51 protein-coding genes and 1 pseudogene (1 of these 52 only partly in view) are annotated in these 56,939 nt (G+C 71.5%); 23 read left to right on the forward strand and 29 right to left on the reverse strand.

Features of this window, described 5'->3' with window-relative positions:
* The first annotated feature begins 450 nt into the window (after positions 1–450).
* The 3 genes from JS756_RS14575 to JS756_RS14585 all read left to right on the forward strand — a co-directional run bounded on the left by JS756_RS14575 (position 451) and on the right by JS756_RS14585 (position 2,775).
* Positions 451–933 carry a contact-dependent growth inhibition system immunity protein gene (locus tag JS756_RS14575; RefSeq protein WP_205383514.1) on the forward strand — a complete coding sequence of 161 codons (483 nt, stop codon included), beginning with the start codon at positions 451–453 and terminating at the stop codon, positions 931–933.
* Positions 934–1,713: 780 nt separating this feature from the next.
* On the forward strand, positions 1,714–2,565 hold the full coding sequence (locus JS756_RS14580; RefSeq protein WP_205383515.1) for a helix-turn-helix domain-containing protein: 852 nt from the start codon (positions 1,714–1,716) through the stop codon (positions 2,563–2,565).
* A gap of 12 nt (positions 2,566–2,577) precedes the next feature.
* Positions 2,578–2,775 (forward strand): hypothetical protein, encoded by a 198-nt coding sequence (locus JS756_RS14585; RefSeq protein ID WP_205383516.1) that lies wholly within the window; start codon positions 2,578–2,580, stop codon positions 2,773–2,775.
* 18 nt (positions 2,776–2,793) lie between these two features.
* On the opposite strand, the gene JS756_RS14590 is transcribed toward JS756_RS14585, so the two are convergent.
* Positions 2,794–3,255 carry a hypothetical protein gene (locus JS756_RS14590; RefSeq protein WP_205383517.1) on the reverse strand — a complete coding sequence of 154 codons (462 nt, stop codon included), beginning with the start codon at positions 3,253–3,255 and terminating at the stop codon, positions 2,794–2,796.
* Between the two features lie 149 nt (positions 3,256–3,404).
* Here JS756_RS14590 and JS756_RS14595 point away from each other — a divergent pair, with 149 nt between their 5' ends.
* Positions 3,405–3,911, forward strand: a complete 507-nt coding sequence (locus JS756_RS14595) for a SigE family RNA polymerase sigma factor (RefSeq protein ID WP_205383518.1) — start codon at positions 3,405–3,407, stop codon at positions 3,909–3,911.
* 166 nt (positions 3,912–4,077) lie between these two features.
* Positions 4,078–5,385: a hypothetical protein gene (locus tag JS756_RS14600; RefSeq protein WP_205383519.1), complete on the forward strand. Its 1,308-nt coding sequence runs from the start codon at positions 4,078–4,080 to the stop codon at positions 5,383–5,385.
* Between the two features lie 19 nt (positions 5,386–5,404).
* Here JS756_RS14600 and JS756_RS14605 read toward each other — a convergent pair whose 3' ends face one another.
* From JS756_RS14605 to JS756_RS14625, 5 genes are all read right to left on the reverse strand, one after another.
* Positions 5,405–6,874, reverse strand: coding sequence for an Nramp family divalent metal transporter (locus JS756_RS14605; protein ID WP_205383520.1), 1,470 nt, complete (start codon positions 6,872–6,874; stop codon positions 5,405–5,407).
* 284 nt (positions 6,875–7,158) lie between these two features.
* Positions 7,159–7,893, reverse strand: coding sequence for a hypothetical protein (locus JS756_RS14610; RefSeq protein WP_205383521.1), 735 nt, complete (start codon positions 7,891–7,893; stop codon positions 7,159–7,161).
* Between the two features lie 38 nt (positions 7,894–7,931).
* Complete coding sequence (locus JS756_RS14615) at positions 7,932–8,417, reverse strand: RidA family protein (RefSeq protein WP_205383522.1); 486 nt, start codon at positions 8,415–8,417, stop codon at positions 7,932–7,934.
* Positions 8,414–9,178 carry an IclR family transcriptional regulator gene (locus JS756_RS14620; protein WP_205383523.1) on the reverse strand — a complete coding sequence of 255 codons (765 nt, stop codon included), beginning with the start codon at positions 9,176–9,178 and terminating at the stop codon, positions 8,414–8,416. Before JS756_RS14620 ends, JS756_RS14615 begins: the two co-directional genes overlap by 4 nt.
* The gene (locus tag JS756_RS14625; protein ID WP_307790659.1) at positions 9,175–10,245 is read right to left on the reverse strand and encodes a sugar kinase; all 1,071 of its coding nucleotides are present in this window, start codon (positions 10,243–10,245) and stop codon (positions 9,175–9,177) included. The genes JS756_RS14620 and JS756_RS14625 overlap by 4 nt, the downstream gene beginning before the upstream one ends.
* Positions 10,246–10,564: 319 nt before the next feature.
* Between JS756_RS14625 and JS756_RS14630 the strand changes: the two genes are divergently transcribed.
* Positions 10,565–11,854 (forward strand): amino acid deaminase, encoded by a 1,290-nt coding sequence (locus tag JS756_RS14630; protein WP_205383525.1) that lies wholly within the window; start codon positions 10,565–10,567, stop codon positions 11,852–11,854.
* A 9-nt stretch (positions 11,855–11,863) separates the two neighbouring features.
* Positions 11,864–13,492, forward strand: a complete 1,629-nt coding sequence (locus JS756_RS14635; RefSeq protein ID WP_205383526.1) for an N-acyl-D-amino-acid deacylase family protein — start codon at positions 11,864–11,866, stop codon at positions 13,490–13,492.
* 7 nt (positions 13,493–13,499) lie between these two features.
* Here JS756_RS14635 and JS756_RS14640 read toward each other — a convergent pair whose 3' ends face one another.
* Together JS756_RS14640 and JS756_RS14645 are read right to left on the reverse strand one after the other, a co-directional pair.
* Entirely contained in the window at positions 13,500–14,396 is an 897-nt protein-coding gene (locus JS756_RS14640) for a S1 family peptidase (protein WP_205383527.1), read from the reverse strand.
* 692 nt (positions 14,397–15,088) lie between these two features.
* A complete protein-coding gene (locus tag JS756_RS14645) occupies positions 15,089–16,183 on the reverse strand; it encodes a chromosomal replication initiator protein DnaA (protein WP_205383528.1) in 1,095 nt (364 codons plus the stop codon).
* Positions 16,184–16,308: 125 nt separating this feature from the next.
* On the opposite strand from JS756_RS14645, the gene JS756_RS14650 reads away from it, so the two are divergent.
* Positions 16,309–17,520, forward strand: a complete 1,212-nt coding sequence (locus tag JS756_RS14650; protein ID WP_205383529.1) for a pyridoxal phosphate-dependent aminotransferase — start codon at positions 16,309–16,311, stop codon at positions 17,518–17,520.
* Positions 17,521–17,607: 87 nt separating this feature from the next.
* Complete coding sequence (locus JS756_RS14655) at positions 17,608–18,027, forward strand: SCO4983 family protein (protein ID WP_205383530.1); 420 nt, start codon at positions 17,608–17,610, stop codon at positions 18,025–18,027.
* A gap of 290 nt (positions 18,028–18,317) precedes the next feature.
* Here JS756_RS14655 and JS756_RS14660 read toward each other — a convergent pair whose 3' ends face one another.
* Positions 18,318–20,036, reverse strand: coding sequence for a YncE family protein (locus JS756_RS14660; RefSeq protein WP_205383531.1), 1,719 nt, complete (start codon positions 20,034–20,036; stop codon positions 18,318–18,320).
* 276 nt (positions 20,037–20,312) lie between these two features.
* A complete protein-coding gene (locus tag JS756_RS14665) occupies positions 20,313–22,133 on the reverse strand; it encodes a phosphoenolpyruvate carboxykinase (GTP) (protein ID WP_205383532.1) in 1,821 nt (606 codons plus the stop codon).
* A gap of 256 nt (positions 22,134–22,389) precedes the next feature.
* Here JS756_RS14665 and trhA point away from each other — a divergent pair, with 256 nt between their 5' ends.
* From trhA to JS756_RS14685, 4 genes are all read left to right on the forward strand, one after another.
* Entirely contained in the window at positions 22,390–23,127 is a 738-nt protein-coding gene (gene trhA / locus JS756_RS14670) for a PAQR family membrane homeostasis protein TrhA (protein ID WP_205383533.1), read from the forward strand.
* A 131-nt stretch (positions 23,128–23,258) separates the two neighbouring features.
* Positions 23,259–24,821, forward strand: a complete 1,563-nt coding sequence (locus tag JS756_RS14675; protein ID WP_205383534.1) for a DHA2 family efflux MFS transporter permease subunit — start codon at positions 23,259–23,261, stop codon at positions 24,819–24,821.
* 5 nt (positions 24,822–24,826) lie between these two features.
* Complete coding sequence (locus JS756_RS14680) at positions 24,827–25,459, forward strand: TetR/AcrR family transcriptional regulator (RefSeq protein WP_438817317.1); 633 nt, start codon at positions 24,827–24,829, stop codon at positions 25,457–25,459.
* A gap of 33 nt (positions 25,460–25,492) precedes the next feature.
* Positions 25,493–26,209: a Mut7-C RNAse domain-containing protein gene (locus JS756_RS14685; RefSeq protein ID WP_205383536.1), complete on the forward strand. Its 717-nt coding sequence runs from the start codon at positions 25,493–25,495 to the stop codon at positions 26,207–26,209.
* Positions 26,210–26,459: 250 nt separating this feature from the next.
* On the opposite strand, the gene JS756_RS14690 is transcribed toward JS756_RS14685, so the two are convergent.
* The 9 genes from JS756_RS14690 to JS756_RS14730 form a co-directional block, all read right to left on the reverse strand.
* Positions 26,460–28,937, reverse strand: a complete 2,478-nt coding sequence (locus JS756_RS14690; protein WP_205383537.1) for a galactose oxidase early set domain-containing protein — start codon at positions 28,935–28,937, stop codon at positions 26,460–26,462.
* Positions 28,921–30,156, reverse strand: a complete 1,236-nt coding sequence (locus JS756_RS14695) for a glycosyltransferase (RefSeq protein ID WP_205383538.1) — start codon at positions 30,154–30,156, stop codon at positions 28,921–28,923. The genes JS756_RS14690 and JS756_RS14695 overlap by 17 nt, the downstream gene beginning before the upstream one ends.
* Positions 30,153–31,805, reverse strand: coding sequence for an ArnT family glycosyltransferase (locus tag JS756_RS14700; RefSeq protein ID WP_205383539.1), 1,653 nt, complete (start codon positions 31,803–31,805; stop codon positions 30,153–30,155). Before JS756_RS14700 ends, JS756_RS14695 begins: the two co-directional genes overlap by 4 nt.
* The gene (locus JS756_RS14705; RefSeq protein WP_205383540.1) at positions 31,802–33,070 is read right to left on the reverse strand and encodes a glycosyltransferase; all 1,269 of its coding nucleotides are present in this window, start codon (positions 33,068–33,070) and stop codon (positions 31,802–31,804) included. Before JS756_RS14705 ends, JS756_RS14700 begins: the two co-directional genes overlap by 4 nt.
* A gap of 206 nt (positions 33,071–33,276) precedes the next feature.
* Positions 33,277–35,313, reverse strand: a complete 2,037-nt coding sequence (locus JS756_RS14710; protein WP_205383541.1) for a thioredoxin domain-containing protein — start codon at positions 35,311–35,313, stop codon at positions 33,277–33,279.
* A 263-nt stretch (positions 35,314–35,576) separates the two neighbouring features.
* Positions 35,577–35,789: a DUF397 domain-containing protein gene (locus tag JS756_RS14715; RefSeq protein ID WP_205383542.1), complete on the reverse strand. Its 213-nt coding sequence runs from the start codon at positions 35,787–35,789 to the stop codon at positions 35,577–35,579.
* A gap of 760 nt (positions 35,790–36,549) precedes the next feature.
* A complete protein-coding gene (locus JS756_RS14720; protein ID WP_205383543.1) occupies positions 36,550–37,398 on the reverse strand; it encodes a helix-turn-helix domain-containing protein in 849 nt (282 codons plus the stop codon).
* 9 nt (positions 37,399–37,407) lie between these two features.
* The gene (locus JS756_RS14725; protein WP_368861096.1) at positions 37,408–37,926 is read right to left on the reverse strand and encodes a DUF6879 family protein; all 519 of its coding nucleotides are present in this window, start codon (positions 37,924–37,926) and stop codon (positions 37,408–37,410) included.
* Positions 37,907–38,173 (reverse strand): hypothetical protein, encoded by a 267-nt coding sequence (locus JS756_RS14730; RefSeq protein WP_205383545.1) that lies wholly within the window; start codon positions 38,171–38,173, stop codon positions 37,907–37,909. The genes JS756_RS14725 and JS756_RS14730 overlap by 20 nt, the downstream gene beginning before the upstream one ends.
* A gap of 216 nt (positions 38,174–38,389) precedes the next feature.
* On the opposite strand from JS756_RS14730, the gene JS756_RS14735 reads away from it, so the two are divergent.
* Complete coding sequence (locus tag JS756_RS14735; RefSeq protein ID WP_205383546.1) at positions 38,390–38,767, forward strand: VOC family protein; 378 nt, start codon at positions 38,390–38,392, stop codon at positions 38,765–38,767.
* 123 nt (positions 38,768–38,890) lie between these two features.
* Positions 38,891–40,129, forward strand: coding sequence for an IS701 family transposase (locus tag JS756_RS14740; protein ID WP_205383584.1), 1,239 nt, complete (start codon positions 38,891–38,893; stop codon positions 40,127–40,129).
* A gap of 644 nt (positions 40,130–40,773) precedes the next feature.
* Here the strand turns inward: JS756_RS14740 and JS756_RS14745 are convergent.
* From JS756_RS14745 to mca, 4 genes and pseudogenes are all read right to left on the reverse strand, one after another.
* Entirely contained in the window at positions 40,774–42,432 is a 1,659-nt protein-coding gene (locus tag JS756_RS14745) for a recombinase family protein (protein WP_205383547.1), read from the reverse strand.
* Positions 42,433–42,482: 50 nt separating this feature from the next.
* Positions 42,483–43,289: pseudogene (locus JS756_RS14750) on the reverse strand (thioredoxin domain-containing protein); the annotation flags it as partial.
* 331 nt (positions 43,290–43,620) lie between these two features.
* Positions 43,621–43,881, reverse strand: a complete 261-nt coding sequence (locus tag JS756_RS14755) for a hypothetical protein (protein ID WP_205383548.1) — start codon at positions 43,879–43,881, stop codon at positions 43,621–43,623.
* Positions 43,874–44,755, reverse strand: coding sequence for a mycothiol conjugate amidase Mca (gene mca / locus JS756_RS14760; RefSeq protein ID WP_205383549.1), 882 nt, complete (start codon positions 44,753–44,755; stop codon positions 43,874–43,876). The genes JS756_RS14755 and mca overlap by 8 nt, the downstream gene beginning before the upstream one ends.
* A 178-nt stretch (positions 44,756–44,933) precedes the next feature.
* Here mca and JS756_RS14765 point away from each other — a divergent pair, with 178 nt between their 5' ends.
* Positions 44,934–45,332, forward strand: a complete 399-nt coding sequence (locus tag JS756_RS14765) for a DUF4307 domain-containing protein (protein ID WP_205383550.1) — start codon at positions 44,934–44,936, stop codon at positions 45,330–45,332.
* Between the two features lie 241 nt (positions 45,333–45,573).
* Positions 45,574–46,074, forward strand: coding sequence for a transcription elongation factor GreA (gene greA / locus JS756_RS14770; RefSeq protein WP_205383551.1), 501 nt, complete (start codon positions 45,574–45,576; stop codon positions 46,072–46,074).
* An 89-nt stretch (positions 46,075–46,163) separates the two neighbouring features.
* On the opposite strand, the gene JS756_RS14775 is transcribed toward greA, so the two are convergent.
* From JS756_RS14775 to ilvA, 3 genes are all read right to left on the reverse strand, one after another.
* Complete coding sequence (locus JS756_RS14775) at positions 46,164–47,021, reverse strand: ABC transporter permease (protein WP_205383552.1); 858 nt, start codon at positions 47,019–47,021, stop codon at positions 46,164–46,166.
* Positions 47,018–48,031 (reverse strand): ATP-binding cassette domain-containing protein, encoded by a 1,014-nt coding sequence (locus JS756_RS14780; RefSeq protein ID WP_205383553.1) that lies wholly within the window; start codon positions 48,029–48,031, stop codon positions 47,018–47,020. Before JS756_RS14780 ends, JS756_RS14775 begins: the two co-directional genes overlap by 4 nt.
* A gap of 297 nt (positions 48,032–48,328) precedes the next feature.
* Positions 48,329–49,558, reverse strand: coding sequence for a threonine ammonia-lyase (ilvA, locus tag JS756_RS14785; RefSeq protein WP_205383554.1), 1,230 nt, complete (start codon positions 49,556–49,558; stop codon positions 48,329–48,331).
* A gap of 161 nt (positions 49,559–49,719) precedes the next feature.
* Here ilvA and JS756_RS14790 point away from each other — a divergent pair, with 161 nt between their 5' ends.
* The 3 genes from JS756_RS14790 (at position 49,720) to JS756_RS14800 (ending at position 51,238) form a co-directional block, all read left to right on the forward strand.
* Positions 49,720–50,229, forward strand: a complete 510-nt coding sequence (locus JS756_RS14790; RefSeq protein ID WP_205383585.1) for a MarR family winged helix-turn-helix transcriptional regulator — start codon at positions 49,720–49,722, stop codon at positions 50,227–50,229.
* A 204-nt stretch (positions 50,230–50,433) separates the two neighbouring features.
* Positions 50,434–50,940 (forward strand): sigma factor-like helix-turn-helix DNA-binding protein, encoded by a 507-nt coding sequence (locus tag JS756_RS14795; RefSeq protein WP_205383555.1) that lies wholly within the window; start codon positions 50,434–50,436, stop codon positions 50,938–50,940.
* 49 nt (positions 50,941–50,989) lie between these two features.
* The gene (locus JS756_RS14800; protein WP_205383556.1) at positions 50,990–51,238 is read left to right on the forward strand and encodes a hypothetical protein; all 249 of its coding nucleotides are present in this window, start codon (positions 50,990–50,992) and stop codon (positions 51,236–51,238) included.
* Between the two features lie 72 nt (positions 51,239–51,310).
* On the opposite strand, the gene JS756_RS14805 is transcribed toward JS756_RS14800, so the two are convergent.
* Positions 51,311–52,465, reverse strand: coding sequence for a cystathionine gamma-synthase (locus tag JS756_RS14805; RefSeq protein ID WP_205383557.1), 1,155 nt, complete (start codon positions 52,463–52,465; stop codon positions 51,311–51,313).
* Positions 52,466–52,597: 132 nt separating this feature from the next.
* Between JS756_RS14805 and JS756_RS14810 the strand changes: the two genes are divergently transcribed.
* The gene (locus JS756_RS14810; protein WP_205383558.1) at positions 52,598–53,716 is read left to right on the forward strand and encodes a hypothetical protein; all 1,119 of its coding nucleotides are present in this window, start codon (positions 52,598–52,600) and stop codon (positions 53,714–53,716) included.
* Positions 53,717–54,085: 369 nt separating this feature from the next.
* Entirely contained in the window at positions 54,086–54,808 is a 723-nt protein-coding gene (locus JS756_RS14815; protein WP_240203746.1) for a type 1 glutamine amidotransferase family protein, read from the forward strand.
* Between the two features lie 7 nt (positions 54,809–54,815).
* Here the strand turns inward: JS756_RS14815 and JS756_RS14820 are convergent, their stop codons facing one another.
* Together JS756_RS14820 and JS756_RS14825 are read right to left on the reverse strand one after the other, a co-directional pair.
* Positions 54,816–55,199 carry a VOC family protein gene (locus JS756_RS14820; protein ID WP_205383586.1) on the reverse strand — a complete coding sequence of 128 codons (384 nt, stop codon included), beginning with the start codon at positions 55,197–55,199 and terminating at the stop codon, positions 54,816–54,818.
* 508 nt (positions 55,200–55,707) lie between these two features.
* Entirely contained in the window at positions 55,708–56,748 is a 1,041-nt protein-coding gene (locus JS756_RS14825; protein ID WP_205383559.1) for an NAD(P)-dependent alcohol dehydrogenase, read from the reverse strand.
* A gap of 172 nt (positions 56,749–56,920) precedes the next feature.
* On the opposite strand from JS756_RS14825, the gene JS756_RS14830 reads away from it, so the two are divergent.
* Positions 56,921–56,939, forward strand: the 5' end (the start) of a protein-coding gene (locus JS756_RS14830; protein WP_205383560.1) for a helix-turn-helix domain-containing protein. The gene runs 887 nt beyond the window's last position; 19 of the gene's 906 nt are visible here — the first part of the coding sequence; its start codon is at positions 56,921–56,923; its stop codon lies beyond the right edge, outside the window.

Consider the following 56,939-nt stretch of genomic DNA (forward strand, 5'->3'; position numbering starts at 1 on the left):
CACTGGCAAATAGAACACGGATCGCGGACAACCACCGCCATGAACGGGCCCTCCAAGCGGAGGGGGACGCCCCATTGAGGAATGCGCATATGTCATCGTTTCGCAAACTTTCAGCCGCCTCCTGAACTCTGGCCTAGAAGTAGGCGGCTGATTCAGAGGGAGCGGCCCCAGAGTCGTGGAGGCATTCCGCCGTATCGTGCACATCGAGGCCTCACCGGTCGAGCGCATTCGTGCGGGTTCGCCTGAGACCGCACGGCACGTCAACAAAGCACGGAACCGCCACACATGAGAGGGGGGCGTGCTGCGGGATGACGGTTCGTTCCTGCTCTCAGTGGGCCTGGACGACGACTGGATGCATGTGAGGCTGACCGACACGACAGACATCTGCGCTCTGGAGCACCCCAAAGGTGAACTCCTCTTCGTTGCGCTCCCCCTCAGAGGGAACCACATATGCGCCGCAAGCACTGTTTCGAGGCAGAATTCCATGGGATCTGGCCGAATCGGCCAAGGCAGACACTGTCCGACTTCGTCGACAGAGAGAAGTCAATCGAGGAGTTGGAGGGGGATCGATGGCCCGCCCCCGCACGCGACAGCACGACGCTGGTCCGAGGCATCCATGAACTGCGGCGGAGGCCCATCAAGGATCTCGCTGTGGAGGATCTACGGCGGTTGATCGGACAGGGCGTGGGTCTGCGCTGGTTGTTGCCCGTGGCTCTGGACTACCTGCGGGAAACAGCTCCAGAAGAATCCGTCACCGGCTGGTACGACGATGATCTGCTGTCGGCGGTACTGACGCGGAAGGGCCCCACGTGGAGATCGGAACCGGCACTCGCCCGCCACCTGGATGAGACCGTGCGGCTTCTGACCGACCTGTCTCCGTACATCCAGCGGGACGTGGCCGACTTCAGGGCTCGGGTGTCCGACCTGCTGTGAGGGTCAAGGGAGTGCATCGGCATGAGCGCACGCACCAACGTCCGTACATGGCAACGAGCGTCGGCCGTCGATCCGTGGGAACGCCCTCCGCTTCATGGATGCCGGCCGCTGACCTCCGCCCGGAGCCGCGGGCGCTACGGGGCGCCCCGGGTGCGGAGTCAGCGCAGCGCGTTCGCGAGGGTGGCTATGAGGTGGGCCGTCGCGGTGAGGCCCCACCACAGGCCGAGCAGGATGAGCATGCACGCCGGCAGGTAGCGGTCGGCCAGCCGGTCCGGCAGATCGCGGAGTCGGGGTGGAGCGGGTCGTAGGTGACGTCGACGCCGTCGCTCTTGTGGGTGCCGATCCGCCGGATGGCCGAGGCCGCGGTGATGGTGGTGCTTCGACGGTGGTGTAGCCGTACGTGGGGCGGACCTCCCGCGTCCAGTGCTGGTAGCCGAGCACGTCCGCCCGCACGGTGGTCCCCCGCCGGCCGAGCACGACCATCGGGCGGAGGAACCGCCAGGCACCGGCCAGGAACACGGCTGCCACGTGGAGCATGACCAGGAGCATCCGTGTCGATGCGTCGGCGGCGGCCGCCACCGCGACGACCGCGGGGCGCTCGCTTCGGGTGCGCGAGCCCGCCTCCCGGGGACGGAAGGGAGGGGCGGGCTCGCGCGATGCACGACCAACCGCCTTGTGTAGCGTGCCGGTTACCGAATGTAGGACGTCGGGGGTTGTGTTGCCCACGTTCGGGGCGACATGGGCATCAGTAGGGCGAGCCCGGCTGAGGAAGGGGACCGCATGGCCGCGAGAACGTCTCCGACAGAGCGACAGAAGAGACTCGGCGCGGAGCTGCGAAAGATGCGCACGGCCGCCGGGATGACCGGGGAGCACGCCGCCGGACTGCTCGGCGTGGACCGGGGGAAGATCTCCAATATCGAGTCGGGTGCGCGCGCCATCAGCGCGGAACGTCTGCGCATCCTGGCCCGCAACTGCGACTGCGACGACGAGGCGTATGTCGACGCCCTGGTGGGCATGGCCCGACCGGCCCGGGACGGCTGGTGGGAGCGGTATCGCGGCAGCCTGCCGGCCGGGCTGCTCGACGTCGCCGAACTGGAGCATCACGCCGTACGGATCCGCAGCGTGCACTTCGTCCACATGCCGGGGCTGCTGCAGACCAGCGACCACGCCCAGGCGGTCTTCAAGGCCGCACTGCCCCCGTTGCCCGACCACGAGGTGGCGCTGCGGCTGGCCCACCGGCTGGAGCGCCAGCGCGTTCTGGAGGGCGACGAGCCGACCGCGTACGTCGGCATGGTGCACGAGGCCGCGCTGCGCATGAGCTTCGGGGGCCGCAAGGTGGCGCGCGGCCAGTTGGAGCAGTTGCTCGGTATGACGCGGCGGCCCCATGTGACCGTGCGCGTCATTCCCTTCGACGCCGGCTCGTTCCCGGGTGCCGGACAGACCGTGGTCCACGCGGAAGGTCCGATGCCCCGACTCGACACCGTCCAGATCGACAGCGCCCACGGCCCCGAATTCCTCCATCAGGAAGCGCAGTTGTCCACGTACCGAGCCCAGCTGGACTGGATGGAGCAGCGTGCGCTGTCGCCGGAGGAGTCGCGCGACGTCATCCACAACATCGCCGGTCGACTGTGAGGAGAAGGACCCGTGCCCGAGCCCGAGATCACCTGGGAGGAACCGTTCTGCGCGGAGGGGTCCGCCTGCTTCCGCGTGGGCACCGACCTCCAGGGAAACGCCTACATCGCCATAGCCGGTCAGGAGGAGCGGTACCTGACCGACTCACGTGAGGCGCTGCGCGCCCTGATCCTGGACATCAAGGACGGCAGGGCCGACCACCTGCTGTGAGCGGGGCCGCCCGGCGGGTCAGCCCGCCGGGCGGTAGTGGCCCAGCACCCACGGCAGGTGCGCGCACCACTCCGCCAGACGGGCGCGGGGCCTGGCCGTGACCACGGCCTCGTAGAAGTGGCCGTCCAGGTGGATCACCCCGAACATCAGCGCCTTGCCGTTCGGGCTCACCCGGTAGTGGACGCTGCGGATCTCCGGCCAGGGGAACTCGGCGGAGACTCCGTTCAGCTCAAGGGTGACGCCCTCCGCGTCGACGGCGACCGCGCTGCTCCTGTCCACCGCCATGAACTCCGGCCCCGCGGACGGTGGCGGCGCCGGTACCGGACCGGGTGCGGACCCGTACGACGGCGGCGCCGGGGCCGCGTACCGGGGCTGCGGCGCGGGCGCGTAGGGCGGGGGCGGCGGGAACGCCTGCTGCGGCGGGGGCGGGCCGAAGCCGGGCGGTGGCGTGGGGCCGGGGGGCGGTGGGGGCTCGGTCATCCGTGGGTCCTCGTGCTCTCGGTCGCGGTCGCGGCACCCGGGCCGGGGGCTCTTCGCTGCGGGATTCGTGTGAAACATTTTCCCCTCCCCACCGCATCAGTGAAGTGAGGACCTCTTCGACAGCCGGCACACAGCATCAGGGAGCGCACATGAGACAGGTCCGCGCACAGGAGTACGCGGAGTTCGCGGCGGCACGCACCGGGCAGTTGTACCGGTCGGCGTGCCTGCTCACCGCCGGGGACACCCACCTCGCGGAGGACCTGGTGCAGGAGACCCTCGGGCGCGTCTACCTGCGCTGGGGACGGGTCTCCCGCGTCGGCAACCCCGCCGCGTACGCGCAGACCGTCCTGACGCGCACCTTCCTCGCCCACAAGCGGCTGCGCAGGAACACCGAGCGCGCCACGGACGCCGTACCGGACACCGCGGACGAGCTGCCCGACGCCTCGCTGCGGCTCACGCTCCTGCAGGCGCTCGGGGAGCTGCCCGCGAAGGACCGGGCCGTCGTCGTACTGCGCTACTGGGAGGACCGGTCCGTCCAGGAGACCGCCGACGTGCTGCACGCCAGCTCGGCGGCGGTACGCACCCGGAGCGTGCGGGCGCTCGCCCGGCTCCGGGGACTGCTCGGCGAGGACATCGGCGTGTACGCCCGCCCCTGAGCCGCCGGGCGCCGCGGCGTCCCTGCCGCTGCCGCAGCCGGAGAACCGCTCTGCCTCCCGGCCCCCGCCACGGTGTCCCCGGCACCCCCTCTCCTGCCGCCCGCCCCGCCGCACCTCCCCGCTGCGTTCCTCAAGCCTCTTCGACCTCGTGAAACGGTGGCCCACCATGCCCGTCGACCAGCACAGCGACCCCTTCGACGCCTCGCAGACCGATCCGTTCGAGGACCGGCTGTCCGCCGCCCTCCACCAGGCGGGCGGCACCTTCGACACCAACCGCGCCGCCCTCGCCGCCGCCGGTGCGGCGCGCGGGCGGCGGCTGCGCCTGCAGCGCCGGGCCGCCGTCCTGGGCGGCGCCGCGAGCGTGGCGCTCGCGGCGGTGGGCGGGGCCCTGCTGGTGCCGTGGGGCGGTTCGGCTCCCCCGTCCCGAGCCACCGCCGTGGGAGCCGCCCCGAAGCCGTCCGCCTCGCCGTCGGCCCCGGCGGATCCGGTGTCCGCGCAGCAGATGATCGAGACCCTGAAGAAGCTGATGCCGAAGGGCACGTTCAGTCAGGAGGCCGGCCGCGGAACCGAGCAGGACAGCAGCCGGCAGATCGCCGCGCCCTACGCGTCGGTCGTCTTCGACGACGGCAAGGGCCCCGGGGCCGTGTCCCTCTCGGTGAGCAGGGTGCAGCCGGGCACGCAGGAGGCCCAGGAGGCGTCCCGGTGCCCGGACAAGGTGTTCGTCCCGTACGACGCCTGCACGACGAAGCGGCTCGACGACGGCTCCGTGATCACGGTCCTCCAGGGGTACGAGTACCCGGACCGGCGGGTGGACACCAAGCTCTGGCGGGCCGAACTGCTCACCCCGAAGGGCGAGCAGGTGTCGGTGATGGAGTGGAACGCCGCCGGCGAGAAGGACTCGCCGATCAGCCGGCCCGAACCACCGCTCGACCCCGAGCAGCTGACGCGGCTCGCCTCGGCCCAGGAGTGGCGCACCGTCGCCGCCGCCGTTCCCGAACCTCCGCGGGAGACGCCGAATCCCGGTTCACAGACCCCGAAGCTCGACGTCCACGCCCGGGCGACGCTGCTCCAGTTGCTGCCCGAGGGCCTGGACGTGGTGGGCAAGAGCAGTGGTGACGACAGCGGATTCGCGTACGCGGTCGTCGACGACGGCAAGGGCAAGAGCCTGGTCCAGGTCAATGTGCAGCCCAACATGCTGGACGTCGCGGGTGAACTCTTCGGCTCCGGCTCCGAGACGCTCTCCGACGGCACCCGGGTCGCCGTCCACCAGGGCCCCGGGGAGAAGAGCGCCGCGGGAAGCGTCATGTGGACCGTCGACACCATGCGGCCGGACGGACGGCGCGTGGTGATCAGCGCCTTCAACTCCGGTACGCAGCGTGACGCCGCCACCCGCCCGACACCGGCGCTCACCATCGCGCAGCTGCGCGAGATGGCCCTGAGCACCCACTGGTTCCGGGCGCAGGGCACGAACTAGAGCCGTGCGGTGCGCCGGCTCAGAAGAAGTCCGACCACGGCTGGTCCAGGATCTGCTTGACGCACAGCACCAGGAACAGCAGCCCGGCGAGGGCGAGCATCGCGTTGCTGAGCGGTCCGTTGCGCCATCGGCGCGGTGTCCGGGCGGAGTTGAGCAGCCACATCAGGGTCCCGGCCAGAAAGGGCAGGAAGGCCGCGCCGAGCACGCCGTAGAGGATGACCAGGCGGAAGGGCCGGCCCTGGAAGAGGAGCACGACGGGTGGGAAGGTCAGCCACAGCAGGTAGGCCCTGAACGGCCAGGAGCGTTCGCGCCCGCCCGCGGCTGCCGTCCCGCCCTCCGATGCGCCGGGCCCGCCCCGTCCGGTGCGCCCCGGCCGCCCCGCACGCTCGGCATGCCCCGGTCGCCCCGGACGCTCGCCGTGTCCCGCGCGCTCCGTGTGTCCCGGCTTCCCGTCCCGCCCGTGCGGCTCGCCGTCCCCGCCGGGGGCGCCGCGGCGCGGGTAGCGGGTGACGAAGTCGGCGAACATCAGGCTGACCCCGTGCCAGACGCCGATGAGGGAGGTGAAGGACGTGGCGAAGAAGCCGATGAGGAAGAGCCTGGCCGTCGTTGTGCCGTACGCGTCCTCCAGGACGTCTCCCAGCTGGATCAGGCCCTTTCCTCCTCCGGCGAGGGCGATGTGCGCGGAGTGCAGCAGTTCGGCACCCACGAGGAGCATCGCCACCACGAACACGCCGGTCGTGGCGTAGGCGACGCGGTTGTCCAGCCGCATGACCTTCATCCAGCCGGCGCCCGTCCAGCCCTTCGCGTTGACCCAGTAGCCGTAGGCGGCGAGGGTGACGGTCCCGCCGACGCCGCCGATCAGGCCGAGGGTGTTGAGGACGGAGTCCTTCTCGTCGGGCAGGACGGGCAGCAGCCCGGTGAGCGCCTCGCCGAGATGGGGGGAGACCCGGACGGCCAGGTGGACCGTCACCACGAACATGACGCCGACCAGCAGCGTCATGACCTTCTCGAAGACGGCGTACTTGTTGAACCAGACGAACACCAGGCCGGTGAGCCCGCAGGCGATCCCCCACCACTTCAGGTCCATCACGCCGGGGAACAGCGCCTGCAGCGGCAGGGCACTGGACGACATCGCCGCCGCACCGTAGACGAAGCCCCAGACGACGACGTAGACGGCGAAGAACCACGTGGTCCAGCGGCCCAGGCTCGCCCAGCCGTCGAAGAGGGTGCGGCCGGTGGACAGGTGCCAGCGGCCGGCCGCCTCGGCGAGGGAGATCTTCACCAGGCAGCCGACGACCGCGGCCCACAGGAGGGTGTAGCCGAAGGTGCTGCCGGCGATGAGCGTGGCGACGAGGTCGCCGGCGCCCACGCCGGTCGCGGCGACGACGACACCGGGACCGATGTGCCGCCAACGCGCCCTGCGTAACGCGGAGTCGGATGCGGGTGCCGTGGCGCCTGCCGCTGTGGTGCTTCCCGTGGTGTCGGCCATGCAGGTCAAGAAAGCGGACCGCCCGGGGCACCACAAGGGGGCATGCGGCGAACGCCACGAATGCCGCGAGGAGCAACTCGTGCGGACCATCCGGGCGGACGGGTTTCCGTTCGCCGAACCGGCGTCCACCACGCCGGTCGCCGGGCCCGTCCCGGTCCACAGGGCCCCACCGGTACACGGGGCCCCACCGGTCCGCGGGGCCCCACCGGTCCGCGGGGCCCCACCGGTCCGCGGGGGCCGCGCCGCCGTGAGGGGCGCGGCCGTGCGGCCGACCGGAGGTGCGCTCAGTCGGTGCCCTCGGAACCCGTCGCCTTCCCGGCGCCGGCCGCTCGGTCGGCATCGGTGCCGGACGCGCTCTCGGTGCCGGTGCCGCCGTCGGCCGCGTTCCCGGTGTCCGCGTCGGCCGACTCGGTGCCGTCGGCCTCGGTGGCGGCCTCGTCCCCGGCACCGGTCGTGCCGTCGGCGGCGGCCTCGTCCTCGAAGTAGGCGTCGAGGACGGCGTCCAGCCGGCTCTCCCACTCGGGGAACTCCGACCGCGACTTGGCCTCGACCTCGATCGGGAACCAGCGGCGGTCGGGGGTGTGCACGGTGACGGTGAACCGCTTGCCGAAGCGGGCGGTCGCCGTCTCGATCGCGCCGATCTCGTCCCAGCGGAACTCGCACGCCTGGTCGTCGAGGGCGAGCGCCACGCCGTTCCGGTCGGCGACGATCCGCGCGCGGCGGTCGGCGGCCTCGAAGACCGGCCCGTCGGAGGCCTCGTCCCCGGAATCGGCGGTCGACCCGGCCGCGTCGTCGGCGGGCTCCCCGCCGCCGTCGTCGGACGGGCCCGACGGCTCCGCGGTCGCGGATTCCTCCGGTGCGGCGTCCTCGACGTCCTCGACGTCGGCGGCGTTCCCGGAGTCGTCCGGGGCCGCGGACGCGGGCGTGGTGAGCCCGGGGATGAAGGCCGGGTCGAATCCGGCGCCCGTGACGGGCTCGGCCTCAAGGGGCTGGCTGCTCGAACCTATGCGCTGCTCCACAGCGGGCAGTATGGTCGACGATCCTGTGCCGCACACAGTCAGCCCCCTACTTCGTTATAAGACTCCTCCAGCGAACGGTGCCCGGGGCGGGCTCGGTCCAGGACCGCGAGCGCGTCGATCGCGACGAGGAGTCCGGCCGGGAGGCCGACGTGGACGGTCGTGCGGGCAGCGGGCAGCGGGCAGCGGGCAGCGGGCGGCCGGGTGAGGTACTGGGCGTCGAAGCAGACGTCGTAGATGTCGTTCATCTCGGCGAAGTGGTCCGTGTCGGTGAGGTGGACGCGGATCATCATCACGTCGTCCCAGCCGGCGCCGCCCTCTTCGAGGATCGCCTCGGCGTCGGCGAGGGTCTGCCGGGTCTGCTCGCGCAGGGTGGGACCGGCCGGCGTCGGGGGCCGGCACTGCTCGGCGGGAAGGAAGCCGACCTGTCCGGCGACCTGGAGGATGTCTCCCTTCCGCACGCTGCGCGAGAACCGGGCGGACGGAGTGGTGTGGGTCGCGGGGGTGAGCGCGGTCTTCTGCGTCATGCCGTGGCTTTCTCGACCGGTGTTCTGCCGGAGTACTCGCCGCTGATCGCGTTTGCGGTGGAGCGCACCAGTGGGAGCAGGGTGAGGAGTTCCTCCGCGGTGACGACGACGTTGGGGGCGGACACCGACATCGCGGCGGCCACCCGGCCGTCGGCGCCGCGGACGGGGGCGGCGACGCAGTTGACGGACTCCTCGTGGCCGCCGAGGTCGGCGGCCCAGCCCTGCTCCCGCACCGCCGCCAGCTCGTCGAGGAACGCGGAGGCATGAGGGGTCGAACGGGGCGTGTAGGGGGGATAGTCGAGCTTCTCCGCGACGGCGCGGCGCTCGGGCTCGGGCAGGTCGGCGAGGAGCACCTTGGCCACGGCGGCGACCGTGACGGCCACCGGCCGGCCGATCCGCGAGTACATGCGGACCGGGTAGCGGCTGTCCACCTTGTCGATGTAGAGGACCTCGTCCTCCTCGTGGACGGCGAGGTGGACGGTGTGGCCGCACTGCTGGTTGAGGCGTACGAGGTGCGGGTGGGCGATCTCGCGGATGTCGAGGCTCTCCATCGCCTCCTGGGCGAGGGCGAACAGCCGGGCGCCGAGGCGGTAGCGCTGGTCGGACTGGCGGTAGACGAGGCCGTGTTCGAGGAGGGTGCGCAGCAGGCGCAGCGCCGTGGACTTGTGGACGCCGAGGCGGTCGGCGACCTGCCCGAGGTCGGCGGGGCCCTCGGCGAGCAGCGGCAGGATGCTCAGGGCGCGGTCGACGGTCTGGCTCATGGGGTGCGTGCCTCCTCCTGGGGTCCCGGGTCGTGCGTCCAGCCGGGGCCGAGTCGCAGTGTCCCCCACGCGGTGTCGTCGAGCGCTGCGAGGCGATCGGCACGGTCACGGGCGGGCGGTGCGGCGAGGTCGCCGGGGGCGGTGAGGGCGGCGGCGGCCCAGAGATGGCCGTGGCGGAGCCGCTGCCGCGGGGGCAGGCCGCGCAGGGCCGCCGAGAGGAAACCGGCGGCGAAGGCGTCCCCGGCGCCGGCGGCCGCGACGACCCGGACGTGCGGTGGCCGTTCCGGAGTGGTCTCCGCAGTGGCCTCCGCAGTGGCGGTGCCGTCGGCGTCCGCCGCCGTGCCGGGGTGCCGGTCGAACGCGATCGCGCCGCCTCTGCCCAGTTTGACGACCACGGTCCGCGGTTGCGGGAGGGCCTCGGCCACGGCGCGGCTTCCGTGCAGGCCCCAGGCGGCGCCGGCCTCGTCGGCGCCCACGAAGACGATGTCCGCCGCACGCGCCAGTTCCAGCAGTACGCGCGCCCCGTCGCCCTCGCGCCACAGCTCGGGCCGGTGGTTGACGTCGAAGGACACCAGGGGGCGTCCCGGCCGGGGCCGCGTCAGGTCGCGCAGCAGTTCCAGGCACGGTGCCGACAGGGCCGCCGTGATGCCCGTCAGGTGCAGGATCCGGGTGGACCGGACCGCCGTGGCGTCGACGGTGCGGGAGCTCATCGCGGAGGCGGCCGAACCGGCGCGGTAGTAGGCGACCTCGTGGGCGGCGGTGCCCCGTTCCCCCGCTGTCCGGAAGTAGACGCCGGTGGGGCGCCGGGCGTCCCGTGGGACGGCGGTGACGTCGACGCCGTGGGCGGCGATCGTGTCGAGGAGGTGGTCGCCGAAGCCGTCCGCGCCCACGCGGCTGACCCATCGCACCGTGTGCCCGGCGGCGGCCAGCATGCACGCCACGTTGGACTCGGCGCCGCCGACGGCCCGTTCGAAGGACGGCACGTCGGCGAGGCGGCCGGGGCGGGTGGGCAGGAACGTGACCATGGACTCGCCGAGCGCGACGACGTCGGCGACTTCGGCCACCACTCCGGCCGCGGCCGGAGCTGCGGCTGAAGTCGGGGAGCCGCCCGGCTCGGGGGGACCTCCCGGGTCGCCCGACCCGCCGGAGGCGCCCGCGCCGCCGCGGACGTCGCCGCCGCCGTCTTCGCGGCGGACGTGTTCGGCGCCGTCCGTGTCGGGGGTCCGGTGGGCCCCGGTGCCGGTCACGATCGTCGTGGCTCCTCGGTGGGGATGCGGGCGGTGGGGGCCGCGTTGACCCCGCGTCGGCCGAGATGTTAGACAGCGCTGAGCGTGATACGCAACGCCTGTTGCACAGAGTGCAACGGGCCTGATCTGGGAGGCTCTTATGGCAGCCGACGGTCCCTCGGACGCCCTGGCACGGCTCGCGGACGAGCGGGTCGACCACCGGTTCAAGGGCCTGCCCCCGGACGCCGACGGCCTCACCGTGGGCGAGCTGGCCGCCCAGCGCCGCAACCTGTTCACCGGCGGCTTCACCACGCCGGTGCTCGCCCTGTCGGCGGAACGCCTGGAGCACAACCTGCGGCTGATGGAGACGTACACCGAACGGCACGGCCTCGCCTTCGCGCCGCACGGCAAGACATCGATGGCCCCGCAGCTCTTCCGGCGTCAGATCGACCGGGGGGCGTGGGGCATCACGCTCGCGGTGCCGCACCAGGTGCGTGTCGCGCGGGCCTTCGGCATCAGGAGGATCTTCCTCGCCAACGAGGTCGTCGACGGGCCGGCGCTGCGCTGGATGTCCGCCGAGCTCGACGCCGACCCCGAGGTCCGGATCGTCTGCTACGTCGACTCCGTGCGCGGTGTGGAGCAGATGGACGCCGCGCTCGCCGGTGCCGCCCGGCCCCTCGACGTCGTCGTGGAGCTCGCCGCCGGCGACGAGGCACGCACCGGGGTGCGGACCGAGAAGGAGGCGATGGAGGTGGCCGACGCCGTCGCCCGCACCCGCACCCTGCGGCTCGTCGGGGTGGCGGGGTACGAGGGGGAGGTCCCGCAGGCCACCCCGGAGCGGGTACGGGCCTGGCTGCGGCGGCTCGTCGCGCTCGCCGCCGCCCTCGACGGGTCCGGCCGGTTCGCCGGGGCAGAGGTCGGGGAGATCATTGTCAGTGCGGGCGGCAGCGCCTGGTTCGACACGGTCGCCGAGGTGTTCGCCGAGCTGCCGGAGCTGTCCCGGCCGGTGCTGAAGCTGCTGCGCTCCGGTGCCTACGTCTCGCACGACGACGGCCACTACCGTCGGCTCACCCCGTTCAACCGGATCCCCGAGGAGGGCGCGCTGGAGCCCGCGTTCCGGCTGTGGGCGCAGGTCGTCTCGCGGCCGTCGGCCACCCAGGCGTTCGTCAACGCGGGCAAGCGGGACGCCGCCCACGACCTGGACCTGCCCACCGCGCAGGTGGTGCGGCCCCTGGACGGCACCGGCGAGCGCCCCGCCACCGGTGTCGCGGTGACCGCCCTGTCCGACCAGCACGCCTGGCTGCGCACCGAGCCCGGCGCCGGTCCGGAGGTCGGCGACTGGGTGGGGCTCGGGCTGTCCCACCCGTGCACGTCCTTCGACAAGTGGCCGCTCATCCCGGTCGCCGAGGCCGACGGCACCGTCGTCGACTACGTCCGCACGTTCTTCTAGGGGGCCGTGATGGACGACCTCGTCATCCGGGACGCCGACGTCGTCGACGGCAGCGGGGAACCGTCGTACCGGGCGGACGTCGTCGTCGACGGCGGGCGGATCGTGTCGGTCGTCAAGGAGGCCGCCGCCTCGGGCTGCCTGCGGCCGAGGGCCGCGCGGGAGCTGGACGCCGAGGGACTGGTCCTCTCCCCCGGTTTCATCGACATGCACGCGCACAGCGACCTGGCCCTGCTCGCCGACCCCGACCACAGCGCCAAGGCCGCGCAGGGCGTGACGCTGGAGGTCCTCGGCCAGGACGGGCTGTCGTACGCCCCGGTCGACGACCGCACCCGGGAGGAGGTGCGCCGGGCGATCACCGGCTGGAACGGACCCGGCGACGACGTCGACCCGGACTGGCGGTCGGTCGGCGAGTACCTCGACCGGCTGGACCACGGCTTCGGCGGGCGGGGCATCGCCGTCAACGCCGCCTGTCTCGTGCCCCAGGGCACGGTGCGGGCCCTCGTCGTCGGCTGGGAGGACCGGAGGGCCACCGCCGGCGAGCTGGACCGGATGCGGGAGCTGGTCGCCGAGGGGCTGGAGCAGGGTGCGATGGGCCTGTCCTCCGGACTCACCTACACCCCGGGGATGTACGCCGACGACGCCGAACTCACCGAGTTGTGCCGGGTGGTGGCACGGTACGACGGCTACTACTGCCCCCACCACCGCTCCTACGGCGCCGGCGCGCTCCAGGCGTACGCGGACGTGGTCGAGCTGACCCGGACGGCCGGCTGCGCCCTCCATCTGGCGCACGCCACCTTGAACTTCGGCGTGAACAGGGGCCGGGCACCCGAGCTGCTGGCCCTCCTGGACGACGCCCTCGACGCGGGCGCCGACATCACTCTCGACACCTACCCCTACACGCCCGGCTGCACGACGCTCGCGGCCCTGCTGCCGAGTTGGGCGGGCGAGGGCGGGCCGGAGGCGGTCCTCGCCCGGCTCGCCGACGAGGGGACGGCCGAACGGATCCGGTACGACCTGGAGGTCACGGGGGCGGACGGCTGCCACGGCGTGCCCGTGGAGTGGGACACCATCGAGGTCTCCGGCGTGGCCGACCCCGCCCTGGCCGCGTACACGGGCCGTACGGTGGCGGAGTCGGCCCGCCGCGCCGGCGAGAAACCGTGGGGTGTCGCCCGCCGGCTGCTTCTTCGGGACCGGCTCGGCACGACGGTGCTGCAGCACGTCGGCCACGAGGAGAACGTCCGGGCGATCATGCGGCACCGGGTCCACACCGGCGGTTCGGACGGCATCCTCCGGGGCAGCAGGCCGCATCCGCGGGCCTACGGCACCTTCCCTCACTATCTCGGCCACTACGTGCGGGAGTCGGGCGTGCTGTCGCTGGAGGAGTGCGTCGCCCACCTCACCGCCCGGCCGGCGGCCCGGCTGCGGCTGCCGGACCGGGGGCGGATCCGCGAGGGCCACCGCGCCGACCTGGTGCTGTTCGATCCGGTGACGGTGGCGGCGGGGTCGACCTACGACAACCCCCGCACGCTGCCGACCGGCATCCCCCACGTGCTGGTGGACGGGCGGTTCGTGATCGAGGACGGGCGGCGCACGGACGTGCTGGCGGGGCGGGCGGTCCGCAGGACCCCCGCCCCGTGACGGCGCGCTACGGCTTGGGCAGGACGCAGCCGCTCGCGCTCAGGTCGAGGCGGTTCCCGCTCGTGAAGCAGGCCGGGATCTGATAGGTCTCCTCGGCGTAGTTGATGCCCTCGCGGACGGTCACGTTGCCGTTCTCGTCGACCTCGCACGGGTTGTTCACGGTGCAGGTCTGGCCGTCCTCGTTGCCGGTGTTGTTGACGGCGACGACCTTGCCGGTGGCCTGGTCGATCACGGGCGAGCCCGAGGTGCCGCCGATGGTGTTGCAGGACGAGGTGTAGCGGACCGAGTCCTTCCAGGTCCAGTCGCCCTCCTTGAGGCGGTAGACGAAGCCGTCGATGTTGCAGTTGTACAGGCGCCGCCAGTAGCCGGAGGCCACGGTGATGGCGGTGCCCGCGACCGGATGCGTGTCGGCGACGGTGAGCGCCTCGATCCCGTACCACGATCGGATCTGTGCGTAGGTGCGGGTGGTCTCGTAGATCGTGACGTCGGTGTCGGTCATCGTCGAGTAGACGACCTTGTCGGCGCGCAGGGTCCCGATCCGGTAGCCGGAGGAGTTGAGCAGGCTGAAGGAACGGCGGGAGGACTGGTCGACGACGACCTCGCCGGGCTCGGGGAAGCCGGTCTCCAGGCAGTGGCCGTTGGTGAGCACCAGTGCCCGGGCGTTGTCGGCGGAGTCGGGGAAGCGGATGACGGAGCCGGAGCAGTTGCTGAGCGCGACGGTCCCGGCGAAGTCGACGGCGCGGAGGGTCGGCGCGCCGGCGGCCGATGCGGTGGACGTCTGCGCCGCCGTCGACGCGGTCGGCGCCGACGGGGCGGCGGCCCGCTCGGGGGCGGCCATCGCGGGTGCCGCACCGGCCCCGGTGATCACCAGAGCGGCGAGCGCGGCAAGGAGAGGCTTGTTCATGTGGGGGTCCCCTCGTACGACGGGGCGGCCGGAGGTCGTCCGGCCGCCCGCTTTTTTGTCATGAGCATTGTTGTCGCAGTGAGGGGTGGGGACAAGGATGCCTTTTCGGCCGCCGCTCGACGGTTCATCAGGCGCTCCACCACGGGGCGCGCCCGCCACCGGACACCGCGCCCCACGCCGGAGTCAGCGAGCCGCCGAGCAGGGCCGCGGCCCTCGACCGGACGACGACGCCGCGCGGTGGCGACCCTCACACACCGCACGGAGCACCGCGGCGACGGCGCCCACGGGTGGCTCGAACCGCCCTCGCCCGGACCCGGTGGCTGCGGCTGGACACCTCGGGCCCGCGCCGGACGACGAGCCCGGTCCCGACGCAGGAGTACGCCGGGCCGCGGCGGCGGAGGACGGCCCGGTCCCGCAACCTTGACGCCCGTGAATCGCCGCCGACGGCCACGTGAGCCCCGGCACCACCGGCCGGCACGGGTCGTACCGGGCGGGGCCGCGACGGCGCGCCCCGGGGACGTGGCGCGCCGACGGGGCCCGGCGGTCCGCCGCCGCGCCCCGGACGGCAGCCCGCCACGCGCGGGCGGACCGGCCGGGCGGACGGGAAGGCACGCCGGAGCACTGCGGGGTGCGGGAGGCGAGGTGCGGGCCGCCGGTCCGGAGGGAACGGCGGCCCGCCTTTCCCTCCTCGCCTACTTGGGCCCCTTGCTCGCCCCCTGGCCGCGGCCGGGCTTGTCACCGGCGTTCCCCCGCGCCGGATCCGTCGTGGTGGCGGGAGCTGTCGTCGAGGGCGCCGCGGAGGGCTGCGCGGCGGTCGCCCCACCGGCCGCGGGTGCACTCTGCGTGGCGCTCGGGCTCACGGACGGGCCGGTGGAGGCCCCGGCGGACGAGGAGGCACCGGCGGACGGCAGCGCATCACCGGTGGAAGCGGAGGCGCCGTCGGACGGCGAGACCGGGGCGCCGGACTGCGCGCCCGGCACGCCGCCGCCCTGCTCCTCCTGCACCCAGGGCAGCCGGCCGCCGGAGGAGCCGGAGTCGAACGCGCCGGCGACGACGGCGCCGATGAACAGGACGCCCGCCGCGCCGACACCGATCGCCACGCGGCGCAGCAGGCGCTCACGCCCCCCGGAGTTGTCGGTGAAGACGGAATCGTCGTCGTACCAGCGGCCCGCGGGGTAGTTGCGCAGCGCGTCCTCCGGGTCGCCCTCCGGCCCGCCACCGCCGTGGCTGTCGGGGTCGGGGTGACCGCCGGGGCCGGGGGCGCCTTCATGGCCGAGGTGACCGGCGTGACCGTCGTGGTCGGCGACGCCGTCATGGCCTGGGTGACCCGGCGGCGCCGGATGTCCGTCATGTGCGGGGTGACCCTCATACCCCGGGTGGACCTCGTGGCCCGGGTGACCCGGGTGGCCGTGCTGCTCCTGATGGGCGCGGCCGTGACCGTCGGGCAGGGCGTCCGGGGGACTCGCCGAGTCCGCCGGGTCGCCCGCCCGATGCCTCCCACGCGGCGCATCCTGGGGCGGGTGGGGCAGCTGGGGCGCCTGAGGCGCCTGGGTTATCTGGGGCAGCTGCTGGGTCTCGTCGTAGGCGTTCTGCCAGCCGTGAGCGGCGGCCGGGTCCACGAACTGGTCGTAGGCGGGCGACTGCGGCGCCTGCGGGCGGTACACGTTCGGGTGAGCCTGAGGGGCACCCTGTTCCGGATACGAACCGTAGACGTCATGGGCGCCGGTCGCATTGTTCGCGACATGTGCACCGTACGCCCCGTTTTCGTACTGCGGTGGACTGGACATGGCCGCGCATTGTAGGGATGGGAGGGGCTCCAGAGACAGTCGCCGGAGATAACAGTCCAAACCGCCCGTCTCACGTGGCGGAAAACACGACCCGCGAGGCGTTACCGAGCCGTAAGCTCCTGGACATGCAGGTGATCCAGTCGACCAAGCTCGCCAACGTCTGTTACGAGATCCGGGGCCCGGTGCTCGAGGAGGCCATGCGGCTCGAGGCGGCAGGCCACCGCATCCTCAAGCTGAACACCGGAAACCCGGCCGCCTTCGGCTTCGAGTGCCCGCCGGAGATCCTTGAGGACGTCCTCCGCAACGTCTCCACCGCGCACGGCTACGGCGACGCCAAGGGCCTCCTCGCAGCCCGCCGCGCGGTCGTCATGCACAACCAGACCCTCGGCATCGAGACCGACGTCGAGCACGTCTTCATCGGCAACGGCGTCTCCGAGCTGATCGTGATGGCGATGCAGGGCCTGCTCGACGACGGCGACGAGGTCCTCGTACCGGCGCCCGACTACCCGCTGTGGACGGCCGCGGTGTCCCTGTCCGGCGGAACGGCCGTCCACTACCGCTGCGACGAGCAGTCCGACTGGATGCCGGACCTCGCGGACGTGGAGCGCAAGGTCACCGACCGCACCAAGGCCATCGTCGTCATCAACCCGAACAACCCGACGGGTGCGGTGTACGACGAGACGGTGCTCAAGGGCCTGACGGACATCGCCCGCCGGCACAACCTGCTGGTCTGCTCGGACGAGATCTACGACAAGATCCTCTACGACGGCGCCACGCATACCCCGACCGCAGCCGTCGCCCCCGACCTGCTGACCCTCACGTTCAACGGGATGTCCAAGGCCTACCGGGTCGCCGGGTACCGGGTGGGCTGGATGTCGATCTCCGGGCCGCGCGCGCACGCCGACTCCTACATCGAGGGCCTGACGATCCTGGCGAACATGCGCCTGTGCGCGAACATGCCGGGCCAGCACGGCGTCGTCGCCGCGCTCAGCGGACGGCAGACGATCAACGACCTGGTCCTGCCCGGCGGGCGGCTCAAGGAGCAGATGGACACCGCCTACGAGCTGCTCACCCAGATCCCGGGGGTGAGCTGTGTCCGGCCGAGGGGTGCGCTGTACCTCTTCCCGCGGCTGGATCCGAAGGTGTTCAAGATCAAGGACGACCGCCGGCTGGTCCTGGATCTGCTGCGACGGGAGAAGATCATGGTCGTCCAGGGCACCGGTTTCAACTGGCCCGAGCCCGACCACTTCCGGGTGGTCACCCTGCCGACGGTGACGGACCTGCGGGACGCGATGGGGCGGATCGCACGCTTCCTGGACGGGTACGGCCAGCCGTAGGGACCTCGGTTTTACAGACAACTCAACTTTAGACCGAATCCAAGCTAGGATGGCTTCCTGACAGCACCAGGATGCCGGAGGTCGTCGATGTATGAGCCGATCCGCACCAAGTCGGTCCACAGCATGACGGCCGGCACCACCACCGACTTCCCCCACCGGTCGCGGGAGGAAGAACTGGACATCCAGCTCGCGGGCCATCTCGCGGCCCTGCTCGCCGTCACCGACGAGCTGCGCGCACTGAGCCCCTCCGCCGACCTGGACACGGCGGCCGAACGGCTCGCCGAGCAGGTGACACGGCTGCGGGACGGACGGACACCGGTCCGCGCCACGGGCGCCGCGCCCGGCGGGCCCGACGCCGCGTCCCGGCACCGGCGTGCCCACGCCCTCGCGGGCCGCGCGCTCGTCGTGGCGGCGTCCCGCGCCGACACCGCGGCGGCGATCCTCGCCGCCCAGCAGATGGACACCCACGCCGCGGCTCTGGAGCCACGCGAGCTGGCGCCGCGCTGACCTCGGCGGCGCCCCCCCGGACGGCCCCGGACCGCGCGCACCACAGCGACGCGCGGTCCGGGCGCCACCCACCTGCGCCCCGTCAGCCGCCACTGAGCGCCGACGGGCACCGACGGCCCCGTCGGCCCCCCTCGGGCGCCGCGAGCCCGCACGCAGGGCGTCACCGCCCGTCCCGTCGTCCCGCCCGTCCACCGGGTCCCCCCGCGCCCGCGCACGGGACCCGGTGGCGTTGTGGGAGCCGGTCGCCCCTCAGGGGCCCGTCGCCGCGGGGACGGGCGGGAGCGGCCGGGTCAGTGGTTCTTGATGGAGATCGTCGCCGAGGCTGTGGACCCCTCGTGCAGGTCGTCGCCGGGCCAGCTGACCGTGTAGGTCACGTCGCGGCGGGTGCGCGGGATGTCGTGGACGGTGAAGGTGCCGTCGGCGGCCACGGTCACCGACGTCAGCTCCCCGGTGCCCAGGCGGTCCGTGCGCTCGACCGTCAGCGTGGCGCGGTCCGGCAGGGCCTTGCCCTGCGCGGTGAACGTCCCGGTGATCGTCACCCCGTCGAACGTCGCCTCCGCCGGCGCGCTCAGCGCGATCGACGTGGGTGCCTTCGCCACGGAGACGGTGGCGGTGAGGCCGTCGGCGGGGCGGTGGGTGAGGTCGCCGAGGTAGGAGACGGTGTAGGTGGCGTCGCCGACCAGGTCGGGCTGGTCGAGGACGGTGAAGGCGCCGTCGTCCTGGACGGTGAAGGTGCCCAGGTCGTGGGCGCCGTTCGCGTCGGTGCGGGTGGCCGTCACCTTCAGTGGCTCGGTGGGCGCCGGGCCGTCCCACTGCAGCGTGCCGCGCACGGCGAGCGGTTCCCCGGCGACCGCCTGGGCGGGGCTGTGCGTGAGGCCGCCGGTGAAGTGCACGTCGTACTGCGCGGCCGGGGGCTGGATGACGTGCAGCCAGAACTGGTTGCCGGCCGCGTTGGTGGTGACCGCGAACAGCCGGGAGCCGTCCGCCGTCCACTCCAGGCCCCGCGGGGCGACGCGGTCGCCGTCGAGGCTGCCCTCGAAGGCGAACTCCAGCGGAGGCGTGGCGTCGGCCGGGTCGGCGGGCTGGATCAGCAGGTCGGGGGTGGTGCCCGAGGCGGCGGCGCCGCGCGCGACGTACGCGCCGTCCCCGCCGAAGGCGACCGCGCTGGCGCTGGCGCCGTCCGGCAGGGCCGGGTAGCCGGTCGCCGCGTCCGACAGGTCGCCGGTGTTCAGCAGCCGGGTGCCGTGGTCGGCGTCGGCGACGGCGACCTTGCTGCCGTCGGCGGAGAACGCCATGTCCTTGAGGTTCAGGGCGCCGTTGCCGTCGGCGTCGGCGAACCGGCGGGCCGCGTTGCGGACCGGGGTGCCGCTGCTGGTGTCGAACACCGTCAGGAACGGGTCCGGCGCCTGGGCGTTGAGCGGCTGCCCCATCAGCATCCGGTCGCCGGGGCCGGACTCCAGCTGGAGTTTGCCGTAGTCCTGCCAGTTGGTGCGGCCGGCGGCGGAGTCCAGGAAGGTCAGCGCCGTGTCGCACTGCGAGGTGTAGTACGAGTACGGCGTGGTGTAGTAGATCAAGCCGCCGGAGAAGGCCAGGCTGCGTCCGCAGGTGTCGGTGGAGACGGCGGTGCTGCCGGTCAGCTCGAAGGTGGTCGTGTCGTATCGGCGGATCGCCTCCCGCTCCCCGGCGTAGAGCGTGGAGCCGTCGGCGCTGAGCGCGAGGCCGGAGACGTGTTTCTGGGTGGAGATCGTGGTGACGCGCTCGCCGCCGAAGGTGTAGACGGCGATCGTGCCGCTGTAGAGGTAGCTGCCCGTGTGTGAGTCGGCGACGTACACGCGCTGGTGGGCGTCGTCGACGGCCATCGCCGAGTACGACGTGATGGGCAGCTTGGCGACGACGTCGGACGCGGCGGCGTGGGCCGCGGGTGCGGCGGCGAGGGTGAGGCCGGCCCCGGCGAGTGCGGCGGCGAGGAAGGTGGCCGCGAGGCGTCCGGAACGGTGAGCGGTGTTCAACTGTGCCCCCCACAGGCTTGGTTGAGCCCCACCGGGAGCGATGGGGCGCATGTGGCGCCTATGAAACAGGGGTCAAGATCGTTTGTTCAAGGGGAAACGACAAGGGAGTTGCCGGTGGGGACGTCCGCGGCGGCTGCGTCGGGGCGCGGCAGCACGGCCCCGCACGCCGTTGTGCGGGGCCACGGTTCGTGACGGAGTGCCGCCGCCCGCGGCCGGCCGTGACGATCACTGGTCAGGGCTCCCATCGGGGCCGGCCGCGGGGGTATGTGGGGGGCGTCAGCCCAGGCGCTCCACCAGAGCGCGGTACTGGTCCCACAGTTCCTTCGGCGTGTGGTCGCCGAAGGTGTTGAGGTGCTCGGGAACCAGGGCGGCCTCCTCGCGCCAGATGTCCTTGTCGACGGTGAGGAGGAAGTCGAGGTCGGCGTCGGCCAGGTCGAGGCCGTCCGTGTCGAGCGCGTCGCGCGTCGGCAGGACGCCGATCGGCGTCTCGACGCCTTCGGCCCTGCCCTCCAGGCGCTCCACGACCCACTTCAGGACGCGGGAGTTCTCACCGAAGCCGGGCCAGACGAACGCGCCCACGTCGTTCTTGCGGAACCAGTTGACGTAGTAGATCTTCGGCAGCTCGGACTGGTCCTTGTCCTTGGCCACGTCGACCCAGTGGGCCATGTAGTCGCCCATGTTGTAGCCGCAGAACGGCAGCATCGCGAACGGGTCGCGGCGCAGCTCGCCGACCTTGCCCTCGGCCGCGGCGGTCTTCTCGCTGGCCACGTTGGCGCCGAGGAAGACGCCGTGGTTCCAGTCGAAGGACTCCGTCACCAGCGGCACGGCGGAGGCGCGGCGCCCGCCGAAGAGGATCGCGGAGATCGGCACGCCCCTGGGGTCCTCCCACTCGGGCGCGATGATCGGGCACTGCGAGGCGGGGACGGTGAAGCGGGCGTTGGGGTGGGCGGCCGGGGTGTCGGACGCCGGCGTCCAGTCGTTGCCCTTCCAGTCCGTCAGGTGGGCCGGGGGCTCCTCGGTCATGCCCTCCCACCACACGTCGCCGTCGTCGGTGAGGGCGACGTTGGTGAAGACCGCGTTGCCCCACAGCGTCTTCATCGCGTTGGCGTTGGTGTGCTCGCCGGTGCCGGGCGCGACGCCGAAGAAGCCGGCCTCGGGGTTGATGGCGTACAGGCGGCCGTCCTCGCCGAACCGCATCCAGGCGATGTCGTCGCCGATGGTCTCGACCGTCCAGCCGGAGATCGTGGGCTCCAGCATGGCGAGGTTGGTCTTGCCACAGGCGCTGGGGAAGGCCGCGGCCACGTACTTGGGCGCACCGGTGGGCGGGGTGAGCTTGAGGATGAGCATGTGCTCGGCCAGCCAGCCCTCGTCGCGGGCCATCACGGAGGCGATGCGCAGGGCGTAGCACTTCTTGCCGAGCAGGGCGTTGCCGCCGTAGCCGGAGCCGTAGGACCAGATCTCGCGGGTCTCCGGGAAGTGGGAGATGTACTTGGTCTGGTTGCAGGGCCAGGGGACGTCCTGCTGGCCGGGCTCCAGGGGGGCGCCGAGGGTGTGCACGGCCTTGACGAAGAAGCCCTCGTCACCGAGCTCGTCGAGGACGGCCCGGCCCATGCGCGTCATGGTGCGCATCGAGACGGCGACGTAGGCGGAGTCGGTGATCTCGACGCCGATCGCGGACAGCGGGGAGCCGAGCGGGCCCATGCAGAAGGGCACGACGTACAGGGTGCGGCCCCGCATGGAGCCGCGGAAGAGGCCCTTCTCCCCCTGGAAGATGTCCCGCATCTCGGACGGGGCCTTCCAGTGGTTGGTCGGGCCGGCGTCCTCCTCCTTCTCGGAGCAGATGAAGGTGCGGTCCTCCACGCGCGCGACGTCGGAGGGGTCGGAGGCGGCGTGGTAGGAGTTCGGGCGCTTGATGGGGTCGAGCTTCGTGAAGGTGCCCTTCGCGACGAGCTCCTCGCACAGGCGCTCGTACTCGGCCTCGGATCCGTCACACCAGACCACGTTGTCCGGCTGGGTCAGTTCGGTGATCTCGTTGACCCACGAGATCAGTTCCTGGTGGGAGGTGGGGACGGGGGGAGCCGCGATGTCGCGCGCCACGATTGCTCCTAGATGAGGGATTTTTTGTTGGAGGCCCCGTGGGGGCTGCGACCCGAATGCTTGCCGGAGGGTGCCCTGGCGCTCATTCGGTGCCGACCGCACTCATTTGATCATCCGACCTGAATGCGCAGATGTCCAGAGGGCGTCACAGGTGAGCATCGCCACGTCGGCCGTGACGTGAGAGGATGGCCACTCTTCGCCGGGTAACACGGCCGACCGGCCCGTAACTTACGGTTCCGTAGGTACGATGCGGCGCATGACTGCGTCCGCATCCGACGCGCCCACGGACACGCCGGCCGCCGGCCGCGGTCCCGCGGCGCCCTCGATTCCGCACCAGATCGCCCACGCCCTCACCCAGCCGCTGAAGCCGAAGCTGCGCGGCTGGCTGCACCTGGGGATGTTTCCGGCCGTCCTGGTCGCCGGACTGGTCCTCACCGCCCTCGCCGACTCCACCCGGGGACGCATCGCCTGCGGCATCTACGTCCTGACCGCCTGCCTGCTGTTCGGCGTGAGCGCGCTGTACCACCGGGGCAACTGGAGCCCGCGCATGGACGGCATCCTGCGCAGGCTGGATCACGCCAACATCTTCATGATCATCGCGGGCACGTACACCCCGCTGACCCTGCTGCTCCTGCCGGGCGCCAAGGGGCAGTGGCTGCTGTGGGGCATCTGGGCCGCCGCGGCGGCCGGGATCGTCTTCCGGGTCTTCTGGGTCGGCGCCCCGCGCTGGCTCTACACGCCCTGCTACATCGCGATGGGCTGGGCGGCGGTCTTCTTCCTCCCCGACTTCATGCGCAGCGGCGGCATCGCCGTCCTGGTGCTGGTCATCGTCGGCGGACTGCTGTACAGCGCCGGCGGCGTGATCTACGGCATGAAGCGCCCCAACCCGTCACCCCGCTGGTTCGGCTTCCACGAGGTCTTCCACTCCTTCACGCTGGCGGCGTTCGTCGTCCACTACGTGGGGATCTCCCTGGTGGCGTACCAGCACGCATGACCGCCCCCCTTCAGGGTGCACGGCCACGGCTCTCCAGCCGTGGCCGTTCTTCGTATGCCGACAGCAGACCCGATCCACCAGGAGCAGATCTCTATTGACAGCAACTAGATTTTGAGAGTTACTCTCATTTCATGGCTACTGTCACCCAGGCGGACGAGACGCGGCGCGACGCACGCCGCTGGTGGGCCCTCGGGGCCCTGGTCGCGAGCATGCTCACGCTCGGCTTCGACATGACGATCCTCAACGTGGCGCTGCCGACCATGGCGAGCGAACTCGGCGCCACCACAGGCCAGCAGCAGTGGCTGGCCGACGCCTACGTCGTCGTCTTCGCGGCCCTGATGCTCCCGGCCGGGCTGCTCGGCGACCGGTTCGGGCGGCGGCGCATGCTCATCGCCGGGCTCGGGGTCTTCCTCGTCGGCTCACTGGTCGGCGCACTGGCCACGGACGTCAGCTGGGTCGTCGCGGCCCGCGCTTTCATGGGCATCGGCGGCGCGCTCATCACTCCGCTCGCGCTCTCCGTACTGCCCTCGCTGTTCGGCCCGGACGAGCGCACCAAGGCCGTCGGCATCATCTCCGCCGCGTCCGCGCTCGGCATGCCGCTCGGCCCGATCATCGGCGGCTGGCTGCTCGACCACTTCTGGTGGGGCTCGGTCTTCCTGGTCAACGTCCCGATGGCCGCGCTCGGCATCGCCGCCTGCGTCCTGCTGCTCCCCGAGACCGCCGACCCCTCCTCCCCCGAGGTCGACGCCCTGTCCACCGCGCTCACCGCGACCGGGCTCGGCGCCCTCATCTACGCGATCATCGAGGCGCCGAGCCGCGGCTGGACCGACCCACTGGTCCTCGCCGTGTTCGGCGCGGCGACCGTCCTGATCACCGCGCTGGTGGTGCGCGAGCGGAAGGTCGAGCGGCCGATGCTCGACATGACCCTGCTGGCCCACCGCGGCTTTCTGTTCAACACACTCGCCGCGACCCTGGTGATGTTCGTCCTGTCGGGTCTGCTGTTCGTGCTGCCCCCGTACCTCCAGGCGGTCCTCGGCAACGACGCCCTCGGCACCGGTGTGCGCCTGCTGCCGATGATGGGCGGGCTGATGGTCGCCGCGCGGGGCGCACAGCCGGTGGTCGCCCGGTTCGGCCCGCGCGCGGTGGTGAGTGCCGGCCTGGTGGTGCTGGCCTTCGCCGCGCTGCTCGGCAGCCGCACGACGGTCGACTCCGGCTACGGCTTCACCGCGCTGTGGCTTGCGATCACCGGGTTCGGCTTCGGATTCTCCGTCGTCCCGGCGATGGACGGCGCCCTCGGCACCCTGCCCGGCGACCGGGCCGGCAGCGGCTCGGGCCTGCTCATGACGCTGCGCCAGGTCGGCGCCGCGATCGGCATCGCCCTGCTCGGCAGCCTGCTCGCCGGCACCTTCCGCGACCGGCTCGACGTCACCGGCCTGCCCGCGAAGGCCGCCGATGCCGCCGGGGACTCCGTGGTTGCGGCGCACATCGTCGCAGGGAAGGCCCACTCCGCCCACCTGGCCGCCTCCGCGAACGGCGCGTACGTCCACGGCATGGGCGTCGTCCTGCTGGTGTGCGGCATCGCCGCCCTCGTGGCGGCGCTGCTGGCGGGTGCCCTGCTGCCGGGCACCCGGGCCGCCGAGGCCGCGAAGGGCACCCCGGACATGGCCGCGCCCGCCGCGGATGCCCGACAATGAGCACCATGACGGCCGCACGCTCCCCCCTCTCTCCCACCGACCTTCCCCGCATGGGGCTGCGTGAGCGCAAGAAGCTGAAGACCCGGGAGGCGATCCGTGCGGCGACGTACGGACTGATCAAGGAGCAGGGCTACGACGCCACGACGATCGAGCAGATCGCCGACCGGGCCGAGGTGTCGCCGTCGACCGTCTTCCGGTACTTCCCCACCAAGGAGGACATCGTCCTCACGGACGAGTACGACCCCCTGATGCTGGAGGAACTGCGCGCGCGGCCCGCCGGGGAGGCCTGGACGGACTCGGTGCGGTACGTGATGCGCAGGGCCATCGACATCATGATGGCGGAGGACCCCGAGGTGGTCCGGATGCGGGCGCACCTCGCGGTCCAGGTCCCCGCCGTCCGTTCCCGGATGGTGGAGAGCATGTCGGAGACCGGACGCCTGCTGCGCGCGGCTCTCGCCGAGCGCACCGGCCTGGACCCGGACGGCCTCGAGGTGCGCGTCTCGGCGATGTCCCTCGTCGGCGGTCTGATGGAGGTCAACATGTGCTGGGCGGAGAACGGCTTCCAGGACGATCTCCGCGATCTGGTCGACCGTGCCCTGGACGTCCTGGAGCACGGCCTCCCCACCGAAAAGCCCTGAGCCCGGCGGCCCCTGCCGTGACATCCTGACCGGGTGAACGGTCCCGAGATCCACGTCGAGTTCGCCCCCGACCTCGCCCTGTTCGTGCAGCGCGGTCCGCACCGGACGCTCGTCACCGACGGAGTGTCGACCCTGGGCCACGTCGTCGAGTCAGCCGGCGTGCCGCTGACCGAGGTCGGCACGCTGCGGGTCAACGGCCGTGAGGTCCCCACCTCGTACGTCCCCGCCGTCGGCGACCGTGTGGAGGTACGCACCGTCCGGCGCCCCCAGCACGTCCCCGGCGCGCCCCTCCGCTTCCTCCTCGACGTCCACCTCGGCACCCTCGCCCGCCGCCTGCGCCTGCTCGGAGTGGACACGGCGTACGAGTCGACGGACATCGGCGACCCGGCCCTGGCCGCCCGCTCGGCCGCCGAGCAGCGGGTGATGCTCAGCCGGGACCGGGGCCTGCTGCGCCGCCGCGAACTGTGGGCCGGCGCCTACGTCTACAGCACCCGCCCCGAGGACCAGCTGCGCGACGTCCTCGACCGGTTCCGCCCCGAACTGCGGCCCTGGACGCGGTGCACCGCCTGCAACGGGCTGCTGAAGGAGGCCACCAAGGAGGAGGTGGCGGACCAGCTGAGGGGCGGGACGCAGCGGTCGTACGACGTCTTCGCGCAGTGCCGGGGGTGCGGGCGCGCCTACTGGAAGGGCGCGCACCACGAGCAATTGGTGGCCATCGTGGAGCGCGCCCTGGCGGAGTTCGCCGACTGAGCGCTCCGCTGGGAGTGCCGCGGGACGACGCCTGTCGGCCGCGGCGCCGTCGTGGGCAGGTCGCGCGGTTCCCCGCGCCCCTTCGGGCGCCCCACGACCACCGTGGTCCTCGCTCGCCCTGCGCATTCGATCCGGGGGAGGTGCCGCGATACGGCGGGTGTCGCCCGCAGGACCGTCGTGGCTGGTCGCGCGGTTCCCCGCGGCGCCGCTCCTGGGCGCGGGGAACCCCAGCGGACCTCGCGGAAGCGGCTCAGCGCTTCGTCTTCACATCACCCTTTCCGCAGGCGATCCCGTCCTTGTCTCGGTCCAGGCCGAGCGGGTCGTCCTTGCCGTTGACCCTCAGCCGGCCGTAGTCGTGCTGCTCCAGCCAGGCGCAGCGGGCGGCCGTGGTCCGCTTCACCTCCGGCGGGAAGGCGGTCGGCACGCACACCCCGGCGTTGCCGTAGTGGCGGTCGCAACCGGACAGGGTCGGGCTCAGTTTCTGCGAGGTGCGCTTCTTGCCGGGCTGGTGGACCGTGCCCGTCAGCCCGTCGGCGAAGGTGTGGACGTGCGGGGCGGCGGTGTCGCGGGACGTGGTCGTGGAAGCCCCCATGTCCCTGGGCGCCGTGTTCATCATGTTCATCGACATGGTGTCCCCGGACAGTGCGTCGGGGCCGGTGAGGTGGATCCACTTGGCCACCGACGGCACGCCGTTGGCGTCGACCGCGAAGAGCATGTAGTAGCCGGGGGGCGCCAGGTCGGGGTTGCTCGTCACGTTCAGGTCCACGTTGTCGCCGTCGACGGACAGCGGAAGGTCCACGAACCGCTGGTTGGGGTCGGACGAGTGCGTGACCGCCGCCGGACGGATCAGCTCCGCCTTGACGACGGGATGGTCGACCGTGATCCGCTGGGTGTCGCCGTACTTCCACTCGGTGTCGATGACCGAGGTGATCGTGGGGCGCTCGCCCTTGAGCAGGTACGGCGGCGTGTAGATCGACACGTTGTGGTTCCAGCTGCCGTTGCCCGGATTGTCACCGGTGGCCATCACCCGGCCGTCGGGCAGCAGGAACGCGGAGGAGTGGTAGCCGCGCGCCTCGGGGTCGGCGGCCACCGGGTCGAACGTCGACGTCTGCGGGTCGAACATCGACGCCTCGTAGACCGGGTTGGCGCGGTTGTGCAGCCCGCCGCCGGTCTCCAGCACCTTGCCGTCGGGCAGCAGGACGGCGGAGACGTACATCTTGCCCTGCTCCCCCGTCTCGGGCACCGGGCCGTTGCCCAGGTCCACGGTGCCCTGCGGGAGCTTCGGGCCCGCCACGTACGACGGGTCGGCGGCCTTGAGGTCGATGATGTCGGTGAGCCGGTTGCCGTCGGGGTTGCTGTCGATGTTGCCGCCGCCGACGGTGAGGACCCGCTGGTCCTGGGCCGGGGGCAGCAGCACGCTCGCGGACTGGTCGCGCTGGTCCTTGTTCTGCAGGCCCGGCACCTCGGTGATGGTGTTGGCGTCGATGTCGTAGACAGCCGCGCCGGTGCCCGGCGTGCCGTTGCCGAAGACATGGCTGCCGGTGTAGAAGAGGCGGCCGTCCTGCATCAGGACCATCGACGGGTACAGCCCCCAGAACGACCAGGACTGGTTGACCTGCGAGAGCGGCAGCCACTGGTTCTGGGCGTACGAGAAGCGCTCGTTGGTCACCGAACCGGTGGAGTCCTCGCGCAGCCCGCCGAAGGTCATCACGTCACCGTTGCCGAGTTCGGTGGCGGACGGGTACCAGTGGCCGTCGTTGAGGTCGTTGGTCCTGACGTACGACTCGGTGTCGGGGTCGAAGAGGTACGAGTCCTTGAAGCCCTCGTAGCCGTGCGAGCCGTCCGCCGCCGGATACGCCTTGTTCCCGCTGAGCACGAGCACCCGGCCGTCCGGCAGTTGGACGTGGCCGCCGCAGAACATGTCCACCGGTGTCGGGATCACCTTGTAGGTGCCCTTCTCCGGGTCGTACACGGCGGAGGTGAACGTGCCGGCCTTGAAGAGGTCCTCGTCGTTGCCGGAGCCGGCGATCAGCAGGACCTTGCCGTTCTTCAGGACGACGGAGTGCATGGAGCGCACCGGGTTCTGGGTCGGCAGGACCTCCCAGCGGCCGTCGGCGCACTCGGCGGCGGTGCCGGTGCAGGTCGCGGGCGGGACCGGGACGGCGACCTGCTCCATCGTGTAGTCGTCGGTGGTCGCCGAGCCGGTGCCGTACACCGACACCCCCCAGGTGATCCGGTCGGTGCCGGGTGGCACCTCGGGGGTGCGGACCGTGGCCTGCGCCCAGTCGGCGCTCATGTCCAGGGTCTTCAGATCGGTCCAGTACTGCCAGCCGGCCGTGGTGTCGTGCCGGAAGAGGGTGACGTTCGCGTCGGGTGTCGTCGTCCTGTACCAGAGCCCGAGGTCGTACTGCCGGCCCTCCGACACCGCGGGCGCGCAGTCGGCGGACTCGGTGATCAGCGCCTTGCGGTCGCCGTCGACGCGGCGGGTCAGCTCGACCTTCATGGCCTTGCCGCCGGAGTGGGCGTCGGTCGTCGTGGTGAAGGTGAAGTCGTTGTCGCCCCAGCCGGACTTCTCCCAGCAGTAGGGCATGTCGCCGTTGCCGGCTGTCTCGAAGCCGGGGTTCTCGATGAGGTTGGCGGCCGAGGCGGGCTGCGGGGAACCGAGCAGCAGCCCCCCGGCCAAGCCGGTCACGGCCAGCAGCGCGATTCTTCTACGACGTCTGTTCACACGGCTCTCCTTGCGGTAGGCGCGCTCTGTTGCGTCGGCGGGGCAGGTACACCAGCGCCTCGGTCCCGGCGAAGCGCAGGACGAACGTCATCACCAGCGCGAGTGCGGTGGCGGGCACGGCACCCATGCCGAAGCGGTGCACCAGCAGGGCGATCAGCGGAATGCGCAGCACCAGGTCGGCGTTGGCGAGCAGAGCGAACCGGCCCAGCCGGTCCCACCAGCGGCGGTGGGCGCGCCGGTCGCGGAACAGCAGTTGCTCGATGAGCAGGAAGTTCCAGGCGACGCCGAGCTGGTTGGCGAGGATCTCCGCCGGCACGTAGTGCAGACCGAGCAGGGTCAGTGCCCACAGCCCGGCGAGGTTGGGCACGAAGCCGCTCGCGCCGATCAGGCCGAAGCCGACCAGGCGGGCGAGCGGGGAGGAGGTGCGCAGGCCGGCGAGATGGCGCAGGAAACGCAGCCCTTCGCGCGCGGTCGACTTGGACTCCCCCGCGTACCGCTCCTGGAAGACGAACGGCACCTCGGCGACCGCGCGGGGCCGGCTGCGGACGGCGAGTTCGAGCAGGATCTTGTAGCCGAGCGGCTTGAGGGCCTCGGCCGTCAGGTCGCCGCGGCGCACCGCGAAGAAGCCGCTCATCGGGTCGCTGATGCCCCGCAGCCGGCGCGGGAAGAGCGCCTTCGTCAGCCAGGTGGCACCGCGCGAGACCGCGATCCGGTAGCTGTCGGCGAGCCCGGCGCGGCTGCCGCCGTCGATGTAGCGGGAGGCGACCACGAGCCCGGCGTTCGCGCGCTGCCCGGTGGCCACCAACTCCGGTACCAGGGACGGTGGGTGCTGGCAGTCGCCGTCCATGACGACGATCCACTCCGACCCGGCGGTCTTCATGCCCTCGACCACCGCGCCGCCGAGGCCGCCGACCGGCTCCTCCCGGTGCAGCACGGTGACGGGGAACGGGCAGTCCTGCGCCGCCTCGGCGATCACCTGCGGGGTGTCGTCGGTGGAGTCGTCGACGAAGACCACCTCGCAGGGCAGCCGGGCCGGCACCGACTCGGTGATCAGCTTCAGCAGCCGCCGCACGTTGGCGGACTCGTTGAACGTCGGGACGACGATGGTGACGGCGCCGGGCTCGGCGATCCCGGTGACGTCCAGCTCCGGGACGTCTGCCGCGAACCCGGAGCGCTCGTCGTACTCATGGCGGTACTCGTGGGTGTGCTCGTGGGTCATCGCACGCCTCCGGCGGTCGCCGGCCGCACCCGGCGGATCTCGATGCGGTCCTCGCCGGCGCCGAAGGTGGCGACCGGCGCCGAATGCTCCATCGCCGCGCGGACGGTGGGCAGGTCCCGGGCGTCGCGCCGCACGGTCGGCGAGGCGACCACGTAGTCCAGGTCCTTCCACCCGTGCGGCAGCGTCCTGGTCACCGCGGGGTCGAGGTCGGCCTTGTAGAACCAGATGACGCCGAGCCCGGGCCGGTACCCGGCGTGCACCAGGTCCAGCCACAGGGCGTCGTCGACCAGCACGCGGGTGTCCTCGGGGTCCTCGACCTCGGTCGCCAGCCAGGTGGAGGCGGCGCGGTAGGGGGCGCCGGCGTCGGCGGTGACGGCGGTGCGGTCGCCGTCGTACCAGCGCGGGACGACGTAGGCGCCGGCGGCCAGCGTCAGGACCGCGGCGAGGGCGTACCGTCCGCCGGTGCGCTGCCGCTTCTCGTCCGGACCGCGTCGTCTGCGCAGCACGGCGTGCGCCACGCTCGCCGTGCCGCCGGCCAGGACCAGGGCGAGGAACGGCAGCGCCTGGATGACGTACATGGCGGGCAGGTAGCCGTTGGGGCGCAGGGCGAGCGCGGCGAGGATCGCGACCGCGAGGGCGGGCCCGGCGAGCGCCCGGGCCGTGACCGACCAGCGCCAGGTGACCAGCAGCAGCAACGCCCCGGCGAGGCCGCCCAGGGGCAGCACGCGGTCGTAGTACAGCCAGGACCGGAGCACGCCGTTCGAACCGGAGCCGGCGTCGAGGACGAACCCGGATCCGGGCCGGGTCATCTGGTAGGTGATGCCGTCCCACAGTGACACGTGCCCGCCGCCGGGCAGCAGTTCGCCCTTGAGCAGGGCGAACAGGGGGTAGGAGAACCCGATCAGCGCGCACGCCGTGACGGCGCCGGTCAGGGCGAACTTGCGGGTGTCGCGGTGGCTGTGCCGCCACATGGTGACGAACAGGGCGGGCAGGACGAGGAGCATCGTCTCCTTGGTGAGCACGGCCGTCGCCGCGGCGAGACCGGCACCGAAGTGATGCCACAGATGGCGGGAGGGCGAGGCCGCCAGACCGAACGCCAGAAGGACCCACATCACCGCGAGGTTGTCGAGGAAGATCTCCCGCTGCAGGACGACCGACAGCGGGGACAGCCCGAACAGCACCATGGCGAGGCCGGCCGCCCAGCGGGGCAGGGCCAGGCGCCGGGACAGGACGTAGACGAGGACCGCGCTGACGGCGGCCACCGGCAGCATCACCGCGCGCATGGTGCCGACGGTCATCGAGCCGGGGTCGAGGACCGAGGGGATCCAGGTCAGCAGGGCGATCTGGATCCAGCCGAGCGGTGGGTGGTCGTACCAGTAGGTGTAGTGGGCCAGGCCCTTGCCCTGCTGGACGGCCCAGGCCTGCGCGAGGTAGGTGCCCTCGTCGTCGCTGAGCGTGGGGAAGTCGGCGATGTTCCAGCCCTGCACGACGAGGATCGCCACGAGCAGCGCACCGCACAGCAGCAGGTCGGGGCGCGAGGAGCGCAGCCGCTGCGGTGGGGCCGGCGCGCCGGCCGGCTGCCGGTCGGGGACGGCTGGGCTCTGCGCGGGGACCGTCGCCGCGGTCACCGCGGGAAGGGTGGAGGTCACGCGGCAACGTCCTCTCGGATCGCGTCGCTCGTGGCGAGATGTGCGCCGACGTGCGACGTCAGTTCCCAGTCGTTGCGACCGCGCTGCTCGCGCCAGACGGCGCGGAGTGCGGCTCCGGCGAGCAGGATCTGGTAGAAGGGGCCGCCCACGACGAGCTTGACGTAGTGGACGAAGCGGACGCGCAGGCCGTACTGCTTGCCGAAGTCGTGCAGTCCGACGACCTCGAAGACGAAGGTGACGAGCGCGGTGACGGCCGGCAGGAAGGTGATGAAGGCGATACCGACCGGCACGTCGAGGAAGAGCGCGATCGCCACGTTGAAGGGGATGACGACGCCGGAGAAGGCCTGGAGGAACGGCGTCATGAGGGTGTAGCGGGCGAGCAGCCGCTGCCCGAAGGTGGGCAGTTGCCTCCAGTCCCGCTTGCGGTAGACCTGAAGGAACCCCTGGTTCCAGCGGGTGCGCTGCTTGAGCAGCGACATCAGGCTGCCCGGGGTCTCCTCCCGGGTCACCATGCGCGGGTCGTAGGCGACGACGACCTTCCTGCCGACGCTGGAGAGCCGGACGCCGAGGTCGCAGTCCTCGGCGAGGCAGTGGTCGTCCCAGCCGCCCGCTTCACTCAGCACTTCGGTGCGGACGAAGACGGTGTTGCCGCCGAGCGGGATGAATCCTTTTTGCGCGTGCAGGTGGAGCCGGGAGCGGAACCAGAAGAAGTACTCCAGGCAGTTGCGCAGGCTGTACCAGCTGGAATGGAAGTTGATCAGCTGCACGCCGCCCTGGACGACGTCCGCGTCCGTGGTGCGGAAGGCGTGGTCGACGTGGGCGAGCAGTTCGGGGTGGACCTGGTCCTCGGCGTCGAAGACCCCGACGACGTCGCCGCGGCAGTGCGGCAGTGCCGTGTTCATGGCCTTCGGTTTGTTCTTCGTCTCGTGGGTGTCGACGACGACCCGGACACGCGCGTCCCGGCCCGCCGCCCGCTCGGCGACCGCCGTGGTCTCGGGATCGTCGTGCCCGACGATGACGATGATCTCGAAGTCGGTGTGCGTGGACGTCAGCAGACGCTGGACGGTGTGGTCGAGCACGGCCTGCTCGTGCCGCGCCGGCAGCAGCAGCGAGAACGACACGTGCTCGTCGCCGTCGGGTCTGCTGAACCGGGTGGAGGCGAGCACTTCGGGCGTACGCCAGGCGTGCATCTGCCACCACAGGGTGAAGGCAGCCATCCAGAACAGGGCGAGCGAGACAGCGGATATGAACACGGACGTCAGCAAGAAAATCCCCCCGGATCCCCGAAAGCCCCCAGCCGCGACGGTCGTCGCACCCGTCGCGGCAATGACGCAGAGGCTATGGTCGATCTGTGAAGGACACAGCCCGATCCGGTGAAGAGCGTGTTTCGTCACAATGAGCCGCAAGGGTGAATACATTGCGACTCGGTCGCGTTCACCACGCGCCCCGAGAACCGACTGAAGCGATCGGCTCAGGTCAGAGCCGCGCGCAGGCGATCAGGATCGGTCGTCGGGGCATCGCAGGCGAAGTTCCGGCACACATAGGCGGTAGACATTCCTCCGCTCAACGGGCGGTCGGCCAACAGCGGAAACTCGCCATCACCCGGCGTACCGAAGGCGACGACGGCTCCCGGCGCGGTGCCCAGCAGAGCCGTGCGGTGCAGGGCGCGCGCGGCCGGGTCACCGAGTGCCGGTCCCACCACGGCCACCTCGCGCGGCCCGTCGAGCAGCGCCTCGGCGACGGCGAGCCCCCAGCCGACGAACCGCGGCACCCGCGGGCCGAGCGCCTTGACGACGCCCAGGGCCCGCTCCGCGGCCGTGCGGTGCGGCTCGGAGCCGGTGTGGGCGGCGTACGCCAGCAGCGCGCCGGCCGCAGCGGTCCAGCCCGAGGGCACGGCGTTGTCCGTGGGGTCCTGCGGGCGCCGGATCAACTGCTCGGCGTCGGCGGCGGTGTCGTACAGCGCACCGGACCCGGGGTCGGTGAACCGGGTCAGGACGTGGTCCAGGAGCAGCCCGGCGAAGTCCAACCACACGCCCTCACCGGTCACGGAGGCCAGTGCGAGAAAGCCCTCGGCGACGTCCCCGTAGTCCTCCAGCACCCCCGCGTTGACCCCGGACCGGCCGTCCTTGCTGGTGCGGCTGAGCCGGGCGTGCTCGTCCAGGTGCACCCGCACGAGCAGGTCCGCGGCACCGACGGCGGCCTCGACCAGGTCGGGGCGGTCGAAGTAGGCGCCGGTCTCGGCGAGCGCGGCGACGGCGAGACCGTTCCAGGCGGCGACCACCTTGTCGTCCCGCCCCGGAGCCGGCCGCGCCCCCCGCGCCGCCAGCAGCCGGCTCCTCACGGACTCGATCCGCGCGGCCTCGAAGACACCCTCCGCCTGCGGGAGTTGCAGCACGGACGAACCGTGCTCGAACGTGCCCTCCTCGGTCACCCCGAAGTACTGCGCGGCGAGCTCGGCGTCGTCCTGCAGGACCTCCCGGAGCTGCTCCGGGGTCCACACGTAGTACGCACCCTCCACGTGCCGCCCGGTCCCGTCGTCGCTGTCGGCGTCCAGGGCGGAGGCGAACCCGCCCTCGGGTGTGCGCAGTTCACGCACCATGAAGTCCGCGGTCTCCAGCGCGACGCGCCGCGCGGACTCGGACCCGGTGGCCCGCCACAGGTGGGCGTAGACCCGGCAGAGCAGGGCGTTGTCGTACAGCATCTTCTCGAAGTGGGGTACCAAAGATCCACCCGCCCTCGGCGCGAGCACGTACCGGTGGAACCCGCCTCCCACCTGGTCGTACAGGCTCGAACGGGCCATCGCGCTGCACAGCCCTTCCGCCATCTCCAGCGCCGCCACGGAACCGGCCCGCGCGTGGTGGCGCAACAGAAACTCGATCACCATCGACGGCGGGAATTTGGTGTCTCCCCTGAACCAGCCGCTCGCGGGGTCGATGTCCCGAGTCAACTGGAGGAGCGCAAGGGCCTGGGTCTCCTCGGTGGGCATCCCGGCATCCCCGGTGCTCAGCTCCCGCCCGGCAAGGTCCCGAGTGATCTTCCCCGCGACTTCCCCCACCTCGTCCCGGCGGCTCGTCCAGGCGTTGTGCACGCCTTCGAGCACCTGGCGGAAGGACGGCATGCCATGGCGAGCCTCGGGCGGGAAGTAGGTGCCGAAGTAGAAGGGCTCCCCGTCCGGCGTCATGAACACGGACATGGGCCAGCCGCCCTGCCCGGTCGCGGCCTGCACTGCCTCCATGTATACCGCGTCCACGTCGGGACGCTCTTCACGGTCCACCTTGACGGACACAAAGTGTCCGTTCATATACGCAGCGGTGTCCTCGTCCTCGAAGGACTCGTGCGCCATGACGTGACACCAGTGGCAGGCGCTGTAGCCGACGCTCAAGAACACGGGGACATCGCGCCTCCGGGCCTCTTCGAACGCGTCCGTCTCCCACGGCCACCAGTCAACGGGGTTGTCCGCGTGCTGGAGGAGGTACGGGGACGTGGTCTGCGCGAGTCGGTTGGGCATACCCCCATCCTTGCGCACCCGCCTCCGCCCCGCCCATGCGCCACAGGGGCAGCGCACGAACGGGAGCGGAGGCGTGCCGACTCAGTGCTCGCGCGGCCGGACCGGCTGACGAGTGGCGGCACTGCGCCACCACCACAGACCCCGGCAGGCGGGCAGGGAGAGCCCGAAGAACGCCCCGCATCGCGCGCACCACGGCAACCCGTTCTCCGGATCCGTGGGGCATTCGGCATCACAGCGGGGGCACTTCGGCACGGGACCTACTCTCAGGCGATCACGTCGTACTCTCCGGCCTTCACAGCGGCCGTCAGGTCCGCCCACTGCGCGGCTGACATCGTGATGATGGTGTCCGGCCGGTCGCTGTCGCGCAACGCGACGATGCCGGGAACGTTGATCGCGACCTCAGGGCAGTTGTTCACGCGGGCGTCACGGCACACAGCCGTCTTGACGAACTCGAACTCGGGGAGTGCAGCGGACACGGGACCATTCCTCTCGCAGTACGCAGCGGGGAAACGGTCCCCGCGCCGCCTTGCTGACCGTCTCGGCCGCCTGCCCTTCTGTAACTCAGCGACCGGGACGGGGTTTGTCCTCCCACCCCTGCCGCCCCGCGCCGCCGCGATCACGGAAGGGATGGGAAACCTAGATGTGCAGCGTGAGCACCAGCCCACGAGGACCCACGCCAGGAACTCGGCGAGGGCCGGCACCAGGGCGCGCGTCCGCCTCACGTGTGCTCGCTGCGGAACGGGGATGGGGGCGGGTTGCTGCCGGGCGGGAAGTAGACCACCCCGGAGACCGGATCTTGAGCCCCGCCCCGCTCCGTCCACCAACCCTCGGGAGAGTCCCTGTACGGGCCGTCAGGGTCCTGCGTGAGATCAATGAGAGTGACCAGCTCCGGGGCCGGTAACGGGCACGCAGGACGCCTCCGGAGGCTCGCGGGCGTCACTGTCCGGCCGTCCGCCGGTACCGTTTGGCGCACTCGCTGTGCCGGTAGACCACAGCGGGCGGGCCGGACTGTCGTTCCACGGTGCCACGGCGGCAGGGCTCAAGGGCCCCGATCGGCCGGGAGCACTCCGGGCACGTCTCCCCCTGCGGGGCGAACGTCGCGTACTCGTCCCCGCGTGCGTCGGTGTCGCTGGTCGTTCTCGCCATCGTCGCTGTCCCCTCACGTGGTCCGATGCCGACCACGCTAGGGAGACCGGAACCCCAACTCCCAGGCGATTGCACGAGGTTGCACGCGAGTTACCCGAGGGCATCCATGGCCGACGTGATCAGCGCACGAGCGGGGCCCCCGTAGACCGCCAGCGCTGCCAGCTCCGCGAACGTCTCGGCGTACATGGCTACCTCGCTGGGCTGCGTGAGCGTGAGATAGCCAGAGATCAACTCAACGTTGACCTGTGCCGCGTCATAGATCCAGAACCCCTCAGCCGGCCAGCGCTCCCGATCCGGCGTCATAGGCACAACTCCCAGGCTGACATTGGGAAGTGAGGCAATCGAGATCAGGTGGCCAAGCTGCCCGGACATGACCTCAGCGCCGCCGATCCCAGCCCGCAACACCGACTCTTCAACGAGGAACGCGAACCGCCGGTCACCCTCGTACAACACCCGCTGACGCTCCATGCGGGCGGCCACCGCTTCGGCCACGTCGTCCACCAGGCCACGCCGTCGCTGGATCGCCTGCAACGCCGCTGTGGTGTACGGCTGCGTCTGGATCATGCCGGGCACGAGCCACGATGAGTAGGACCGGAAACGGCGGGTCCACTGATACAGCGGTAGGCGGGCCTCCTGAGCCTGTTTGAGCCCGGCCCGCTCCATGCGCCGCCAGCCAACCCACATGCCCTCGGCCGTCCGCAGCGAGGCAATCAGGTCCTCGGCCTGGTCCTCGGCCCCGCACGCATCGCACCATGCCCGAATGTCGTCAGCGGACGGGGGCGTGCGGGCGTTCATGATCCGGGACGACTTGGACCGGCTCCACCCACAGCGCTCGGCGAGTTCGGCCCCCGTCAGGCCAGCATCCCGGCAGATGTCCTCAAGGCGTTTCGCGAGGGCCTGCCGGGCCTGCTGGGCGCTGGAAGATGCAGAGACAGCCATGGTGCGTGATCAGCCCGGCCGGTACTCCGCGTGAGGAATCGCGCGCTCCCACGCTGCCTCGTACGCACTGACGTACTGAGCGGCCAACGCCGGGTCGTGGTGGACTTCCATGCGCGGGCCGGTCCACTGACCCTCGCCGCTGAAGTGGTGGAGGATCACGGTTTCCTCATCCATGACCCACCCGTCCAGCGCGGGGAGGAGCAGATCACGGGCGCGCGAGCGGGGCAGCCAACGCACGTCCTCTCCCGCTGCGACGTTCGTAAAGGTGCCGTCGTACTCGTACCGCACGTAGTCGCTCAGCGGCTCGGAGACGACGCGCAACCGCCGCATGACCACACCCCGGCCCGTCGTCTCGGCCACCACGTCCAGCCACGAGCGCCACCACGACTCGCGGTCGGCCGGGTCGTACCGGTGTCCTTCCTGCCAGCGGATGAACTCCGGATCATCTCGCATGTAGCTGTCTCGCATTTCCAGGTGCATCGCTGAGCGCTGCGCCTTTGCGAGGCATTCACGTACCGCTGTTGCCACCGTTGACCTCACTGTCCGGGCGGGGGATGAACTGAAGCATGTTGGCGGGCAGCCGGATCACGGTCTCGTGCTCCGGAACGTCCGTGGAGTGACCCGGCACCGATCCGACTTCCTGAGCCTGCCGGAGGGTCTCCTCGTCCGCCTTCCATGACTGGATGATCAGGTCTCCCGTCTCCTCCTCCAGCCAGATCGTGGGCGAGCCGTCGTCCGGCGTGTTGGGCCAAATCCCCAGGAACTTTAGGGCCATTGGGCACTCCTCTACCGAGTCGGTTGCACGGACGTGCACGAGCCTCACCCCTACGCGTGATCAGCGCAAGAGGGCAGGCAGAGACACAGGAAGCCCCCGACAGCCAACCCCAGCGACGGGCGGCCTCGGGAGCTTCGTGGGGCGTTCACATGGCTCATCGACCCGTTAATACTCCAGCTGTAGATCGTGATCAGGTGTCGTGAGACGCTGCCCTTCGTGATCGCGAAGCTGCAGTGTGTGGTGTGGGACTGTGCCGATGTCGTTGAGCTGTCCCGGTTCTACCAGTCCCTTCTTGGCGGCGTAGTGAACCAGCCGGATCCGCGGTGGTCGCTTGGCGACGGCTGGGCGACACTCCACACCGACGGTGGGCTTGTGCTGGCCTTCCAGCGCGTCGAAGACCATCAACCACCACGGTGGCCGGATCCCGCTCGGCCTCAGCAGTTCCACCTCGACCTGGGGGTCAAGGACCTGGAACGAGCCCAGGAAGACGTCCTCAAGCGCGGCGCCACACTGCTCGACGAGGGGGATGGGAAGCGGAGTTGGCGCATCTTTGCGGATCCGGCAGGTCACCCGTTCTGTCTCGTCCGGGACTGACAGGAGACACCGCAGGGGTGCGGCCACCGTTGATCATCGGGAGTTGTGTGGACTGACGATGAGACGGTGGCCGCGGGCCACAGCATAGATCCCGGCCGTTGGCGGGAGGCGTTCGAGGTGGCCATGGGCCGGATCGCGGGCCGGTTCGCCCGGGTCGAACCACGGCTGCGGGCCGGGCGGTTGGTGCTGGGCCTGCTGTCGGACCTGCCGAGGAAGAACTGCTGGACGATCGCGGAGTGGGCCGGGGAGGCCAGCCCGCACGGCATGCAGCATCTGCTGTGCCGGGCCGTCTGGGACGCCGACGCGGTCCGTGATGACGTGCGCGAATACGTCGTCGAGCACCTGTATGACGAGGCCGCGGTCCTGGTGGTCGACGAGACCGGCGACGTGAAGAAGGGCAGCCACACGGTCGGGGTCCAGCGCCAGTACACCGGAACGGCTGGACGGATCGAGAACTCCCAGGTCGCGGTCTACCTCGTCTACGCCGGCGAGCGCGGGCACGCGGCGGTGGACCGGGAGCTGTACATTCCGCGCTCCTGGACGTGCGACCCGGACCGCTGCCAGGCGGCAGGACTCGGCCAGGACACCGTCTTCGCGACCAAGCCGGACCTGGCCCGCACGATGATCGAACGGTTCCTGGACGCCGGACACCACGTCGGCTGGGTCACCGGGGACGAGGTCTACGGCGGCAACCCGAAACTCCGTACGGCTCTGGAAGAACGCGGCATCGGCTACGTCCTCGCGGTGGCCTGCTCGGCCGAAGTGCCCACCGGTGCAGGCAGGTTCCGTGCCGATGACCTTGCGCGGAAGGTGCCGAAGCGGGCCTGGCAGAAACTCTCGGCCGGGCCCGGCGCGAAGGGACAGCGGTTCTACGACTGGGCCGTCATCGACCTCGCCGAAACGGCACCGGGCCGCCACCAGCTGCTGATCCGCCGCAACCACAGCACCGGTGAACTCGCCTACTACCGCTGTCACTCCACCACGCCGGCATCCCTGGCCACCCTGGTCAAGGTCGCAGGTTCCAGATGGCGGGTGGAGGAGACCTTCCAAACCGAGAAGGGACTGGCCGGGCTGGACGAGCACCAGGTCCGCCGCTACCCCTCCTGGGCCCGCTGGGTCAGCCTCGCGATGCTGGCCCACGCCTTCCTCGCCGTCGTCCGCGCCGACGAACACGCCCACCGACCCACACCGGACGACCTGATCCCGCTGACCTGCAACGAGATCTGCCGCCTGTTCATCGCGCTCATCATCCGGCCCGCCCGCGACGCGGCCCACCGGCTTGCCTGGTCCGACTGGCGCCGCCGCCACCAAGCACGATCACGCACCAGTCACTACCGGCGGCAAACCGCATCCCAGACATGAAGATCACGATCTACAGCTGGAGTATTAAAGGGTGCCTTTCTCGGCTGCCCAGACACAGTCTTGCCCAGTAGCCGCAAGGGTCGAGCGTCCCAAAAACGGAGCCGCACCCAGGACGCGTTTTCCGAGCTGGGGCCGGGATCGCCGGCGGGCACGCGCGGGAACTTCCGGGCCGCTCTCCCCCACCCAGGCGGGTTCGCCGGGCACTGTGGGCAGTCGATGCCCCATGCGTCCGAGCGTTCTTCGCGGTGGGCATCGGCCGGCAGGCAATCCTCGGGGGCGTAGCCGAACCGGGGGCAGGAGCGGCAACGGGTCGGCACCCACAGGTGGTTATCTCCGCTGAGCGAGACACGGCCATCGGGCCTGGCCCTCGTCGCGGCGGCCTCCCGGTGGGGGCGCAAGGAAGCCCCGGACAGACAGCCGGGACAGCGCATGAGCGGTGACGAAGTGACGAAGTGACCCTGAATCCGGGTTACCCCTTATAGATAGTGTTTTTAGTTCTACGCATGGAATGGGACTAAACGTCATTCCGTCACTTCGTCACCACGTAGGCGCCAGCGGGGCCGTCCGCGCTGTCCCGACACGCTCACGCGGGGCCGCGACAAATGAACAAGGCCGGATCCGATGCTCGGCCTTGTGCTTCGAACTCACTTCTTGGTGATGGTGTCCTTCTTCGACAGCCAGTCGAACTCAAGCCGTTCCAAGATCGGGGTGTGATCCCCCTGCCGTGCTGCGGGCTTGACCGTGATGCCCTTCTTTCCAAGGGCGCACTTCAGGAGCATCCGCTTGTCCGCCATGTCCGCCGCTTCCCATGCCTCACGCAGGGTGTCGATCTGGGTGAGGGGCGAGAGGTCTGCCTCCGCATCCAACGCCTCAAGGGTCGCGGCGGTGCTCTCGATAACAGCGCGCTGCCCTTCGCTCAGCTCCTCGAAGCGCTCATCGTCCATCTTCCCGTACACGTAGAAGTCGTCCTCGAGCTTCTTCACACGCCGCTGGGCGGCCTCAAGGGCCTTCTGGGCCTCTTCCTTCTTCGCCTGCGTTTCGGGGTCCGCGAAGGCGAGCCACCGGCGGGCTATCTCGATGACCACCGGGTCACCCGGTTCAAGGGCCGTGATGTGGTGGATCCAAGCCTGTCCAACCGCGTGGTCGATGCGGTCGGCGAGGGTCACCACTCCCTCGCAGATCGACTTGCCCCGCGTCTGCCGGACCTCGCACCGGTAGCGTCCGCCACGGTGGCTCATCGAGCCGCCGCACGGTTCAAGCTCGCCCGTGCCCTTCTTGTCCCGCATCCGCCCGCATCGGTAGCTCCCCGTCCCCAGGTACTTCGCTTCCGGCTTCCCCTTCGCCCACCGTTCATCGGTCCGTTCGGCGATGAGGGACTTGATCTTGAACCACTCGCCCGGCGTCACAACCCCCCTACCGCACATGACGACTTCGCCCTTCTCGTTGCGCAGGGGCTCGCCGTACCCCTCCCAACTGTCCAAGGGGTTGCCGTGCTCGTCCGTCTTGCGCCGCCGGACCGGGACCATGCCCGCGAAGAGCGGGGACTGAGCCAGCTTGCTCACCGCCGTGGGCGACCAGGTGGCACCGCTCCGGGTCCGGTACCCCTCCTCATTGAGTTGGTGGGCCGTGTCCTTCGTCGTCTTCTTGTCGAGCAAGAGATCCGCCAGCCTGCGAGCTGTGCCGTACTCGTCGGGATGAGGTTCGACCTTGCCGCTTCCGGGGGCGCTGTAGAGACCGAACGGTGGCCTGCCCGTTCCTCTTCGGCCTTCCGCCTTGTGCGAGTCATGGCCGATCTTCACGCGCTTCGCTATGTCCTTCGCTTCCTCCCTGGCGCGTTCGCTCAGGATCGCGAAGACCATGCGGCCGCCCTGTGATGAGTCCAGCCCTTCGGATACGGAGACGAGCCGCGATTGCCGGCGGTCGAACTCGTCTAGCATCCGGCCCACCGCACCCATGCCGCGCCGGTCGAAGCGGTCCGTCTTCCACACACCGAGCGTCTTGGACCTGCCGTCCATGATCGCTTGTGTGGCCTTCTCGAACTCCCTGCGCCGTACGTAGGTCTTGGAAGCCGAGAGTTGTTCAAACCAGACGTGCCGGATCTGAAGCCCGTTCGCCTGCGCCCAGCGCACCACGTCTCGCAGGTGCCCCCGCAGCGTGGCCAGGTCTTCCTTCTTGTTGCTGCGTCGCAGGTAGGCATCCATGAGGTCGGACGGGTCCGCCGTCGCAGGCTTGTCCAATCCCAGGGTTTCCAGTTCCTCAGGGCTGAGCCCCAACCCGACGAGCGTCGCGTGATCCTCGCGCACCACAACCCCCTCTGTTCTCAGGGGAAATGGTACGGAAGTGATGGACCTTAGAAAGCTATTTTCTCGAAGTGGGGCACCACCCAGTCCCGGTCGACGGAGTATCGGGCGAAGCCGCCGCCGAGTTGGTCGTAGACGCCCCCGCGGGCCATGCGCTCGCAGGTGTCCGCGGCCATCTGCAGGGCGCCCTCGGAGCCGGTCCGCGCGTGATGCCGGAGAAGGAACTCCACCACCATGGACGGCGGGAACTTCGGCGCCCCGCCGAACCCACCGCGCTGCGCGTCGTACTCCCTGGTCAGCCCGAGCAGCGCCTGGGCGAGCTCCTGCTCGCTCGGGGCGTCGCCACCGTCGTAGGAGATCTCCCGCTCGGCCAGGTCCCGCGCGATCTTCCCCGCGACCTCGGCGACCTCGTCCCGCCGCTCGCCCCAGGCCTGCCGCACGCCCTCCAGCACCTGCCGGAAGGAGGGCATGCCGTGGCGCGCCTCGGGCGGGAAGTAGGTGCCGAAGTAGAACGGCTCGCCGTCCGGCGTCATGAACACGGACATGGGCCAGCCGCCCTGCCCCGTGGCGGCCTGCACGGCCTCCATGTAGACGGCGTCCACGTCGGGCCGCTCCTCACGGTCCACCTTGACGGACACGAAGTGCTCGTTGAGGTACGCGGCGGTCCCGTCGTCCTCGAAGGACTCGTGCGCCATCACATGGCACCAGTGGCAGGCGCTGTATCCCACACTGAGGAAGACGGGGACACCGCGCCGCCGGGCCTCCTCGAAGGCGGCGGGCTCCCAGGGCCACCAGTCGACGGGGTTGTCCGCGTGCTGAAGGAGGTACGGGGACGTGGCCTGCGCGAGTCGGTTGGGCATGGCCCCATCCTTGCGCACCCGCCTGCCCGCCCCGCCCCTACGCCACGGGCACACGCGAGGACGGGACACGGGGCGACTGCCGTGGCGGACCCCCCCCCCGCGCGTTCCCGGAGCGGCTGCGGGGTCCCGGGTGTCTCCGCCGGACGGTTTCCTCACCGGCCGTCCGGCGGCCGGGGCACATCGGGCGGTCGACCGGGGAACGGGGTTCTGCCGGACTGCGAGGGGGACGGCCGGGGGGTGCGGCGGCGGCCTGTGCACGGCCACGGCGCGGAGCCCGCCCGATCGGTCCGTGGGACCGGCCGGGCGGGCGGGGCGCCTATGTCCCGGCGGCTCAGCCCTTCTGCGGCCCGACCCGGCCGGAGGCATCGCCCTCCTGGCCGGCGGCCCGGGCCTCGGTGCCGGGGCTCTCCGTGAAGTCGACCTTGCCCATGTGCTTGTTCATGGACTTCATCAGGCCCCACACCGCCAGGGCCATCACCGCGAAGACGATGAAGCCGAGGACGCCGGGGGTGACCTTGTTCTCGTCGACCTCCTTGGCGAGGGGGACGAGGTGGGTCACTGCCAGGCTCACGCTTGCGCTCATGTCAGGCATTGTCGCGGATGCCCGCAAAGAGGTCGTCCTCGGGGAGGGAAGTGTCCACGAGCGACTTGGCGAGCTCGTACTCCTCCGTCGGCCAGACCTCCTTCTGGATCTCCATCGGCACGTGGAACCAGCCGCCGTCGGGGTCGATCTGGGTGGCGTGCGCGATCAGCGCCTTGTCGCGGATCTCGTAGAAGTCGGCGCAGGGGACGTGGGTGGTCAGCGTCCGCTCGGGGCGGTCGGAGTCGTCCCAGCGCTTGAGCCAGTCGCCGTAGGGGGACTCCAGACCGCGCTCCAGCAGGGCCCGGTGCAGGGCCTCGGTGCGGGGACGGTTGAAGCCCTGGTTGTAGTACAGCTTCTGCGGCTGGAACACCGGCCCGAACGCGTCCTCGGGGTACTTCTCGGTGTCCGCCGCGCCCTCGAACGCCACCATGGAGATCTTGTGGGTCATGATGTGGTCGGGGTGCGGGTAGCCGCCGTTCTCGTCGTAGGTGGTGATCACCTGCGGGCGGAAGGCGCGGATCTGGCGCACCAGCTCGCCGGCGGCCACGTCGACGTCCTCCAGTGCGAAGCAGCCCTCCGGCAGGGGCGGCAGGGGATCGCCCTCGGGCAGGCCGGAGTCGACGAAGCCGAGCCACTCCTGCTTCACGCCGAGGATCTCCCTGGCCTCGTCCATCTCCTTGCGGCGGACCTCGTGGATGTGCTCCTCGATGTAGGCGTCACCCTGGAGCTTGGGATTGAGGATGGAGCCGCGCTCCCCGCCCGTGCAGGTCACCACCAGCACGTCCACCCCCTCGGACACGTACTTCGCCATGGTGGCCGCGCCCTTGCTCGACTCGTCGTCGGGGTGGGCGTGCACGGCCATCAGTCGCAGCTGGTCAGTCAAGACTCAATCCTCATCAAGTCGGCGCCCCGGTGTCGGCTGGGGCGATCGGCGGCTTCTATAGTGACCGAATCGGGCGGCGAATAATTCCGGGCTCCCGGCCCGGGCTCCCGCCCCCGGCCCGGGTGCCCGCTTCCGGGCCTTCGCCCGCCCCTCCGAGGCCCCCGCCGAGAGGACGATCATGAGTACGGTGAGCACGCGCGTACCGGAGGGCCGCTACGGCCGCTCCTCGGACGAGCGCTCCGACCGCACGCTCAGGGTCGTCGGTGTGGTCCTGGGCGCCGCTCTGATCGCGGTGGTCGGCTGGTTCGGCTACCACTACGTCGCCGGGACCTCCATCAGCGCCCAGGTGATCGCCTTCCAGGCCTCCGACAAGGCCGTGCAGGTGCACCTGGAGGTCCGCAAGGACGCCGGGGCGAGCGGCTACTGCACGGTGCGGTCCCAGTCCGCGGACGGTGCGGAGGTGGGCCGGGCCGACTTCCGCTTCTCCGGTGCGGACACGCGGATCGACGAGGTCGTCACGCTGCGTACGACGGCCCGGGGCAGTACGGCGGAGCTGCTGGGGTGTCACCGCGACTGAGCGGGGTACGTCGCACGCAGGGGTGTCCGGCGGTCCGGTCCACGCAGTGGTCCACCGTCTCCCGGGGGCGCCGCATGGTCCGCAATACGTAACCGCTGACCTGCGGCGACGTAATTCTTAGGGCTTATGTCCTCCCCCTTCGGCCCCTGAATTGTTAGGCTCGTGGTTTCGCCCATCCGAGAGAGAACATTCTTCTGGGTAGGGCGATGCTTTGTATTCCCAGTACCGACGAGGAGCACCTGTGACCCAGACCAGCGAGAACGTCACCTGGCTGACTCAGGAGGCGTACAACAAGCTCAGGAACGAGCTTGAGTACCTTACTGGTCCTGCGCGCTCGGAGATCGCCGCCAAGATCGCGGCTGCGCGCGAGGAGGGCGACCTGCGCGAGAACGGCGGGTACCACGCCGCCAAGGAGGAGCAGGGCAAGCAGGAGCTCCGTGTGCGCCAGCTCACTCAGCTCCTGGAGAACGCCCAGGTCGGCGAGGCTCCCACGTCCACGGACGGCACGGTCGCGCCCGGCATGGTCGTGACGATCGCCTTCGACGGTGACGAGGACGACACGCTGACCTTCCTGCTCGCCTCCCGCGAGTACGCCAGTGCCGATGTCGAGACGTACTCACCGCAGTCCCCGCTGGGTGCCGGCGTGATCGGCCACAAGGTCGGCGAGGACGCGGAGTACGAGCTGCCGAACGGCAGGAAGGCCTCGGTGAAGATCCTCAGCGCCGAGCCGTACAACGGCTGACCTCCTGAGGGACCGGACAGGTCCTCGGGCCAGGACCCGACGAAGCCCCCGGCGCCCCGCGCGGCGCCGGGGGCTTCGTCATGGGCGGGTCAGCCGGTGGCGGAGCGGTACTTGCGGACCGCCAGCGTCCGGAACACCACGACGATCAGCAGGGACCACAGCACGGATGCCCATACCGCGTGCTGCATGGGCCAGGCGTCCGGCACCGGATAGCCGGGCGGCAGGTTGCCGAACAACTCGCGGCAGGCCTGCACGGTGGCGCTGAACGGGTTCCAGTCGGCGATGGTCTGGAGGAACGTGGGCATGTTCTCCGACGGCACGAACGCGTTCGAGATGAACGTCAGCGGGAACAGCCAGATCAGACCGCCGGAGGTGGCCGCCTCCGGGGTGCGCACGGACAGGCCGATGAGCGCGCCGATCCAGGAGAACGCGTAGCCGAGCAGGAGCAGCAGGCCGAATCCGGCGAGCACCTCGCCGAGGTTCTCGTGGGTGCGCCAGCCGACCAGGAGGGCCACGGCGGCCAGGACCACCAGGGTCAGGGTCGTCTGCACCAGGTCGGCGAGGGTCCGGCCGGTGAGCACCGCCCCTCGTGCCATGGGCAGCGAGCGGAACCGGTCGATGAGGCCCTTGTGCATGTCGTCGGCGATACCCGCGCCCGCTCCGGCGGTGGCGAACGTGACGGTCTGCGCGAAGATGCCCGCCATCAGGAACTCGCGGTATCCGGAGGGGCTGAGTCCCGCACCGGGGACGTTGATCGAGCCACCGAAGACGTAGCTGAACAGCACCACGAACATGATGGGCTGGACCAGCCCGAAGACGACCACTTCGGGGATCCGGGTCATGCGGATCAGGTTGCGCTTGGCGATCACCAGGGCGTCGCGGACGGACTGCACGACCGGGTTGGCGGCGGGCGGGGTGATCAGTGCGGTGTCGGGGACGGCGCTCACTTGGCGGCCTCCTCGGCGTGCTGCTCGACGGGGTCGGCGACGGTCTCCGGGCCTGCCTCCGCGCCCTCGGCCTCGGCGACGTGCCCCGTCAGGGAGAGGAAGACGTCGTCGAGGGTGGGTCGGCGCAGACCGATGTCGTCGATCTCGATGCCGCGGGAGTCGAGTTCGCGGATGACCTCGGCGAGCAGCTTGGCGCCACCCGTGACCGGCACCACGAGCTTGCGCATGTGGTCCTCGACGGTGGTCTCGCCCTTGCCGAAGCCGCTCAGCACCGCGAAGGCGGTGGGGATGTCCTCGCGTTCGTGGACGACGACCTCGACGCGCTCGCCGCCGGTGCGGGCCTTGAGCTCGTCGGAGGTGCCGCGGGCGATGACGCGGCCGTGGTCGACGACGGCGATCTCGTGCGCCAGGTGGTCGGCCTCCTCCAGGTACTGGGTGGTGAGCAGCAGCGTGGTGCCGCTGGAGACGAGCCGCTTGATGACGTCCCACAGCAGCTGCCGGTTGCGGGGGTCGAGGCCGGTCGTCGGTTCGTCCATGAACATCACGGGCGGGTGGGCGACGAGTGCCGCCGCGAGGTCCAGGCGGCGCCGCATGCCGCCGGAGTAGGTCTTGGCCGGGCGGTCGGCGGCGTCGGCGAGGTCGAACTGCTCCAGCAGGCCGGCGGCCCGGGCCTTCGCGTCCCTGGCCCGCATCTGGTAGAGCCGGCCGACCATCTGGAGGTTCTCCCGGCCGGTCAGGTACTCGTCGACCGCGGCGAACTGGCCGGACAGGCCGATCGAGCGCCGCACCTCGTTGGGCTGCTTGAGGACGTCCAGGCCGGCGACGACGGCCCGGCCCCGGTCGGGGCGCAGCAAGGTGGTGAGGCAGCGGACCGTGGTGGTCTTGCCCGCGCCGTTCGGCCCGAGGAGGCCCAGGACGGTGCCCTCGGGCACGTCGAGGTCGACGCCGTCCAGAGCTTTGACGTCGCCGAAGGTCTTGACCAGGCCTTCGGCGTAGATGGCGCCTGGCATGTGTGTCTCCACGTCGTCGGAGGGTGCTTCGGAAAGCCTAGATTTGAGTGGATAGGTCCGCCCGGCGGGCGGCCGACCCGATGGTGGCCGGGGCGGTCCGGCAGGCGGCGCGGCGGACGGCCTGGGGGATGGCCTGGGGGATGGCCTGGGGGATGGTGCAGAGGAAGGCATGGCGGACAGGGCCGGGCACCTTCTCCCAGTGTCGACTGTAACGCGATGTATCGCGTCCCTCGACGGATTTCCCCGACGGGGTGGTGTGCTCCTTCGCGCTCCGGTGCCGCCCGGCGCCCCGGTGCCTCAGCCGATGACCGTGTACCCCGCGTCGCGCAGGGCCCGGCCGACCTCGGCGCAGTGCTCCGGCCCCTTGGTCTCCAGATGCAGCTCGACCTCCGCCTCCGTGAGCCCGAGCCGTGGGTCCGTCCGCACATGGCTCACGTCGAGGACGTTGGCGTCCACCACCGACAACACCCCGAGCAGCGCCGCCAGCGCCCCCGGCCGGTCCGTCAGCCGCACCCGGACCGCCAGGTAGCGGCCCTGCGCCGCCAGGCCGTGCCGCAGGATGCGCTGCAGCAGCAGCGGGTCGACGTTGCCGCCGGACAGCACCGCCACCACGGGCCCCTCGAAGACCCCGGGGTCGCCGAGGAGCGCCGCGACGGGGCTCGCCCCGGCGGGCTCCACGACCAGCTTGGCCCGCTCCAGGCACAGCAGCAGCGCGGTCGACAGCTGGTCCTCGGTCACCGTGCGGACCTCGTCCACCAGGTCTGCGACGATCCCGAACGGCACGTCGCCGGGTCGGCCGACCTTGATCCCGTCCGCCATCGTCACCGGGTGCTCGATCGCCACCGGGTGCCCGGCGGCCAGCGACGGCGGGTACGCGGCGGCGCCCTCGGCCTGCACGCCGACGATCCGCACGTCGGGCCGCAGCGACTTCACCGCGACGGCGATCCCCGCAGCGAGCCCGCCGCCGCCGACGCCGACGACGATCGTGCCCACCTCGGGGCACTGCTCCAGGATCTCCAGGCCCACCGTGCCCTGCCCCGCGATGATGTCGGGGTGGTCGAAGGGGTGGATGAACACCGCGCCCGTCGCCGCCGCGTACTCCTGGGCCGCGGCCAGCGTCTCGTCGACGACCTGGCCGTGCAGGCGCACCTCGGCGCCGTAGTCCCGGGTCGCGCTGATCTTCGGCAGCGGGGCGCCCTTCGGCATGAACACCGTCGCGTGCACCCCGAGCAGCGCCGACGCCAGGGCGACGCCCTGCGCGTGGTTGCCGGCGCTCGCCGCGACGACGCCGGCCGCGCGCTGCTCGGGCAGCAGACCGGCGATCCTGACGTAGGCGCCGCGCAGCTTGAACGACCCCGTGCGCTGAAGGTTCTCGCACTTGAAGTGCACCGGCGAGCCCACCAGCTGCGACAGCCGCCGGCTGCCCTCCACGGCGGTCACACGCGCGACACCGCTGAGCATCTTCTGGGCCCCGCGGACGTCGTCGAGGGTGACGGGCGGCAGGGGTGCGGCCGTACGGTGGTTCATGACGCAAGTCTCGCAGTTCACACCCGCCCGGACCCGCTGTGACCAACCGGCGAGACGGGATCGCGCACCCTCGGTACGGGCGGCGCCCCGTCCGCGTACCCTGTCCCCCAACCAGCAGCCCTCCACGAAGTGAGCCCCCGGCCATGCCCACAACCCCCGACATGTCGACGGACGTGACGACCGCCGGTGACACCGGTCTTCTGGACACCCTCCAGCACGAGGTGGCGGTGTTCGCCCGCCGCGCCGAACAGACCCGGCTGGGCGGTGTCGGACAGGTGCGCAACTCCATGGACCGCGCCGCGTACCTGCTGCTCAACCGGCTCGACAAAGAGGGCCCCATGGGTGTCAAGGCGCTCGCCGGGAGCATGGGCATCGACTCCTCGACGGTGACCCGGCAGGTGGCGCCGCTGGTCGACACCGGCCTGGTGAAGCGCACCTCTCACCCGGAGGACGGGCGCGCGGTCGTCCTCCAGCTCTCCCCCCGCGGCCAGGCCCGCCTGGACGAGGTGCGTTCCTCGCGGCGTCAGCTGATGGCCGAGCTGACCCACGACTGGGCACAGGAGGAGCGCGAGACGTTCTGCGCGCTCCTGACCCGCTTCAACGACGCCCTTTCGGCGCGGCAGGCGGCCCACGGTGTGACGGGCTCGGAGCCGGCGGCCACCACCTCGTGAGCCGCCCGGCGGCAGCAGCGACACTCGGCCGCGTGCGCGGCTCTTGACCGAAAGGGGACCCCTGGCCTCATATGAGACCGGGTCCTCGTCCCACCCGGGGCCGAACACCTGGGCGCGCTGTACCGTCGTGCGGCGCCGCACGAAGGTTCGGCCTCCCGGCGCGGCCGGGTCCCTGACGTCTTGGTCGCCCGAGGGGGAGGCGCGGTGCGCGAACGGCATGCGTCCCAGGGTGCCCGGCGGGCCCGGGAGTTCGAGTCGTTCGTCGCGGGCGCGGCCGGGCGGCTGCTGCACGCCGCGACCCTGCTCACCGGCGAGGCACCCGACGACAACCCGCGCGCGCGTCGCCTGCTGACGCTCGCTCTGGCCCACACGTACGCCGTATGGGACCGGCTGCGCGGCGAGGACCCCTACGACCGCGCCCGCGAGTATCTGGCCACCCGCTTCGCCCGCGCGGCCTGGCACCACCGCGGGGGGCTGCTCTCCCGCACCCGGGCCCACCCCGACAGCGCGCTCGCCCATCTCGGCCCGCAGGAGCGGCTGATCATCGTGCTACGACTGTTCGAGGGCGTCGGCGAGGAGCAGGCGGCGGCCCTGCTCGGGATTCCCCGGGAACGCGTCCACGCTCTGTGCGACCGTGCGACCGCGACCGTGCTGCACCCTCCGCGCAGGCCCGCCGCGGCGGCGGTGGAGGCGGGGGTGGCACCGTCATGAGGCAGTGGGCGGCGGGGCACGCGCGGGGGCGCGGCGGCGGGAGGCGTTCGTGAACCGGACGGAGCGCGAGGCGGCGGTGCGGCGGATCATGGAGCGGGTGCCGCCCGTGCCACCGCCGGACCTGTACCCGGCGGCCGTCCGCCGCGGCACCCGGATGCTGCGCCGCCGGGTGGTCGCGCGGCGCCTGCTGTGGGTGGCTCTGGCCGTCGCGGCCGTCGCCCTCACCGTCTGGGCGGTCGCCGTCCAGCCGTGGGTGGCACCGCCTTCGGAGACGACGCCTTCCCTGACGGACTGGTGACCCCGCGGGGCGGTGCCCCGGCGGGCGGTGATCAGACGAACCGCTGCGCCGGGGGCCGCTGTCAGGGGTGGGTCACCCGAGGGCCTGCTGGAGGTCCTGCAGCAGGTCGTCGACGTTCTCGATGCCCACGGACAGCCGCACGAGATCGCCGGGGACCTCCAGGGCGGAGCCCACGACGGAGGCGTGGGTCATCCGGCCCGGGTGCTCGATCAGGGACTCCACACCGCCGAGGGACTCGCCCAGGGTGAACAGCTCGGCGCGGTTGCAGACCGCCACGGCCGCCTCCTCGCCGCCCTCGACGCGGAAGGAGACCATGCCGCCGAACGCCTTCATCTGCTTGGCGGCGACCTCGTGACCGGGGTGGTCCTCCAGGCCGGGGTACAGCACCCGCGTGACGCGTGCGTGCCGGGTCAGCATGTCGGCGACCTTCGCGGCGTTCTCGCTGTGCCGGTCCATGCGCACCGACAGCGTCTTGGTGCCGCGCAGCACCAGCCAGGAGTCGAACGGCCCGGCGACGGCGCCCATGGCGTTCTGGTGGTAGGCCAGTTCCTCGCCCAGCTCCTGGTCGTTCACGATCAGCGCGCCGCCGACGACGTCCGAGTGCCCGCCCATGTACTTGGTGAGCGAGTGGACGACGACGTCCGCGCCCAGCGAAAGCGGCTGCTGGAGGTAGGGCGTGGCGAAGGTGTTGTCGACGACGAGCCTGGCGCCGGCGTCCCGGGCGATCTGGGCGACGGCGGCGATGTCGGTGATGCCGAGCAGCGGGTTGGAAGGGGTCTCCACCCACACGGCCTTCGTCCTCGGGGTGATCGCGGCCCGGACGGCGGAGGGGTTGCCGGTGTCGGCGACCGACCACTCCACGCCCCACCGGGAGACGACCTTGGCGAAGAGGCGGAAGGTGCCGCCGTAGGCGTCGTTCGGGATGACGACGTGGTCGCCCGGGCTGAGCAGCGTACGCAGCAGGCAGTCCTCGGCCGCCAGTCCGGACGCGAACGCAAGGCCCCGGCGTCCGCCCTCCAGGGCGGCGAGGTTCTCCTCCAGGGCGGTGCGGGTCGGGTTGGCGCTGCGGCTGTACTCGTAGCCGCCGCGCAGGCCGCCGACGCCGTCCTGCTTGTAGGTCGAGACCTGGTAGATCGGCGGGACGACCGCACCGGTGAGGGGATCGGCGGTGTTGCCCGCGTGGATCGCGAGCGTCTCGAAGTGCTGACTGGTGTGCCTGTCGCTCATGGGCCCGAGCGTAGTGCGCAACGGGGCCGGACGGCGCCTCGGTGCCGTGTCCGGCCACCGGTCCCGCGAGGTTTTCCACAGGCCCGCCGACCGGGTTGGCCAATTGTCGTCGGCGTCTGGTTCGCTTGAGGCATGAAGATTCTCTGGGTCCTGATCGCGATGGTCATGATCGGCTTCGTGCTGCTCCCGCTGGTACGGCGCAGGCGGGCCATGATCGAGCAGGTCCCCGCGGGCCACCCGGACGCGGCCGACCCCGCGCACTACGGCTTCGTCCGCGAGGAGCAGCTGGACGTCCGCATGCCCGGCCCCGACCAGGACCTGATGGACGTCCTGGACCTGATGCAGCGCACCCAGGACCACAGGGCCGCCGCCCAGTTGCTGGCCGGCACCGAGACCGAGGGCGAGTACCGCTGGCAGCGCGTGCAGGCGTTCGCCGGGGCGGCGGCGCTGGAGCTGCAGCAGCGGCCCGGCGGGGTCGGGGAGATACCGGGCGGGCAGTGGCTGCGGGTGTGGCGCGCGGAGGCGCCCAAGGACGCGGGCGGCGCCGCGGTGCACGCCGAGTTCCTGGTGCAGCAGGCGTGGCGGACGGCGACGCCGGGCACCGACGACTTCCGGATCATCATGGAGGAGGCGAGGGCGGCCGTGGCCGACGCGGCCCTGCTGGCTCCCGGCGACCCGGTGCCGTACATCGTGGAGCTGTCCGTGGCCCGGGGGCTGGGGTACTCCCAGGAGGAGTTCGAGCAGCTCTGGCTGAAGATCCTCGACCGCGCCCCGCACCACATGGGCGCGCACCTGGCCGCGCTGCAGTACTGGTGCGAGAAGTGGCACGGCTCGCGCGAGCTGGCGTACCGGTTCGCCGAGGCCGCCGCGGCCCGCGCTCCGCAGGGTTCGCTGCTGGCCGGCCTGCCGCTCTTCGCGGTCTTCGAGCACCTGCCCGAGCTCAACCTGGTGCAGGGGTTCTACCGCAGCGAGGTCGTCACCCGGGCCGTCCACGGCGCCCTGCACGCGGCGCACACCGCGAACCCGGACGACCCGATGCTCGCGCACGTGCGGCACCTGTTGCTGTTCTTCCTGGTCCGGGCGGAACGCTGGGCCGAGGCCATGGACCAGCTGGTCCACGTCGACGGCCATGTCGGCGCCCTTCCATGGACCCTGTTCGACGACCCGGCCGCGGAGTTCGCGGTCTTCCGGGCACTGGCGGTCGCGGGCTACGAGGCCAACGGGGGCAGCCCCGCGACGTTGCCGCACTGAGACCCGGCACCTCCGGCCGGGCCCCGGCCCGCCACACCCCGCGCCCTGCGCCCTGCGCCCTGCGGTGCCAGGACGCGGCGTACCGTGGGCCGGGGCGGCCGGGCGGCGCCCCGGCCCGACCTCCCCGCCGGCATCGACACGGCGCACCGGCGGTGCGAAGTGCACTTCGCCGCACCGCGGTTGACGACCGGCTGCCCGCGCTGACGGCGGCCCGGCCGGCAGGACCTCCGGCAGGCACGCCGTCCGGCTCCGGCGTTCCGGGACATCCGGCGGCGGCCGGGGCCCGTTCGTGCGTTGCTGACCGGACGCGCCACGGCGGGGCGCAGACACGGGGCATGTGGGCAGGGGGACGTATCTGATCGGCGGCGGATGGGCGCCGTCCGCGGCCGGGGCGGTCCACGGGCGTTCCTGCGCGCGGCGGGGACGGCGGCGCGGATCGGGTGTGTGATCGTCGACGAGGGCGACGGGGCCGAGGAGTTCGCCCGGTACGACGCCGTGCCGCGCAAGGTCGCCGACTGCCGGCCGGTGCCACCGCCGGTGCCGCTCGGCGAGCGGTTCGAGCCCGGTGCCGCTGCGGACGTCGACGGGCTGCTGGTGTGCGGTGGACTGACGCCCGCCTACGTGGGGGCGTTCGCCGGGTGCCGGGAGCAGACACACCGGCTGCTCGGCGAGCGAGGCGTCCCCTGCCCGGGATTCTCCACGGGTGCCGTGGTCGCCGCCGCGGACGCGGTGGCCCGGGGGGGCGGGTGGACAGGGTCCCGGTGTGCCCGGGGGACGCCGCCGAGGAGCCGGGGGGAGGTCGAGGTGCGGCCGGGGCTGGGGCTCGTCCCGTTCGAGGTGGACGTGCGCCCCGCGCAGTGGGGCACGCTGGGACGGCTGGTCGCGGCGGTGGCGTCGGGGCGCGTGCCCCGTGGGCTCGCCCTCGACGAGGACACGGTGGTGGAGGTGCCGGTGGACGGCGCTCCGGTCCGGGTGGCCGGCCTGGGACGGGCACATCTCGTCCGGTCGGCGGCGGAGGGAGGCGCGGTGGTGCGGTCGTACACGGCCGGCGAGTCGTTCACAGTCCCGCAGGCGACGGCCCGGTCGGTCTGAGGCGGCGTCAGCCGCCGCTGCCGTAGGGCCTCGTCAGGATCTCCAGGCGGTGGCCGTCGGGGTCGTCGAAGTACACGCCCCGGCCGCCGTCGTTGTGATTGATCTCCCCGGCGTGCCGGTGGAACGGATCGGCCCAGTACGTCAGTCCGGCCCGGCGGACCCGCCCGAAGATGGCGTCGAAGTCGTCCTCGGAGACGAGGAAGGCGTAGTGCTGCGGTGCGATGGGTCCGTCGGTGGTCATGTAGTCGAGGGTGACGCCGTTGGGGACGGCCACCGGGACGAAGGGGCCGTACGGCGGACTCACCTCCAACCCGAGGATGTCGGCGAGGAAGCGTGCCGAGGCCTGGCGGTCGTGTGCGGCGACGATGGTGTGGTTCAGCCGGACGGTCATCATCGGTCTCCCCTCGCGGCGTTCCGTCGCGGATGTCCTCTCGCGTTGCTCGCGTCGCGGGCGCTCCCGGCGGGCCGCCTCCAACCTCCTCGGCGTCTCCTCCCGGGCCGGCCCTCGTGCGCCTCCTCGTGGGCCTTCTCCTCGGCCTTCCCTCCGCCCACGCTACTCCGCGTCGCGGCGGCACCCGTGCCCCGGAGGAGGCGCACGCCCGCGGTCGACCGCGCCCGACGCCGCCGCGCCCGAACGGTCGGCCGCGGCCCGGGGCAGCCGTGGCCACGGGGGTGCACATCAGCCCGCCCCACGGGCAGGTGTGCCTGCGGGGCGGGCCGCCGTGCACCGGACGTCACGATGTCAGGGGGCAGGGACGTCCGGAGACCGGGCCGTCGGAAGCCACGGCGCGAGGGGGCCGCGACGTGAGGGGGCCGCGACGTGAGGGGGCCGCGACGTGAGGGGGCCGGGACCTCGACGAGCCCGACGTGAGGGGGCCGGGACGACAGGGAGGCAGGCGTCAGATCGTCGCGGTGTCGATCACGAAGCGGTAGCGGACGTCGCTGTCGACGACCCGCTCGTACGCTTCGTTGATCCCGTCGGCGCCGATCAGCTCGATCTCGGCGCCGAAGCCGTGCTCGGCGCAGAAGTCCAGCATCTCCTGGGTCTCGGCGATGCCGCCGATCATGGAGCCGGCGAGGGTCTTGCCGCCGCCGATCACGGAGAAGAGGTTCAGCGCGACGGGCTCCTCGGGGGCGCCCACGTTGACCAGGGCCCCGTGGGTCTTCAGCAGGGTCAGGTAGGCGTTGAAGTCCAGTGGTGCCGAGACCGTCGAGACGATCAGGTCGAAGCTGCCCGCCAGCTCCCGGAAGGTCTTCGGGTCGCTGGTGGCGTGGTAGTGGTCGGCACCCAGGCGCAGGCCGTCGTCCTTCTTGCGCAGGGACTGCGACAGCACGGTCACCTCCGCGCCCAGCGCGTGCGCGATCTTCACGCCCATGTGGCCGAGGCCGCCCATGCCGAGGATCGCGACCTTCTTGCCGGGGCCGGCACCCCAGCGCTTGAGCGGGGAGTACAGGGTGATGCCCGCGCACAGCAGCGGGGCGGCGACGTCGAGGGAGAGGTCGTCGGGAATGCGGACGACGTAGTTCTCGTCGACCACGATCTTCTGGGAGTAGCCGCCGTAGGTCGGCTCGCCGTCCTTGCCGACCGCGTTGTAGGTGCCCGTCATCCCGCTGGTGCAGTACTGCTCCAGGCCGGCCTGGCAGTTGTCGCACTCCCGGCAGGAGTCGACCATGCAGCCGACACCGACGCGGTCTCCGACGGCGAACCGGGTCACACCCGGGCCGACCTCGGCGACCACACCGGCGATCTCGTGGCCGGGGACCATCGGGAAGATGGCCTCGCCCCAGCCCTCCTGCACCTGGTGGATGTCGGAGTGGCAGATACCGGCGTACTTGATGTCGATCAGGACGTCGAACTCACCGACCGGGCGGCGCTCGATCGTCGTGCGCTCCAGAGGAGCCTTGGGCGCGGGTGCGGCGTACGCGGCAACAGTGGTCATTCGGGTTCTCTCCTGTGGGGCGGATCCGTGCCCGTCCTCTCGTCCGGCCGGGCACGCTGTCCAGCCTGCAGCCGCCACGGACATCCACCCAGACCACGGTTCGTCGTACGTCTGCTGTGCCTACCACTGGCCGGGTCAGGCTCATGGACGTACGACCAGGAATACTCGACGTATGGATGAACACGCCGCAC

This window comes from Streptomyces actuosus, assembly GCF_016921115.1.
Classification (GTDB): domain Bacteria; phylum Actinomycetota; class Actinomycetes; order Streptomycetales; family Streptomycetaceae; genus Streptomyces; species Streptomyces actuosus_A.

Bases quoted from the DNA above. Each gene is read 5' to 3' on its own strand.
- JS756_RS14575 (WP_205383514.1), top strand. From the start codon at position 451: ATGCGCCGCAAGCACTGTTTCGAGGCAGAATTCCATGGGATCTGGCCG.
- JS756_RS14580 (WP_205383515.1), top strand. From the start codon at position 1,714: ATGGCCGCGAGAACGTCTCCGACAGAGCGACAGAAGAGACTCGGCGCG.
- JS756_RS14590 (WP_205383517.1), bottom strand. From the start codon at position 3,255: ATGACCGAGCCCCCACCGCCCCCCGGCCCCACGCCACCGCCCGGCTTC.
- JS756_RS14595 (WP_205383518.1), top strand. From the start codon at position 3,405: ATGAGACAGGTCCGCGCACAGGAGTACGCGGAGTTCGCGGCGGCACGC.
- JS756_RS14600 (WP_205383519.1), top strand. From the start codon at position 4,078: ATGCCCGTCGACCAGCACAGCGACCCCTTCGACGCCTCGCAGACCGAT.
- JS756_RS14605 (WP_205383520.1), bottom strand. From the start codon at position 6,874: ATGGCCGACACCACGGGAAGCACCACAGCGGCAGGCGCCACGGCACCC.
- JS756_RS14615 (WP_205383522.1), bottom strand. From the start codon at position 8,417: ATGACGCAGAAGACCGCGCTCACCCCCGCGACCCACACCACTCCGTCC.
- JS756_RS14620 (WP_205383523.1), bottom strand. From the start codon at position 9,178: ATGAGCCAGACCGTCGACCGCGCCCTGAGCATCCTGCCGCTGCTCGCC.
- JS756_RS14630 (WP_205383525.1), top strand. From the start codon at position 10,565: ATGGCAGCCGACGGTCCCTCGGACGCCCTGGCACGGCTCGCGGACGAG.
- JS756_RS14635 (WP_205383526.1), top strand. From the start codon at position 11,864: ATGGACGACCTCGTCATCCGGGACGCCGACGTCGTCGACGGCAGCGGG.
- JS756_RS14640 (WP_205383527.1), bottom strand. From the start codon at position 14,396: ATGAACAAGCCTCTCCTTGCCGCGCTCGCCGCTCTGGTGATCACCGGG.
- JS756_RS14645 (WP_205383528.1), bottom strand. From the start codon at position 16,183: ATGTCCAGTCCACCGCAGTACGAAAACGGGGCGTACGGTGCACATGTC.
- JS756_RS14650 (WP_205383529.1), top strand. From the start codon at position 16,309: ATGCAGGTGATCCAGTCGACCAAGCTCGCCAACGTCTGTTACGAGATC.
- JS756_RS14655 (WP_205383530.1), top strand. From the start codon at position 17,608: ATGTATGAGCCGATCCGCACCAAGTCGGTCCACAGCATGACGGCCGGC.
- trhA (WP_205383533.1), top strand. From the start codon at position 22,390: ATGACTGCGTCCGCATCCGACGCGCCCACGGACACGCCGGCCGCCGGC.
- JS756_RS14675 (WP_205383534.1), top strand. From the start codon at position 23,259: ATGGCTACTGTCACCCAGGCGGACGAGACGCGGCGCGACGCACGCCGC.
- JS756_RS14680 (WP_438817317.1), top strand. From the start codon at position 24,827: ATGACGGCCGCACGCTCCCCCCTCTCTCCCACCGACCTTCCCCGCATG.
- JS756_RS14695 (WP_205383538.1), bottom strand. From the start codon at position 30,156: ATGACCCACGAGCACACCCACGAGTACCGCCATGAGTACGACGAGCGC.
- JS756_RS14710 (WP_205383541.1), bottom strand. From the start codon at position 35,313: ATGCCCAACCGACTCGCGCAGACCACGTCCCCGTACCTCCTCCAGCAC.
- JS756_RS14720 (WP_205383543.1), bottom strand. From the start codon at position 37,398: ATGGCTGTCTCTGCATCTTCCAGCGCCCAGCAGGCCCGGCAGGCCCTC.
- JS756_RS14730 (WP_205383545.1), bottom strand. From the start codon at position 38,173: ATGGCCCTAAAGTTCCTGGGGATTTGGCCCAACACGCCGGACGACGGC.
- JS756_RS14740 (WP_205383584.1), top strand. From the start codon at position 38,891: ATGGGCCGGATCGCGGGCCGGTTCGCCCGGGTCGAACCACGGCTGCGG.
- JS756_RS14755 (WP_205383548.1), bottom strand. From the start codon at position 43,881: ATGCCTGACATGAGCGCAAGCGTGAGCCTGGCAGTGACCCACCTCGTC.
- JS756_RS14765 (WP_205383550.1), top strand. From the start codon at position 44,934: ATGAGTACGGTGAGCACGCGCGTACCGGAGGGCCGCTACGGCCGCTCC.
- JS756_RS14780 (WP_205383553.1), bottom strand. From the start codon at position 48,031: ATGCCAGGCGCCATCTACGCCGAAGGCCTGGTCAAGACCTTCGGCGAC.
- ilvA (WP_205383554.1), bottom strand. From the start codon at position 49,558: ATGAACCACCGTACGGCCGCACCCCTGCCGCCCGTCACCCTCGACGAC.
- JS756_RS14790 (WP_205383585.1), top strand. From the start codon at position 49,720: ATGTCGACGGACGTGACGACCGCCGGTGACACCGGTCTTCTGGACACC.
- JS756_RS14805 (WP_205383557.1), bottom strand. From the start codon at position 52,465: ATGAGCGACAGGCACACCAGTCAGCACTTCGAGACGCTCGCGATCCAC.
- JS756_RS14810 (WP_205383558.1), top strand. From the start codon at position 52,598: ATGAAGATTCTCTGGGTCCTGATCGCGATGGTCATGATCGGCTTCGTG.
- JS756_RS14815 (WP_240203746.1), top strand. From the start codon at position 54,086: ATGGGCGCCGTCCGCGGCCGGGGCGGTCCACGGGCGTTCCTGCGCGCG.
- JS756_RS14820 (WP_205383586.1), bottom strand. From the start codon at position 55,199: ATGACCGTCCGGCTGAACCACACCATCGTCGCCGCACACGACCGCCAG.
- JS756_RS14825 (WP_205383559.1), bottom strand. From the start codon at position 56,748: ATGACCACTGTTGCCGCGTACGCCGCACCCGCGCCCAAGGCTCCTCTG.